The 55,224-nt window shown below is 74.5% G+C and carries 51 protein-coding genes (2 of these 51 only partly in view); 29 read left to right on the top strand and 22 right to left on the bottom strand.

Features of this window, described 5'->3' with window-relative positions; translation table 11 throughout:
* The 3 genes from ACZ6PY_RS21220 to ACZ6PY_RS21210 all read right to left on the bottom strand — a co-directional run.
* On the bottom strand, window positions 1–2,090 hold the 5' portion of the coding sequence (locus ACZ6PY_RS21220; RefSeq protein WP_466074628.1) for a M14 family zinc carboxypeptidase. Its footprint begins 13 nt before the window's first position; 2,090 of the gene's 2,103 nt are visible here — the first part of the coding sequence; it begins with the start codon at window positions 2,088–2,090; its stop codon lies beyond the left edge, outside the window.
* A 107-nt stretch (window positions 2,091–2,197) separates the two neighbouring features.
* The gene (locus ACZ6PY_RS21215) at window positions 2,198–2,854 is read right to left on the bottom strand and encodes a response regulator transcription factor (RefSeq protein ID WP_466074627.1); all 657 of its coding nucleotides are present in this window, start codon (window positions 2,852–2,854) and stop codon (window positions 2,198–2,200) included.
* A 94-nt stretch (window positions 2,855–2,948) separates the two neighbouring features.
* Window positions 2,949–3,377 carry an NUDIX hydrolase gene (locus tag ACZ6PY_RS21210; RefSeq protein WP_466074626.1) on the bottom strand — a complete coding sequence of 143 codons (429 nt, stop codon included), beginning with the start codon at window positions 3,375–3,377 and terminating at the stop codon, window positions 2,949–2,951.
* Between the two features lie 93 nt (window positions 3,378–3,470).
* Here ACZ6PY_RS21210 and ACZ6PY_RS21205 point away from each other — a divergent pair, with 93 nt between their 5' ends.
* A complete protein-coding gene (locus tag ACZ6PY_RS21205) occupies window positions 3,471–4,364 on the top strand; it encodes an alpha/beta hydrolase (protein WP_466074625.1) in 894 nt (297 codons plus the stop codon).
* Window positions 4,365–4,479: 115 nt separating this feature from the next.
* Here ACZ6PY_RS21205 and ACZ6PY_RS21200 read toward each other — a convergent pair whose 3' ends face one another.
* Entirely contained in the window at window positions 4,480–5,877 is a 1,398-nt protein-coding gene (locus ACZ6PY_RS21200) for a glycosyltransferase family 4 protein (protein ID WP_466074624.1), read from the bottom strand.
* A gap of 319 nt (window positions 5,878–6,196) precedes the next feature.
* On the opposite strand from ACZ6PY_RS21200, the gene glgX reads away from it, so the two are divergent.
* From glgX to treZ, 3 genes are read left to right on the top strand one after another with little or no spacing between them, the layout of a single operon-like run.
* Window positions 6,197–8,317: a glycogen debranching protein GlgX gene (gene glgX / locus ACZ6PY_RS21195; protein ID WP_466074623.1), complete on the top strand. Its 2,121-nt coding sequence runs from the start codon at window positions 6,197–6,199 to the stop codon at window positions 8,315–8,317.
* Window positions 8,318–8,319: 2 nt separating this feature from the next.
* A complete protein-coding gene (treY, locus tag ACZ6PY_RS21190) occupies window positions 8,320–10,653 on the top strand; it encodes a malto-oligosyltrehalose synthase (RefSeq protein ID WP_466074622.1) in 2,334 nt (777 codons plus the stop codon).
* Window positions 10,650–12,383 (top strand): malto-oligosyltrehalose trehalohydrolase, encoded by a 1,734-nt coding sequence (gene treZ, locus ACZ6PY_RS21185; protein ID WP_466074621.1) that lies wholly within the window; start codon window positions 10,650–10,652, stop codon window positions 12,381–12,383. Before treY ends, treZ begins: the two co-directional genes overlap by 4 nt.
* A 165-nt stretch (window positions 12,384–12,548) precedes the next feature.
* Here the strand turns inward: treZ and ACZ6PY_RS21180 are convergent, their stop codons facing one another.
* The 3 genes from ACZ6PY_RS21180 to ACZ6PY_RS21170 form a co-directional block, all read right to left on the bottom strand.
* The gene (locus tag ACZ6PY_RS21180; RefSeq protein WP_466074620.1) at window positions 12,549–12,902 is read right to left on the bottom strand and encodes a hypothetical protein; all 354 of its coding nucleotides are present in this window, start codon (window positions 12,900–12,902) and stop codon (window positions 12,549–12,551) included.
* Between the two features lie 244 nt (window positions 12,903–13,146).
* Window positions 13,147–15,996: an AfsR/SARP family transcriptional regulator gene (locus ACZ6PY_RS21175; RefSeq protein WP_466074619.1), complete on the bottom strand. Its 2,850-nt coding sequence runs from the start codon at window positions 15,994–15,996 to the stop codon at window positions 13,147–13,149.
* A 120-nt stretch (window positions 15,997–16,116) separates the two neighbouring features.
* Entirely contained in the window at window positions 16,117–16,755 is a 639-nt protein-coding gene (locus ACZ6PY_RS21170; RefSeq protein WP_466074618.1) for a calcium-binding protein, read from the bottom strand.
* A 147-nt stretch (window positions 16,756–16,902) separates the two neighbouring features.
* Here ACZ6PY_RS21170 and ACZ6PY_RS21165 point away from each other — a divergent pair, with 147 nt between their 5' ends.
* Window positions 16,903–17,472 (top strand): GNAT family N-acetyltransferase, encoded by a 570-nt coding sequence (locus ACZ6PY_RS21165; RefSeq protein WP_466074617.1) that lies wholly within the window; start codon window positions 16,903–16,905, stop codon window positions 17,470–17,472.
* Window positions 17,473–17,482: 10 nt separating this feature from the next.
* Here ACZ6PY_RS21165 and ACZ6PY_RS21160 read toward each other — a convergent pair whose 3' ends face one another.
* Complete coding sequence (locus tag ACZ6PY_RS21160) at window positions 17,483–18,961, bottom strand: glutamate-cysteine ligase family protein (RefSeq protein WP_466074616.1); 1,479 nt, start codon at window positions 18,959–18,961, stop codon at window positions 17,483–17,485.
* 163 nt (window positions 18,962–19,124) lie between these two features.
* On the opposite strand from ACZ6PY_RS21160, the gene ACZ6PY_RS21155 reads away from it, so the two are divergent.
* Window positions 19,125–19,463, top strand: coding sequence for a DUF3817 domain-containing protein (locus tag ACZ6PY_RS21155; protein WP_466074615.1), 339 nt, complete (start codon window positions 19,125–19,127; stop codon window positions 19,461–19,463).
* 11 nt (window positions 19,464–19,474) lie between these two features.
* On the opposite strand, the gene ACZ6PY_RS21150 is transcribed toward ACZ6PY_RS21155, so the two are convergent.
* Both ACZ6PY_RS21150 and ACZ6PY_RS21145 read right to left on the bottom strand, forming a co-directional pair.
* The gene (locus tag ACZ6PY_RS21150; protein WP_466074614.1) at window positions 19,475–20,335 is read right to left on the bottom strand and encodes an alpha/beta fold hydrolase; all 861 of its coding nucleotides are present in this window, start codon (window positions 20,333–20,335) and stop codon (window positions 19,475–19,477) included.
* A gap of 37 nt (window positions 20,336–20,372) precedes the next feature.
* Window positions 20,373–20,921, bottom strand: coding sequence for a hypothetical protein (locus tag ACZ6PY_RS21145; protein WP_466074695.1), 549 nt, complete (start codon window positions 20,919–20,921; stop codon window positions 20,373–20,375).
* A gap of 141 nt (window positions 20,922–21,062) precedes the next feature.
* Between ACZ6PY_RS21145 and ACZ6PY_RS21140 the strand changes: the two genes are divergently transcribed.
* From ACZ6PY_RS21140 to ACZ6PY_RS21125, 4 genes are all read left to right on the top strand, one after another.
* Window positions 21,063–22,190, top strand: coding sequence for a baeRF2 domain-containing protein (locus ACZ6PY_RS21140; RefSeq protein ID WP_466074613.1), 1,128 nt, complete (start codon window positions 21,063–21,065; stop codon window positions 22,188–22,190).
* Window positions 22,183–23,943: a thiamine pyrophosphate-binding protein gene (locus ACZ6PY_RS21135; protein WP_466074612.1), complete on the top strand. Its 1,761-nt coding sequence runs from the start codon at window positions 22,183–22,185 to the stop codon at window positions 23,941–23,943. Before ACZ6PY_RS21140 ends, ACZ6PY_RS21135 begins: the two co-directional genes overlap by 8 nt.
* Window positions 23,944–24,217: 274 nt before the next feature.
* The gene (locus ACZ6PY_RS21130) at window positions 24,218–25,615 is read left to right on the top strand and encodes a hypothetical protein (RefSeq protein ID WP_466074694.1); all 1,398 of its coding nucleotides are present in this window, start codon (window positions 24,218–24,220) and stop codon (window positions 25,613–25,615) included.
* Between the two features lie 242 nt (window positions 25,616–25,857).
* Window positions 25,858–26,991, top strand: a complete 1,134-nt coding sequence (locus tag ACZ6PY_RS21125; RefSeq protein ID WP_466074611.1) for a SigB/SigF/SigG family RNA polymerase sigma factor — start codon at window positions 25,858–25,860, stop codon at window positions 26,989–26,991.
* Between the two features lie 160 nt (window positions 26,992–27,151).
* On the opposite strand, the gene ctaD is transcribed toward ACZ6PY_RS21125, so the two are convergent.
* The 5 genes from ctaD to ACZ6PY_RS21100 form a co-directional block, all read right to left on the bottom strand.
* Window positions 27,152–29,152, bottom strand: coding sequence for an aa3-type cytochrome oxidase subunit I (gene ctaD / locus ACZ6PY_RS21120; protein ID WP_466074610.1), 2,001 nt, complete (start codon window positions 29,150–29,152; stop codon window positions 27,152–27,154).
* A gap of 88 nt (window positions 29,153–29,240) precedes the next feature.
* Window positions 29,241–29,972, bottom strand: coding sequence for an ATP-binding protein (locus ACZ6PY_RS21115; RefSeq protein ID WP_466074608.1), 732 nt, complete (start codon window positions 29,970–29,972; stop codon window positions 29,241–29,243).
* A 90-nt stretch (window positions 29,973–30,062) separates the two neighbouring features.
* Window positions 30,063–30,527: a DUF4383 domain-containing protein gene (locus ACZ6PY_RS21110; protein ID WP_466074606.1), complete on the bottom strand. Its 465-nt coding sequence runs from the start codon at window positions 30,525–30,527 to the stop codon at window positions 30,063–30,065.
* Between the two features lie 85 nt (window positions 30,528–30,612).
* On the bottom strand, window positions 30,613–31,767 hold the full coding sequence (locus tag ACZ6PY_RS21105; protein WP_466074603.1) for a glycosyltransferase: 1,155 nt from the start codon (window positions 31,765–31,767) through the stop codon (window positions 30,613–30,615).
* A gap of 36 nt (window positions 31,768–31,803) precedes the next feature.
* Window positions 31,804–32,784 (bottom strand): glucosyl-3-phosphoglycerate synthase, encoded by a 981-nt coding sequence (locus tag ACZ6PY_RS21100; protein ID WP_466074693.1) that lies wholly within the window; start codon window positions 32,782–32,784, stop codon window positions 31,804–31,806.
* Window positions 32,785–33,034: 250 nt separating this feature from the next.
* Here ACZ6PY_RS21100 and ACZ6PY_RS21095 point away from each other — a divergent pair, with 250 nt between their 5' ends.
* From ACZ6PY_RS21095 to ACZ6PY_RS21065, 7 genes are all read left to right on the top strand, one after another.
* Complete coding sequence (locus ACZ6PY_RS21095; RefSeq protein WP_466074602.1) at window positions 33,035–34,075, top strand: Gfo/Idh/MocA family protein; 1,041 nt, start codon at window positions 33,035–33,037, stop codon at window positions 34,073–34,075.
* Window positions 34,068–35,156 (top strand): zinc-dependent alcohol dehydrogenase, encoded by a 1,089-nt coding sequence (locus ACZ6PY_RS21090; protein WP_466074600.1) that lies wholly within the window; start codon window positions 34,068–34,070, stop codon window positions 35,154–35,156. The genes ACZ6PY_RS21095 and ACZ6PY_RS21090 overlap by 8 nt, the downstream gene beginning before the upstream one ends.
* Before the next feature lie 29 nt (window positions 35,157–35,185).
* Window positions 35,186–36,934: an ABC transporter ATP-binding protein gene (locus ACZ6PY_RS21085; protein ID WP_466074599.1), complete on the top strand. Its 1,749-nt coding sequence runs from the start codon at window positions 35,186–35,188 to the stop codon at window positions 36,932–36,934.
* A 109-nt stretch (window positions 36,935–37,043) separates the two neighbouring features.
* Entirely contained in the window at window positions 37,044–39,338 is a 2,295-nt protein-coding gene (gene secA2 / locus ACZ6PY_RS21080) for an accessory Sec system translocase SecA2 (RefSeq protein ID WP_466074597.1), read from the top strand.
* A 212-nt stretch (window positions 39,339–39,550) separates the two neighbouring features.
* Window positions 39,551–40,267 (top strand): GAF and ANTAR domain-containing protein, encoded by a 717-nt coding sequence (locus ACZ6PY_RS21075; RefSeq protein ID WP_466074595.1) that lies wholly within the window; start codon window positions 39,551–39,553, stop codon window positions 40,265–40,267.
* A 76-nt stretch (window positions 40,268–40,343) separates the two neighbouring features.
* Entirely contained in the window at window positions 40,344–40,847 is a 504-nt protein-coding gene (locus ACZ6PY_RS21070) for a DUF2231 domain-containing protein (RefSeq protein ID WP_466074593.1), read from the top strand.
* 42 nt (window positions 40,848–40,889) lie between these two features.
* Window positions 40,890–41,648, top strand: coding sequence for a class I SAM-dependent methyltransferase (locus ACZ6PY_RS21065; protein WP_466074591.1), 759 nt, complete (start codon window positions 40,890–40,892; stop codon window positions 41,646–41,648).
* A gap of 113 nt (window positions 41,649–41,761) precedes the next feature.
* On the opposite strand, the gene ACZ6PY_RS21060 is transcribed toward ACZ6PY_RS21065, so the two are convergent.
* Both ACZ6PY_RS21060 and ACZ6PY_RS21055 read right to left on the bottom strand, forming a co-directional pair.
* On the bottom strand, window positions 41,762–42,685 hold the full coding sequence (locus tag ACZ6PY_RS21060) for a DUF3500 domain-containing protein (protein WP_466074692.1): 924 nt from the start codon (window positions 42,683–42,685) through the stop codon (window positions 41,762–41,764).
* Window positions 42,686–42,771: 86 nt separating this feature from the next.
* Window positions 42,772–43,164 carry an ankyrin repeat domain-containing protein gene (locus tag ACZ6PY_RS21055; RefSeq protein WP_466074589.1) on the bottom strand — a complete coding sequence of 131 codons (393 nt, stop codon included), beginning with the start codon at window positions 43,162–43,164 and terminating at the stop codon, window positions 42,772–42,774.
* Window positions 43,165–43,231: 67 nt separating this feature from the next.
* Here ACZ6PY_RS21055 and ACZ6PY_RS21050 point away from each other — a divergent pair, with 67 nt between their 5' ends.
* The 8 genes from ACZ6PY_RS21050 to ACZ6PY_RS21015 all read left to right on the top strand — a co-directional run bounded on the left by ACZ6PY_RS21050 (window position 43,232) and on the right by ACZ6PY_RS21015 (window position 48,663).
* Entirely contained in the window at window positions 43,232–43,609 is a 378-nt protein-coding gene (locus tag ACZ6PY_RS21050; protein WP_466074587.1) for a cupin domain-containing protein, read from the top strand.
* A gap of 116 nt (window positions 43,610–43,725) precedes the next feature.
* Entirely contained in the window at window positions 43,726–44,178 is a 453-nt protein-coding gene (locus ACZ6PY_RS21045; protein ID WP_466074585.1) for a cysteine dioxygenase, read from the top strand.
* 50 nt (window positions 44,179–44,228) lie between these two features.
* The gene (locus ACZ6PY_RS21040; RefSeq protein ID WP_466074583.1) at window positions 44,229–44,720 is read left to right on the top strand and encodes a rhodanese-like domain-containing protein; all 492 of its coding nucleotides are present in this window, start codon (window positions 44,229–44,231) and stop codon (window positions 44,718–44,720) included.
* Window positions 44,721–44,774: 54 nt separating this feature from the next.
* Window positions 44,775–45,365 carry a winged helix-turn-helix domain-containing protein gene (locus tag ACZ6PY_RS21035; protein ID WP_466074581.1) on the top strand — a complete coding sequence of 197 codons (591 nt, stop codon included), beginning with the start codon at window positions 44,775–44,777 and terminating at the stop codon, window positions 45,363–45,365.
* A 302-nt stretch (window positions 45,366–45,667) separates the two neighbouring features.
* A complete protein-coding gene (locus tag ACZ6PY_RS21030) occupies window positions 45,668–46,273 on the top strand; it encodes a winged helix-turn-helix domain-containing protein (protein ID WP_466074579.1) in 606 nt (201 codons plus the stop codon).
* A 198-nt stretch (window positions 46,274–46,471) separates the two neighbouring features.
* A complete protein-coding gene (locus ACZ6PY_RS21025) occupies window positions 46,472–47,101 on the top strand; it encodes a nucleoside/nucleotide kinase family protein (RefSeq protein ID WP_466074577.1) in 630 nt (209 codons plus the stop codon).
* 245 nt (window positions 47,102–47,346) lie between these two features.
* Window positions 47,347–47,745 (top strand): TraR/DksA family transcriptional regulator, encoded by a 399-nt coding sequence (locus ACZ6PY_RS21020; protein ID WP_313721525.1) that lies wholly within the window; start codon window positions 47,347–47,349, stop codon window positions 47,743–47,745.
* A 48-nt stretch (window positions 47,746–47,793) separates the two neighbouring features.
* Window positions 47,794–48,663 carry a DUF72 domain-containing protein gene (locus ACZ6PY_RS21015; RefSeq protein ID WP_466074575.1) on the top strand — a complete coding sequence of 290 codons (870 nt, stop codon included), beginning with the start codon at window positions 47,794–47,796 and terminating at the stop codon, window positions 48,661–48,663.
* Window positions 48,664–48,674: 11 nt separating this feature from the next.
* Here ACZ6PY_RS21015 and ACZ6PY_RS21010 read toward each other — a convergent pair whose 3' ends face one another.
* Window positions 48,675–49,223, bottom strand: a complete 549-nt coding sequence (locus ACZ6PY_RS21010) for a TetR/AcrR family transcriptional regulator (protein ID WP_466074572.1) — start codon at window positions 49,221–49,223, stop codon at window positions 48,675–48,677.
* A gap of 121 nt (window positions 49,224–49,344) precedes the next feature.
* Between ACZ6PY_RS21010 and ACZ6PY_RS21005 the strand changes: the two genes are divergently transcribed.
* Window positions 49,345–49,956: a hypothetical protein gene (locus tag ACZ6PY_RS21005; protein ID WP_466074571.1), complete on the top strand. Its 612-nt coding sequence runs from the start codon at window positions 49,345–49,347 to the stop codon at window positions 49,954–49,956.
* Between the two features lie 355 nt (window positions 49,957–50,311).
* Window positions 50,312–50,740, top strand: a complete 429-nt coding sequence (locus tag ACZ6PY_RS21000) for a DUF2267 domain-containing protein (protein ID WP_151461720.1) — start codon at window positions 50,312–50,314, stop codon at window positions 50,738–50,740.
* On the opposite strand, the gene ACZ6PY_RS20995 is transcribed toward ACZ6PY_RS21000, so the two are convergent.
* Window positions 50,725–51,534, bottom strand: a complete 810-nt coding sequence (locus tag ACZ6PY_RS20995; RefSeq protein ID WP_466074569.1) for a DUF72 domain-containing protein — start codon at window positions 51,532–51,534, stop codon at window positions 50,725–50,727. The two genes, ACZ6PY_RS21000 and ACZ6PY_RS20995, sit on opposite strands and share 16 nt — an antisense overlap.
* A gap of 10 nt (window positions 51,535–51,544) precedes the next feature.
* A complete protein-coding gene (locus tag ACZ6PY_RS20990) occupies window positions 51,545–52,288 on the bottom strand; it encodes a PIG-L deacetylase family protein (RefSeq protein WP_466074567.1) in 744 nt (247 codons plus the stop codon).
* A gap of 199 nt (window positions 52,289–52,487) precedes the next feature.
* On the opposite strand from ACZ6PY_RS20990, the gene ACZ6PY_RS20985 reads away from it, so the two are divergent.
* Both ACZ6PY_RS20985 and ACZ6PY_RS20980 read left to right on the top strand, forming a co-directional pair.
* Window positions 52,488–52,775 carry a hypothetical protein gene (locus ACZ6PY_RS20985; RefSeq protein ID WP_151461717.1) on the top strand — a complete coding sequence of 96 codons (288 nt, stop codon included), beginning with the start codon at window positions 52,488–52,490 and terminating at the stop codon, window positions 52,773–52,775.
* 9 nt (window positions 52,776–52,784) lie between these two features.
* Complete coding sequence (locus tag ACZ6PY_RS20980; RefSeq protein ID WP_466074691.1) at window positions 52,785–54,056, top strand: cupin domain-containing protein; 1,272 nt, start codon at window positions 52,785–52,787, stop codon at window positions 54,054–54,056.
* 141 nt (window positions 54,057–54,197) lie between these two features.
* Here ACZ6PY_RS20980 and ACZ6PY_RS20975 read toward each other — a convergent pair whose 3' ends face one another.
* Both ACZ6PY_RS20975 and ACZ6PY_RS20970 read right to left on the bottom strand, forming a co-directional pair.
* Window positions 54,198–54,869: a hypothetical protein gene (locus ACZ6PY_RS20975; RefSeq protein WP_466074565.1), complete on the bottom strand. Its 672-nt coding sequence runs from the start codon at window positions 54,867–54,869 to the stop codon at window positions 54,198–54,200.
* Window positions 54,866–55,224 carry the final stretch of an FtsK/SpoIIIE domain-containing protein gene (locus ACZ6PY_RS20970; protein ID WP_466074563.1) on the bottom strand. It continues 2,314 nt past the right edge of the window, so 359 of the gene's 2,673 nt are visible here — the last part of the coding sequence; its start codon lies off the right edge, out of view; it ends in the stop codon at window positions 54,866–54,868. The genes ACZ6PY_RS20975 and ACZ6PY_RS20970 overlap by 4 nt, the downstream gene beginning before the upstream one ends.

Genomic DNA, 55,224 nt, shown 5'->3' with positions numbered 1-55,224 from the left:
CACTGGCCGCTCTTCGGGCCCTGCGCCGAATTGGTCAGCCCGAGATTCACCGGCGCCTCGGTGTTGCCCCCGCAGCGCAGCGGGCCGGTCACGGTGTTGGCCGCCACCAGCGGCGCCTCACCCCGGTTGTTCGACACCTCGACCGGGCCGGTGACCGTCGCGTCGACGACCACCACCGGCCCGGTGCCCTGCGCGATCCGGACCGGGCCGGTCACCGTGCTGTCGGTCAGGAACACGCCGGCCGCGCCGGTGGCGTCCACCGGGCCGGTGATCGACGAGCCGGTGGCGACGAGCGTGGCGCCGGGCCGGACCCGGACCGGGCCGGTCACCGTGGCGTCCCGCAGGCAGGTGAAGCCGGAGACCACCAGCGGGCCGGTGTGCCGGCCGGTCACCGTCGGGTACACCCGCTCGGCGTCGACCAGTTCCTCCACGGCCTGCCCGTCGAGCAGCAGCGGGATCAGGCCCCGCTCGGGCTGGGCCAGCGGCACCACGTACCCGTCGGCGGCCTTGACCACCTTCCAGCCGTGCGCGGCGAGCCGCTGCGCCACGGTGGTCCGCTGGCCGGCCGGGCCGTCGGTGCGCTCCCCGTGGTACTGCTCCTCGGTGAGCCGGTAGGCGCACGGCGCCTCGGTGAGGATCTGGTCCTCGCGCGGGGCGTCCAGCGGCGGCGGGGCCTCGCCCGGGTGCGGCGCCGGGTGTGCGGGGATCGGCCGGGAGCCGCGGAAGACGATCCGGCCGGTGTTCGACACCTGGAAGGTGATCCCGTCGGCCCGCGCCGAGGTGATCTCCTTGAGGTTGGCCCGGTGGTAGTCGAGGAACTGCTGGAACGTCCAGAGCGCCGAGTACGCCTTGCGCCGCCGGTTGTTCGCCGTGTTGCCCTCGTCCGGCCGGGTGGTGCCGCCGGCGCTGCGCAGCTCCAGCAGGGAGTTCACCACGTTCTTGAGTCCCAGCGTGTTGCGCAGGATGGTCTCCTCGCTGAGCCCCACGTTCCCGCCGCCGTTGCACCCGTACGGGCAGGGCCACCAACCGTCCTTCGCGCCCTGCGTGTACATGTGGCCCTCGATCATGTGCTGCGACTCGTCGAAGATCGGCTGGGCGACGTTCTGGTGCCGGGGCGGCAGCATCGGCAGGTCGCCGGCGCTGGAGTTGCCGAACTCGTGCCCGTCGTAGCCGGCCACCGGGCGGTAGTCACGCAGCATCCGCACCAGCGCGAAGGTCTCCGGCTGGCGGATCAGCGAGTAGTCCCGGTTGAGGTCCTGGCCGGTGGAGTTGCCCCGGGTGTTGGCCGCCCGGCCGTCCCCGTTGATCGTGGGCACGATCAGCACGGTGGTGTGCGACAGCAGGTCCAGCGTGCGGGGGTCGTCGCTGAAGGCGAGCTGGCGCGCCATGATCAGGCACGCCTCCCGGTCGTTCGGCTCGTTGCCGTGCACGTTGCAGTTGACCATCAGCGGTGAGGTCGCCGCCACCGCCGCCGGGGTGGCCGGCGGGGTGGGGTAGCCGATGACGAACATGTTGATCGGGCGGCCCAGCGCGGTCCGGCCGATCTCGGTCACCCGGACCCGGTCGCTCAGCTCGTCGACCGCCGCGGTGTACGCGTACTCGTTGACGTCGCTGGTGTACTGCGCCGCGAGCGTGGTCTCCCACTGCGTCCGGAGGTTCTGACCCGGCACGGCGGGGTCGCCCCACGGGGGCCTGGTGGTGCCGGAGACCGGCGCCGAGTACGGCTCGGCGGTGGCGCCGAGGCGGGCGCGGACCCGCCACTGGAACCGGGCGCCCGGGTTGAAGCCCGCGTCGGCGAAGGTGGGGGAGGAGTTGTCGATCTGGCGGTTCGGCCGCCAGACGCCGGTGATCACGGCGGGTCCGGTCGCCGTGTCGTCCGCGGCGACCGGGGTGCGCTCGATCTGGTAGTCGGTGGCGCCGTCGACCGGCGTCCAGGCCAGGGTGGCGTAGCCGTCGCCCTGCACGACCGTCAGGCCCTGGACCTGGTGCGGTTCGGCCGGATCGGCCTGTGCGGGCACGGGCCCGGCGAACGCCGCGAGGCTCGCGGCGAGCAGGGCGGCGAGAAGGGCCGTCGTCCGTCTGTCTCTCATGGAGGCTCCAGAACAGGTGGGATGACTCGGTCCGGACAGCACACGCTCCTCCACCCGTCCATGGTCGACAGCGGGCGATTTCTTGAGGTGGATCTGAGGATCGAGGCTCAGGCCGCCCGCAGCCGGTAGCCCACCCCGCGCACGGTCTCGACCAGGCCGGCGTCGTCGAGCTTGCCCCGCAGGGCCGCGACGTGGACGTCGAGGGTGTGGCCGCCGCCCCAGGTGGTCTGCCAGACGTCCATGAGCAGCCGCTCCCGGGGCACCACCGTCCCGGCCTGCCGGGCCAGCGCCATGAGCAGCGCGAACTCCTTGCGGGTCAGGACCACCTCACGGCCGGCGAGCCAGACCCGCCGCGCGTTGAGGTCCAGGCGCAGGTCGCCGACCTCCAGCGCCGCCTCCGCCCGGGACGCGCGGGACGCGCGGCGCATCACCGCCTCGATCCGGGCCTGAAGCTCCGCCATGGAGAACGGCTTCACGACGTAGTCGTCGGCGCCGGCCCGCAACCCCGCCACCCGGTCCCGCTCGTCGCCGCGGGCGGTCACCGCGATGATCGCGATGTCCTCGTTGTGCCGGCGGATCTCCCGGCACAGCGACAGGCCGTCCCGGTCCGGCAGGTTGAGGTCGAGCAGCAGGAGGTCGACCGGCCCGGCCTCGACCGCCTCCGAGGCGGTCGTGGCCGTGATGACGGAGTTGCCCCGGCGGCGCAGCGCGGCGGCGAGCGCGGACGCGACTCGCAGGTCGTCCTCCACCAGAAGCACCCGCACCGCGTCTCCTCGAACCTCATGCGACAGGTTCACGCGAGTCTGTCCGATCCGTGCCCGCCGCGACCAGCCCGGACGAAAGATCACGACCAGACGATCATGCGGGTCGAGCCGTCGGGCCGACCCCCAGGTGCAGCGGGAGGACCAGCGCGGAGGAGACCGCCAGGTCCCGGTCGAGCACCTCCTCGCGCGGGACGAAGACCATGGCCCGGCCCTCGCCGAGCACGACGTCCTCCTGACGGGCGTCGGTCGCGCCGCGGAAGACGTGGACCGTCACCGTGTGCGGGAAGCCCTCCTCGTCCGGGCGCGGGCCGCTCCAGAAGGGATGCAGCTCGCCCGCGGTCAGGCCGGTCTCCTCCAGCAGTTCCCGGCGGGCGGCCCGCTCCGGCGTCTCACCCGGCTCGATGCGCCCGCCGGGCAGACCCCACTGGTTCGGCGAGACGGGCGCGTGCTCGTCGCGATGCTGCAGGAGGACGGCGCCCGAGGGGTCGACGAGCAGGACGAGCGCCACGTCATAGCTGGCCATCGCGGAATCATTCCACGGCGGCACCCCCGGCGCAGGACCGTCGGCGTGCAGCTTCCGGCCAGCCGGGGCCGGCCGGCCCACTAGCATGATCCCGTGCCGGAGGACTTCATCGCTGACGACCAGCTGGCCGCGTTTCTGCGCACCGCGAGGGCCCAACCCGCCGTCGGCGAACCCGACGTGGCGACGGCGCGTGAGGCGTCCCGCGCCAGAGCCGCGGCACGGACGCCGGGACCGGACGTGCCGACGGTCGACACGACGATGGCGGGTGTCCCGGTACGGGTGTACGCGCCGGGCGCGGACCCGGTGGTCGTCTACCTCCACGGCGGCGGGTTCGTCCTCGGCGACCTCGACACGCACGACGCGCGGGCGCGGCGGCTCGCCGTGGCCACGGCGGCGTCGGTGGTCGCGGTCGACTACCGACGCGCGCCGGAGCATCCCTGGCCGGCGGCGGTCGACGATGCGGTGGGGGTGGTCCGGCGGGTGGCCGCCGACGGGGCACCGGTGGCGGTGGCAGGGGACTCGGCCGGCGGTCTCATCGCGATCCTGGCGGCGCTGCGGCTGCGCGACGAGGTCCCTCTGCTGGCGCAGCTGCTGCTCTGCCCGAACGCCGATCCCACGCTCCGGTGTCCGAGCGTCGAGGACAAGGGGCACGGCTGGCTGCTCGATGCGGGCACCCTTCGCCGGTGGGTCGCCATGTGGCTGCCCGATCCCGACACCCGCGACTCGCCGTCGACCAACCCGCTCGTCGCGGACCTGCGGGACCTGCCGCCGGCCGTCGTCGTGACCGCCGAGCACGATCCACTGCGCGACGAGGGCGAGGCCTACGCCGCGCGCCTGCGGGCCGCCGGCGTGCCGGTGACGCACCGACGGGAGCCCGGACTGGTCCACGACTTCCCGACCCTGCGGGACGTGTCACCGGCCGCCGCCGCGGCGGAGGACCGCTTCCTCCGCGACGCCGCGCAGGTGCTGGGCCGACGATCCCGCTGATCCTCCGCACCCGACGCGCGGACGGGCGTACCGCTGGTCATCGGACGGCCCCGACGCCTGCCCACACACCGGCACGCCGGCCCCACGTGGGGCCGGCGTGCCGTCGCGATCGGGGTCAGCGCAGGCCGGCGGCGGCCAGCAGGTTGCCCTCGGGCAGGGCGGGCAGGGTCCGGCCGGCGGTCATCCGCTGCTCGGTCCGCGCGGCGGTGAACGCGGGGTCGCCCGCGACGGCCGCGGCGTACGCGGAGGCCGTGCGGGACGCGATGGCCGACCAGCCGTACTGCTCGTGGACCATGGCGCGGGCGCGCCGGGCGAGCAGTCGCGCCCGGTCCCGGTCGGAGAGCAGCGCGTGCACCGCCTCGGCCAGTCCGTCCGGGTCCTGCGGGGCGAAGGTCAGCCCGGTGACCCCCGGCTCGACGATCTCGGCCAGCCCGCCGGTGCGGGCCACCGCGAGCGGCGCGCCGGCGGCGGCGCCCTCCAGGGCCACCATGCCGAACGGCTCGTAGATGCTCGGCACCGCGAAGCAGTCCGAGGCGGCCATCACGGCCGGCAGGTCGGTGCCGCCGAGGAAGCCCGGCATGCTCACGGTGCCGGCGAGCCCGAGCCGGTGCACCTCGTCCTCCAGGGTCGCCCGGTACGGCCCGTCGCCGACGATCACGGCGCGCAGCCCGGGGTGCCGGTCGCGCAGCCGGGGCAGGCCGGCGAGCAGGTGCTGCACGCCCTTCTCGTAGACCAGCCGGCCGGCGAAGGTGACCAGCGGGCCGTCGCCGGCGAACCGGGCGCGGGCGGCGGCGACCGCCGAGCCGGGCACCCGCCAGCGGTGCGGCTCGACCCCGTTGGGCACCACGTCGACCCGGCCGGGCTCCACCCCGAACAGCGCGCCCACCTCGTCGCGCATGTAGCCGGAGCAGACGATCACCCGGCCCGACTCGCTGGCCAGCCAGTGCTCGACGCCGTGGATGGTGCGGTTCATCTCCTCGGGCAGCCAGCCCTGGTGCCGGCCGGCCTCGGTGGCGTGGATGGTGGTGACCAGCGGCACGTCCAGGTGCTCGCGCAGGGTCATGGCGGTGTGCGCGACGAGCCAGTCGTGGGCGTGGATGACGTCGTACGCGCCGGACTCGGCGGCGCGCAGGGCGGCCCGGGTGAGGGTGTGGTTGAACGCCATGGTCCAGGCGAGCAGCGATCCGGTGGCGAGCGGGAAGGTGACCGGGTCCTCGGCGGCGCGGACGATCCGCACGCCGTCGGCGTACTCCTCCAGGGGCGCGCCGTCGGCGTGGCGGGTGACGACGGTGACCTCGTGGCCGGCGGCGGCCAGGGCGACGGAGAGCGCGTGCACGTGGCGGCCGAGGCCGCCGACGAGCACCGGCGGGTACTCCCACGACAGCATGAGGATGCGCTGCTTGCGGGCCGGCACGCCGGGCTGCGGGGGGAGGGTCGGGCGGGAGGTGAGGGTGGGCCGGTGGGTCCGGTCCGTCGCGGTGGCGGGCTGCGCGCCGACCCGCAGGGTGGTCACATCGATCTCCGTCCATGCATGCTGGTACGCGCCGACGTCGATGGCGGCGTGGGGAGCGTGGTGGGTCGGCCGAACGGCCGGGGCGGACCCGCGCGGGCACGCGCGTCCGCGATCCAGGAAAAGCCATCCGGCGCGAACCCGCATCTCGAAAAGGGCGATCGTGACGGACAACACCCGAAGGTCCAGGCGGCCTCAGGTGGGTGGAAATCGGTTACGGTCCGAACGGGTGGATTGGCGGAGCGTGTGGCGGGGCATAAGCGGCGTGCGCACCGGCGGTCCGCCCGTCCGGTGCGCTCATGATCATGGCCGAAGGAGCGACATGCAGGTCTGGCCGGGCGAGAGCTATCCCCTCGGCGCCACCTACGACGGGATGGGAACCAATTTCGCGATCTTCTCCGAGGTGGCGGAGAAGATCGAGCTCTGCCTGTTCGACGAGTGGGACACCGGCGCCGAGCGCCGGGTCGAGCTGCGCGAGGTCGACGCGTACGTCTGGCACGCCTACCTGCCGGGCGTCGAGCCCGGACAGCGCTACGGCTACCGGGTGCACGGGCCGTGGGACCCGGCCAACGGGCTGCGGTGCAACCCCCACAAGCTGCTGCTCGACCCGTACGCCAAGGCGGTCGACGGCGAGGTCACCTGGGACCCGGCCGTCTACGACTACGAGGTGGGCGGCGACCCGGACCGGCGCAACGAGACCGACTCGGCGCCGTTCATGCCGAAGTCCGTCGTGGTGAACCCCTACTTCGACTGGGGCAACGACCGGCCCCCGCGCACGCCCTACCACCACTCGGTGATCTACGAGGCGCACGTGCGCGGCCTGACCATGCGCCACCCCGACATCCCCGAGGAGCTGCGCGGCACGTACGCGGCGATCGCCTCACCCGTGATGATCGACTACTTCCAGCGGCTCGGGGTGACCGCGGTCGAGCTGATGCCGGTGCACGAGTTCGTGCACGACCACCGCCTGGCCGACCTGGGGCTGCGCAACTACTGGGGCTACAACACCATCGGCTTCTTCGCCCCGCACCACGGCTACTCGGCGCTGGGCCGGCTCGGCCAGCAGGTGCAGGAGTTCCGCGGCATGGTCAAGGCGCTGCACGCGGCCGGCATCGAGGTCATCCTCGACGTGGTCTACAACCACACCGCCGAGGGCAACCACCTCGGGCCGTCGCTGAGCTTCAAGGGCATCGACACCCCGAGCTACTACCGGCTCTCCGAGGACGACCGGCGCTACTTCGTCGACTACACCGGCACCGGCAACAGCCTCAACGTGCGCAGCCCGCACTCCCTCCAGCTGATCATGGATTCGCTGCGCTACTGGGTCACCGAGATGCACGTCGACGGCTTCCGCTTCGACCTGGCGGCCACCCTGGCGCGGGAGTTCTACGAGGTGGACCGCCTCTCCACCTTCTTCGAGGTGGTGCAGCAGGACCCGGTGGTCGGCCGGGTCAAGCTGATCGCCGAGCCGTGGGACGTCGGCCCGGGCGGCTACCAGGTGGGCAACTTCCCGCCGCAGTGGACCGAGTGGAACGGCAAGTACCGGGACACCGTGCGGGACTTCTGGCGCGGCGAGCCGGCCACCCTGGCGGAGTTCGCCTCCCGGATCTCCGGCTCCGCCGACCTCTACCAGGACGACGGGCGCCGCCCCTTCCACAGCATCAACTTCGTCACCTGCCACGACGGGTTCACCCTGAACGACCTCGTCTCCTACAACGACAAGCACAACGAGGCCAACGGCGAGGAGAACCGGGACGGGGAGAGCCACAACCGCTCCTGGAACTGCGGCGTCGAGGGCGACACCGACGACCCCGGCGTGCTGGCCCTGCGCGCCCGGCAGCGGCGCAACTTCCTGGCCACCCTCATCCTGTCCCAGGGCGTGCCGATGCTCGGCCACGGCGACGAGCTGGGCCGCACCCAGCACGGCAACAACAACGCCTACTGCCAGGACAGCGAGCTGGCCTGGGTGGACTGGACGAGGGCCGACGAGGAGCTGCTGGCCTTCGTCCGGCGGCTCACCGAGTTCCGCACCCGGCACCAGGTGTTCCGCCGCCGGCGGTTCTTCACCGGCCTTCCTGTCGGCGGCCGGGCGGCCGGCTCCGCCCTGCCCGACCTGGCCTGGTACACGCCCGACGGCCGGGAGATGACCGGCGAGGACTGGGGCAACGACTTCGGCCGCTCGGTGGCCCTCTTCGTCAACGGCGACGGCATCCCGGAACGCGGCCACTACGGCCAGCGCCACCGGGACGACTCCTTCCTGCTGCTGTTCAACGCGCACGACGCGCCCCTGGACTTCACCCTGCCGCCGGCCGAGTTCGGCCAGCGGTGGGAACTGGTCATCAGCACCGCGGACCCGGATCCGGAGAAGACACTGACGGTCGAGGCGGGCGGGAGTGTCTGCGTCCCCGACCGCTCGCTGCTGGTCCTGGAGAGGACGGCCTGACCATGCCCGACACCCCCCACCCCGAGACGACGGCGCCGACGACGCGGGTGGGGTCGACCTACCGCGTCCAGGTCCGCCCCGGCTTCGACCTCGACGCCACCGCCGGCCTCGCCGGCTACCTGGCCGACCTCGGCGTCACCCACCTCTACAGCGCGCCCCTGCTCACCGCCACCCCCGGCTCCCAGCACGGCTACGACGTGGTCGACCACCGGGCGGTCAACCCGGAACTCGGCGGCGAGGGCGGCCGCCGGCGCCTCGTCCGGGCGCTGCGCGCGGCCGGGCTCGGCCTGGTCGTGGACATCGTGCCCAACCACGCCGGGGTGGCCCGGCCGGCCGCCAACCCGGCCTGGTGGGACGTGCTGCGCCGGGGCCGCTCCTCGGCGTACGCGGACTGGTTCGACATCGACTGGGACCGGGGCCGGCTGCTGCTGCCGGTGCTCGCCGACACCCCGGACGCCCTGGACGACCTCAAGGTCGTCGACGGCGAGCTGCGCTACCACGAGCACCGCTTCCCGATCGCCGACGGCACCGGGGACGGGACGCCGCGCGAGGTGCACGACCGGCAGCACTACGAGCTGGTCGACTGGCGGCGCGGCGACAGCGAGCTGACGTACCGCCGGTTCTTCGCCGTGTCCGACCTGGCCGGGCTGCGGGTGGAGGACCCGGAGGTCTTCCGCGCCACCCACGCCGAGATCCTGCGCTGGGCCGCCGCCGGCGACCTCGACGGCATCCGGGTCGACCACCCGGACGGCCTGCGCCACCCCGCCGGCTACCTGGCCCGGCTGCGCGCCGCCGCGCCCGGCGCCTGGCTGGTCGTGGAGAAGATCCTGGAGTACGGCGAGGAGCTGCCGGACTGGCCCGTCGACGGCACCACCGGCTACGACGCCCTGGCCGCGGCGTGCGGGCTCTTCGTCGACCCGGACGCGGAGGCGGACTTCACGGCGCTGGACGGGCGGCTCACCGGCCGGCACACCTCGTGGCAGGACCTCACCCACGACACCAAGCTGGCGGCCGCCACCCGGCTGCTCGCCGCCGAGCTGAGCCGGCTCGCCGCGCTCGTCCCGGAGCTGCCCCGCGAGCAGGTCCGGTCGGCCCTCGCCGAGCTGGCCGCCGCCTTCCCGGTCTACCGCGGCTACCCGCCGGAGGGCGCCCGGCACCTCGCCGCCGCCCGCGCCGAGGCCGGCCGCCGCCGCCCCGACCTGGCCGCCGTGCTGGACGCGGTGACCGCCCGGCTCCGCGACCCCGACCACGAGCTGGCCGCCCGCTTCCCGCAGTTCTCCGGCGCGGTGATGGCCAAGGGGGTGGAGGACACCGCCTACTACCGGTGGAGCCGGTTCGTCGCGCTCAACGAGGTGGGCGGCAGCCCCGCCCACTTCGGCGTGCCGCCCGCCGAGTTCCACCGCGCCGCCGCCGCCCGGCAGGTGCGCTGGCCGGCCGGCATGACCACCCTGTCCACCCACGACACCAAGCGCGGCGAGGACGTCCGGGCCCGGCTCGCGGTCCTGTCCGAGCTGCCCGGCCGCTGGGCCGAGCGGGTCGGCGACTGGATGTCCCGCGCCCCGCTGGCCGATCCCGCCTTCGCCCACCTGCTCTGGCAGACCGCCGTCGGGGCCTGGCCCATCGAGCGCGAGCGGCTGCACGGGTACGCGGAGAAGGCCGCCCGGGAGGCGTCCGTGTCGACCAGCTGGGCCGACCCCGACCCGGCGTTCGAGCACGAGCTGCACGCCCTCGTCGACCGCATGTACGACGACCCGGAGCTGCACGCCCAGCTCACCGCGTTCGCCGACGAGATCACCCCGGCCGGCTGGTCGAACTCGCTCGGGCAGAAGCTGGTCCAGCTCGCCATGCCCGGGGTGCCGGACACCTACCAGGGCACCGAGCTGTGGGAGAACTCCCTGGTCGACCCCGACAACCGCCGCCCGGTCGACTTCGCCGTACGCCGGGAGCTGCTGGCCCGGCTCGACGCCGGCTGGCGGCCCGCGGTGGCCGCCGACGGCGCGGCCAAGCTGCTCGTGGTCTCGCGGACCCTGCGGCTGCGCCGGGACCGCCCGGAGCTGTTCACCGGCTACCGGCCGGTGCCGGCGCACGGGCCGGCCGGCGCGCACGCGGTGGCCTTCGACCGGGGCGGCGCCGTCGCCGTGGCCACCCGCCTGCCGCTGCGGCTGGCCCGCGCCGGCGGCTGGCGCGACACGACGCTGTCGATTTCCGGCAACAGTGTTACCGACGTGTTCACCGGTCGGGTCTACAGTGGGTCTGACCTGCCGATGCACGATCTGCTGAGCAGCTATCCCGTCGCCCTCCTCGTTCCCACCGTTTCCGTGGAGGCAGCCGCATGACCGAGTTCACGGTGTGGGCGCCCGAAGCCGCCCGGGTCCGGCTGCGCCTGCCCGGCGTCGCCGACCACGACATGCGCCCCGGGCCGGGCGGCTGGTGGCGGGTCGAGGTGCCCGGCGCCGGGCCGGGCACCGACTACGCGTTCCTGCTCGACGACGACGAGCAGGCCCTGCCCGACCCCCGGTCGGCCTGGCAGCCGCAGGGCGTGCACGGGCCGAGCCGCCGCTACGACCACGCCGCGTTCGACTGGACCGACCAGGGCTGGACCGGGCGGCAGCTGCCCGGCAGCGTCCTCTACGAGCTGCACATCGGCACCTTCACCCCGGAGGGCACCTTCGACGCGGCGATCGGCCGCCTCGACCACCTGGTCGACCTCGGCGTCGACCTGGTCGAGCTGCTCCCGGTCAACGCCTTCAACGGCGAGCACAACTGGGGCTACGACGGGGTGTGCTGGTACGCGCCGCACGAGCCGTACGGGGGGCCGGACGGGCTCAAGCGCTTCGTCGACGCGGCGCACGCGAAGGGGTTGGGGGTGATCCTCGACGTCGTCTACAACCATTTCGGGCCCTCCGGGGCCTACGCGCCGCGCTTCGCGCCGTACCTCACCGAGCAGAGCAACACCTGGGGCCGCACGGTCAACCTGGACGGCCCGCACTCCGACGGGGTACGCCGCTACATCGTCGACAGCGTGCTCATGTGGCTGCGCGACTACCACGTGGACGGGCTGCGGCTGGACGCCGTGCACGCCATGCCCGACTCCCGGGCCACCCACCTCCTGGAAGAGGTGGCCGCCGAGGTGGAGGCGCTCTCCACCCACCTGGGCCGGCCGCTGTCGCTGATCGCCGAGAGCGACCTCAACGACCCGAAGCTGATCACCCCTCGGGAGGCCGGCGGGTACGGGCTGCACGCCCAGTGGAACGACGACGCCCACCACGCGCTGCACACCCTGCTCACCGGCGAACGGCAGGGCTACTACGCTGACTTCGGCTCCCTCGAATGCCTGACCGACGTGCTGACCGGCGCGTTCTTCCACGCCGGCACCTGGTCCAGCTTCCGCAACCGCAGCCACGGCCGGCCCGTCGACCGGCAGCGCACGCCGGGGCACCGGTTCGTGGCGTACCTGCAGAACCACGACCAGATCGGCAACCGGGCCACCGGCGACCGGATCTCCCAGACGCTCTCCGCCGGGCTGCTGCGCGTCGGGGCCACCCTGCTGATGACCGCGCCCTTCACCCCGATGCTGTTCATGGGGGAGGAGTGGGCGGCCAGCACCCCGTGGCAGTTCTTCACCAGCCACCCCGAGCCCGAGCTGGCCACCGCGGTCGCGACCGGCCGCCGGCGGGAGTTCGCCGCGCACGGCTGGCCGCCGGGGGACGTGCCCGACCCGCAGGACCCCCAGACCTTCGTCCGCTCCCGGCTCGACTGGGCCGAGCTGGACAAGCCCGAACACCGGGAGATGTACGACTTCTACCGCCGGCTCATCGCCCTGCGCAAGCAGCGTCCCGACCTGTCCGACCCCCGGCTCGGCCAGGTCGACGTCCGCCACGGCGACCAGTTCCTGCTGATGCGGCGCGGAAACACCCTGGTCGTGGCCAACCTGGCCGGCCGGGGGCAGGGCATCTCACTGCCGGGGGTGGTGCGGCGGGTGCTGTTGGCCTCCGGGGACGGGGTCACCGTGATGCGCGACCGGATCGAGTTACCAGCGGAAACGGCGGCGGTCGTCGCGCTCTGAGAAGAGTCGTGGCCGACTCGGCGCGTCGAACAGAATCAGCGTGCCGTTTCAGCGGCGGGAGCGGTCAGGGCGACAAGGCTGGCGGTCAGGCACGACGCCGTACCTTGCCGCCCTGGCTGCTGATATTCGAATCCTGGGCCGGCAACCACCGGCTTCCGGAAACTGTTAATTGTAGTGGGCGAACTCCGTGTAGTCGTTCCAGATCCAGCCCTGGACCCCGGTGCAGCAGTCGGAGTGCCACCACAGGTTTCCGGCATCGTTGACACAACGCTTGTCGACACGGAAGAGCGTCTTGTACTTCCAGGTGGCGATCACCGATGACGACCCCGAATAGCTGGTGTGCACCTTGGCACTGGCGACAATGACTCGCCTCATGTGCGGCGTCCAGTTCGAGCACGAGGCCATGGTGCCGACGTCCACCGGTGCGGCGTCCACCCCGTTCGCCGCGGCGCTCGGGACGTTTTCCTCCGCCGCAGCCGCGGGTGCCGCGACAGAGAGGATGCCGGTAAAGGTGAGCATGAGTGCTCCACCTGCCGCCGCGAGTCGCCTCGCCGTTGCTTTCCTCATGAATTCCTCCAAGCCTGTTGATGTGCCAGAAACGTATAGGCGGCGCCGAGCCTGAGAAGTCCGCCCTTGGTAACAGCTCGGTAAACGTGGTCCTCATCAGGGATTTCTTCGGTAGAACCAGGTGAATGGATCGGCTCGAAGAGAGAACGCGGAGGTTCCGTGCCGATCGCCGTCGGTCCGGCGGGTTCGGAAAGCCCTATCGGTCCGGGCGCGCCGTCAACTTCTGCCGTACCGCCTCGGAGTCGGCGTGGCCGAGCTCCTCGAACCGCGCGAGTGAACGTCGCCAGGCGTCCCGGGCCGCGGCCGGCCGGCCCGCGGCCGCCCACGTGTCGCCCAGATGATCCAGCACGATGCCTTCGGCGTGCCGGTCACCCATCTCGGCGAAGAGGGCGAGCGCCTGCTGGAAGCAGTCGACGGCCTGCCCGTGCTCGCCCAGGTGGTGGTGGGCGAAGCCGATGCTGTCCCACGTGTTCGCCTGCCCGTACGCGCTGCCGACCTGCTCGGACAGGGCGAGCGCCCGGCGGCAGAAGGTGATCGCGTCGCGGTGCTCGCCGAGCTGCGAGTGGTACCAGCCGATCGCGTTGAGCGCGACCGCCTGCTTGAGCGGGCTCCCGACCCGCTCGTACAGGGCGAGGCTCTGCCGCGCGTGCGGCAGGGCCTCCCGGGGCCGCCGCTGCCGGTCGTGGAGCATGCCGAGGTCGAAGTGGGTGTGCGCCCGCCCCTCGTCGTCGGCCAGCGCGGCGAACAGGTCCAGCGCCGCGAGCAGGTTGCGCTGCGCCTCCTCGTACCGGCCGAGATTGGAGCAGGCTCCGGCCAGGAGGCGGTGCGCCTGGGCCTGTGCCGGGCGGTCACCCAGCCGGCGGGTCGACTCGACCGCCCTGCCGGCCACCGTGGCCCAGTCGTGCCAGTGGCCCTGCCGGTCGAAGTAGGTGGCCAGGGTCCACGACAGCTGCCCGGTCGCGGCGTCCAGACCGTTGCCGCCGGCGTATTCGATGATCGCGAGGAGCACCTGGTGTTCGCGGGTGAACCAGGCGAGCGCCGCCGCGAGGTCCCCGAGCCGCTCGGCGGTCACCCCGGGCGCGGTGGGGGTCAGGGTCAGCGGATCGCGCTGCGGGGACAGCAGCAGCGCGGCCGCGTGCGCGGTGTGCAGGTGGTGGTCGACCAGCCGGCACAGCGCGGACCGGGAACCGGTCGGATCCCCGGCCGCCCGCTCGACCGCGAACGCCCGGACCAGGTCGTGCATGCGGTACCGGCCCGCGACGTGCTCCCGGAGGAGATGCGCGTCGGTGAGCTCGCGCAGCAGCGGGCGCAGCTCGTCCGGCGTACGGGCGGTCAGGCTGGCCGCGGCGGCCCGGCCGATGTCCGCGCCCGGGGCCAGACCGAGCAGCGTGAAGACCTCCGCCGCGGGCGGCGTCAGCGCCCGCACGGAGCTGGACAGCACCACTCGCAGGTTCGTCGTCACCTCGTCGCCGTCGAGCACGTCCAGCGGGCTGGCCGCGGTGACCAGTTCCGCCGCGATCGACGACAGGGCGAGGTCGGGGCGGAGCGCGGCGCGGGCCGCCACGATCCCGAGGGCCAGCGGCAGGCCACCGCAGAACCGCAGGATGTCGGCGACGGCGTCGGGCTGTGCCGCGACCCGCGCGGCGCCCACCTGCCGGACCAGCAGCTCGTGTGCCTCGCCGTCGGGCAGCACGTCCAGCGGCAGCGGTCGTGCACCGTGGGTGGTGACGAGGCTGGCCAGCTGCCGACGGCTGGTCACCAGGACCGCACTCGTGGGCGTCCCGGGCAGCAGCGGGATCACCGTGGCGGCGTCAGGGGCGTCGTCGAGGACGACGAGCATCCGGCGGCCGGCGACCAGCGTGCGGTACAGCGACGCCTGCGCGTCCGGCTCGGCCGGGACGCGTGCCGGCTCGACACCGAGCGCTTCGAGGAAGCCGCGCACGGCTGCCGGCCAGCCCACCGGGAGGGCGGTCGGGTCGAAGCCGCGCAGGTTGACGTAGAGCTGCCCGTCGGGAAAGCGACAGGCGTTGGCGTGCGCCCAGCGCAGGGCCAGCCAGGTCTTGCCCACCCCGCCGCCGCCACCGATGGACGAGATCACCACCGGTGATCCGCCGTCCGGGTGCGCCGCGTCGCCGAGTTGGTCGTCGAGGCGTGCGAGCTGGGCTGCCCGGCCGGCGAAGACCCCGGGGGACGCCGGCAACTGCCGGGGCACCGTGGCCGTGTCCGGTGCCGCGCCGGGCCGTCCGGGCGGCGGGCCCGTGGCCGCCCCCGGTTCGGCGCCGCCCGCCGGCGGGATGTCCGGCGCCGCGAGCACCGGGTCGGCCGTGAGGATCCGCTGGTAGAGCAGTGCCAGGGGCGGGCTGGGATCGGTGCCGACCTCGGCGGCCAGCCGGCGGCGCATCTGATGGAACTGCTCGAGTGCGTCGGCCTGCCGCCCGCACCGGTACAACGCGAGCATCGCCTGCGCCGCGAGGCGCTCGTCCCACGGGTACCGGCTGCTCAGCGCCAGGACGTCGGGGAGCAGGCGCGCGTGCTGGCCGTGGCGCAGGGCCAGGTCGTTGCGGTCCAGCGCGGCCGCGACCCGCTGTCGGTCGAGGGTCTGCCGAAAGGCCACCAACCACGGTGTGGCCAGCCCGTCGAACGCCTCGCCTCGCCAGAGCCCCAGCGCCCGCTCCAGGCAGCGGATCGCGGTCGCGTCGTCGTCGGTGCGCCGGGCCTGCTCGGTCAGCTCGTGGAAGCGGTGCAGGTCGACGCAGTCGGGGTCGACGGCGAGCAGGTAGCCGGGATGGCGCCGGACGATGCGGACCTCGTCCGTACCGGCCAGCGCCCGGCGGAGCCGGGACAGATAGCCGCGCAGGGTGACGGCGGCCGCGTCCGGGATGTCGCCGCCCCAGACCCGGTTGACGAGCTGTTCGGTCGCGACCACCCGGTTGGGCTCGACCAGCAGGGCGGCGAGGACGCACTGCTGACGGGCGTGACCGATCCCGACCGTCCGGCCGTCGATCCGGACGTCCAGGTCGCCGAGTACCCGGAACTCCACCGCCACGGCCTACGACGCTAGCCGCCGTCGACAGTGGTCGGCGCGGGCCTGACTCGGATCCGACAGCCGGGGGCGCGGCGGTCCGCGGGCCGGTTTCCCGACCCGCGCACCGCCGTGGCGATCGCATCAGGGGCAGTTGGTGGGGATGTCCACGGTGGGCCGGCAGTCGTCGAACACGGCGTCCGGGCCCCCGTCACCGTCGTCGAAGAGACCGGGACCGCCGACCAGGGTGTCCCCGCCCTGGTCGCCGAAGAGGTGGTCGTCGTTGCTCCCGCCGTCCACGCGGTCGTTGCCGTCCAGGGCGCTCGGCCCGATGAAACGGTCCCCGTGGATGGTGTCGGCGCCGCCGTCGCCGTGGAGGTTGTCGTTGCCCAGGTCGCCCCAGATGCTGTCGCCGACCGCCCCGCCGTAGACGATGTCGTTGCCGCCGTTGGCCTGGATGTCGTCGTTCCCGTCGAGTCCGCAGATGATGTCGCCGGCGACGCTTCCGACGATGACGTCGCGAGCGGTCGTGCCGATGATGAACTCCGGGCCGTTGTTGTTGGTGCTGGTGTAGAGCCCGCCGGCGGGAACGAACTGTGTGGCGTAGCCGGCCGGCACCGGCGCCCCGGAGTAGGGGCCGCAGTCGGCGGGGACCACCACGACGGCCGCGGACGCCGGCGCGGCGGCGCCGCCGGCCAGCCCCGCGGTGGCCAGGACGAGTGCCCCGACCACCGAGATGGCCCGGCGACCGGTCCGCGGTGTGGAGAGGAAACGGTGTGTCATGACGCTTCTCCTTGCTGCTGGGTCTGTGCGAGAAGCGTCGCCACCGGGCGTGGAACGGACGTGCAGCAAACGTGGGGCCTCGACGGGTCCGGTCGGCGTGCGCCCACGGGGCAGCGACGCGGGACGCCGGCCGCTAGCGTTCCGGGCATGGACGAGGCCGGACCGGGACTCGCCGGTGTCGCGCACGAGGCGGGCGGCGGCACGATCCGGCTGCGCCCGGTCACCGAACCGGACCTGGCGATGTTCCGCCGGTTCCTCACCGAGCCGGGCCTGATCGGGCTGGACTGGGCCGGCTTCCGGGACGCGGGCGCGCCCGCCCGCCGGTACGCCGAGGACGGCTACCTGGGCGAGCGGGACGGCCGGCTCATCGTCCAGGTCGAGCCCGAGGAGGCCGCCGCCGGCCTGGTGAGCTACCAGTCGGGTAGCTACGGCGGGCGCGCGCCGTACTGGGAGATCGGTATCGCGCTCCTGCCCGAGTGGCGCGGGCGGGGGATCGGGTGGCGGGCGCAGGCACTGCTCTGCGACTACCTGTTCGCGCACACGCCGGCGCAGCGGATCCAGGCCGGCACCCACCCCGAGAACGTCGCCGAGCAGCGGTCGCTGGCGAAGGCCGGCTTCCAGCTCGAAGGGGTCGTCCGGGCCTGCGAGTTCCGGGCCGGTGCCTGGCGCGACGGCTGGCTGTACAGCCGGCTGCGCGACGACCCGTCCCCGCTCTGATCCGGGACGGTCAGGGGATCGGCCACTCGTGGACCGGGCGGTTGCTGTGCATGAGGTCGACGTAGTGGCGGACCACCTCGCGCAGCGCCTCCGGCCGGTCCAGGTGGTCGGCCGACTCCAGCCGGTGCAGCGTCTCCACCTGCCAGGTGGCGCCGTTGCGGCCGGTCAGGCAGCGCTGCTCGACGATGCCGAGCAGCCGGTCCCGCTCACCGGGGTCGAGGCCCCACCGGTCCAGCCCGTGGTGGGCCAGCGGCAGCAGCCGGCGCAGCACCAGCTCGGTCACCGGCAGGTAGCCCAGCCCCGGCCAGAACACCTGGGCGTCGATGCCGTGCCGGGCGCAGTTGGTGAAGTTCTCCTCGGCCGCGCTGAACGACATCTGCGACCAGAGCGGCCGGTCGGACTCGGCGAGGGCGCGGACCAGACCGAAGTAGAAGGCGCCGTTGGCGACCGTGTCCAGCACGGTCGGCCCGGCGGGCAGCACCCGGTTCTCGACCCGCAGGTGCGGGCGGCCCTTCAGCACGTCGTAGACCGGCCGGTTCCACCGGTAGATCGTGCCGTTGTGCAGCCGAAGCTCGGCGAGCTTCGGCACGCCGCCGGCGGCCAGCGTCTCCGCCGGGTCCTCCGGGTCGCAGACCGGCAGCAGCGCCGGGAAGTAGCGCACGTTCTCCTCGAAGAGGTCGAAGACGCTGGTGATCCAGCGTTCCCCGAACCACACCCTGGGGCGTACCCCCTGGGCCTTGATCTCCTCGGCGCGCGTGTCGGTGGCCTGCTGGAACAGCGGCACCCGGGTCTCCCGCCACAGTTCCCGGCCGAACAGCAGCGGCGAGTTCGCACCGAGCGCGACCTGGACGCCGGCGATCGCCTGGGCGGCGTTCCAGTAGTCGGCGAACTGGGCCGGGCTGACCTGGAGGTGGAACTGGGTGCTGGTGCAGGCGGCCTCGGGGGTGATGGTGTCCGCGGTGGTGGCCAGCCGCTCCACCCCGCTGATCGAGATCCGCAGGTCCTCACCCCGGGCGGCGAAGATCTGCTCGTTGAGCAGCGCGTACCGCGGGTTGGCCGAGAGGGTCTCGGCGGTCAGGTGCTCCGGCCGCAGGGTCGGCAGGATGCCGATCATCACCATGTGCGCGCCGACCGCGCGGGCCTTCTCCTCGGCGGCGTTGAGGCTGGCCCGGACATGCTCCTCGAACTGTGCCGTGCCGGTGCCGGTCAACCGGCGCGGCGCGACGTTGATCTCCACGTTGAACTGGCCCAGCTCGGTCTGGAAGCTGGGATCGGCGATCGCCTCCAGCACGTCGGCGTTGCGCATGGCCGGCTGGGACTCCCCGTCGACCAGGTTGAGCTCGATCTCCAGCCCGGTCATCGGCCGCTCCACGTCGAAGCGGGACTCGCGCAGCATCTCGGCGAACACGTCCAGGCAACGCCGCACCTTGTCGCGGTAGCGGGCCCGGTCCTCCCGGCTGAAGGTGCGCACGCCGACGTCCTCGCCCATGGTCACCACCCTGTCACCGTTGGTCCCCCTAACCTCGCACGCCACCGCGGCGCGCGGAAAGGCCCGGGGGATCCCTTACTACCCAGCTGTCCGGCCGGTGATCCCTGTCGCGTCGCACAGTGTCGGGGCCGGTCCGACCGGCCCGGGTGGCTAGCATGGCCGGATGCGCGAGATCACCACCCGGCTGTTCGTGGCGGCGGCCATCGCCGAGGCCTGCTCGTGGGCCGCCCTGCTGGCCGGGATGGCCGTCAAGTACGGGCCGCCGCGCGACGAGACCGGCGTGCACGTGTTCGGCCCGATCCACGGGGCGCTCTTCGTGGCGTACGGGCTGCTCGTGCTGGTCGTGGCCCGGCAGCGGCGCTGGTCGCTGTGGCACACCGCCGTCGCGCTGGCCTGCGCGGTGCCGCCGTTCGCCACCGTGCTCTTCGAGCGCTGGGCCCGCCGCCGCGGCCTCCTCGGCACCCCGGCCGCCGCCGAGCGCCCGCTCACCCCGGTCGGCTGACCGCCCGCGGGTCATCCCGCCAGGAAGTCGCCGAGCAGGGCGGCCAGTTCCGCCGGGGCCTCCTCGGCCATGTGGTGGCCGGACGGGATCGACGCCGCGCGCACGTCGTCGGCCCAGTTCCGCCAGATCGCCGCCGGGTCGCCGTACAGGTCGACCATGTCGTCCCGCTCGGACCAGGCGAAGAGGACCGGGCAGCCGATCCGCCGGCCGGCGGCCCGGTCGGCGTCGTCCGCCGCCCGGTCCGGGCCGAGTCCCGCCCGGTAGTCCTCGCACATCGCGTGCACGGTGGCCGGGTCGTGGATGGCGCGGCGGTAGTCGGCGTACGCCTCCGCGCCCATCACCTCCGGTGAGCCGCCGTACCAGGCGTCGGGGTCGGCGTTGATCACACGCTCGGCCGGCTTCGTGAGCTGGCCCAGGAAGAACCAGTGCCACCAGCGGGCCGCGAACCGGGCGTCGCAGCGGGCGAGGGCCTCGCCGATCGGCACGCCGTCCAGCACGCCGAGCCGGGTCACCCGGTCCGGGTGGTCCAGGGCGGTCCGCATGGCCACGTAGCAGCCGCGGTCGTGGCCGACGACCGCCGCCCGGGGGTGGCCCAGCGCGTCGAGCAGCGCCACCACGTCGCCGGCCATCGCCCGCTTCGAGTAGGCCGTGTGCGCCGGATCGCTCGGCGGTTTCGACGAGCCGCCGTACCCGCGCAGGTCCGGGCAGATCACGGTGTGCCGGGCGGCGAGCAGCGGCGCGACCCGGTGCCAGGTGGCGTGGGTACGCGGATGCCCGTGCAGCAGCACCACGGGCGGCCCGGAGCCGCCGTGCCGGACCCGCAGGCGCACCGGGCCGACGTCGATCTGCTCCAGCGTGAATCCGGGGAACATGGCCGAGCCGGTGCCCCGGCGGGCGGCGGCGGAAACCTCAGCCGAGCGCCGAGCACGCGGCGACGCCCGCCAGCAGCAGCACGCCGAGCGCCGCCTGGAGCAGCAGCGCCGGACCCAGGTGCGACCAGACCGTCGCGGTGCGCGGGGTCAGCAGCTGGCCGGTGGTCAGGTTGACGATCCGCTCGATCCGCGGCGGGAGGTCGGCGTCGTGCTGCGGGCGCAGGGTCAACTGCACGAGGTCGCCGGAGTGCAGGGCGCTCTGCGGCAGGTGGCCGTGCAGCTCGACCTCGACCAGCCGGCCGGCGGCGTCGCGCACCCGGACCGGGGTGACCAGGAACTCCGGCCCCTTCTTGAGCTCCTTGAAGCTGCGCCGCGCGCCTCCGCCGCCGCTGCTGAGCAGCGCCCGCACCAGGCGGAGCAGGAGCCCCACCACCCCCGCCGCGGTCAGCACCCCGAGCAGCACCGGCTGCCCCACCCGCACCTCGCGGGCGTAGCCCTCCAGGAGACGGACCAACCGGCCGGTGACGATCCGTTCCGTCGGGTGGACGGGGCGGCGGATGTGCAGCTCCGTGTTCATGTTCACCACCGAGAGTCCTGTCGTGTTCACTCATGGTATCGACTCCCCGAGTTGAACGACGTGAATGAACGGCGGTCACGGGCCCGGCCCGGAAGGTGACATCCCGGGTCGCGCGGGTATGCGTGCGGCCGAGCTGGAAAGGGGTCGAGCATGCAGCTGTCCTTCCTGCGCCCGCTCTACGACCGTCCCGGGCCCTGGTGCTCGGTGTACCTGGACGCCTCGCGGGACACCCACGACGCACGCCCGCAGGTCGACCTGCGCTGGCGCGCGCTCAAGGGGGACCTGATCGGGCAGGGCGCCGACCCGGTGACGATCGAGGCCGTCGAGGAGGTGGTCCGCCGGCACCAACCGATGCCCGGCGACTACGGCATCGCGGTCTTCGCCGCCCACGGGCGGGTGGTGCTCACCGAATACCTCTCCGCGCCGCCACTGCGCGACCTGGCCACCTGGTCCGCGCTGCCGCACACCATGCCATTGGTCGCCCAGCGCGGCGAGCAGATCGCGTGGGTGCGGGTGCTGGCGGACCGTACCGGCGCCGACGCGGTCGCGGTCAGCGCCGGCGGGGTGCCGCGCCGGGCCACGGTGAAGGGGCGGGAGAGCAGGCAGCTGCGCCGGGTGCAGCCGGGCGGCTGGTCGCAGTCCCGCTACCAGCGGGCCGCCATGGAGGCGTGGCACCACAACGCCGGTGACGTCGCCGCGGCCACCGCCGAGCTGGCCGACCGGGTCGGTGCGGACGTCGTGGTGGTGGCCGGGGACATCCGGGCCACCGGGATGATCGCGGCCCAGCTGCCGGAGCGCTGGCAGGACGTTCTCGTGCGCACGGACGCCGGCGCCCGCGACCCCATCGGCGCCGACGACACCCTCATGGACGACATCACCGTGCAGACCGTCGCCGAGGTCGCCGACCAGCGGATCGCCACCGCGCTCGACCGCTTCGGCGTGCAGGAGGACGTCGGCGGCGGCCTCGACGCGGTGGTCTCCGCCCTGCAACGCGACCAGGTCGACACCATGCTGATCGTCGACGACGCGTCCGCCGACGGCGAGCTGTGGATCGGTCCGGAACCCACCGAGATCGCCACCGACCCGGCACAGCTGCGGGACATGTCGGTGGCCGACCCGCAGAAGGTACGCGCCGACGCGGCGCTGCTGCGCGCCCTCATCGGCACCGACGCCGAACTCACCGTGCTCGCACCCGAGGAGGCGCCGGAACTCACCGACGGGGTCGGCGCGGTGCTGCGCTACGTCGACGCCAGCACGCCCGGGCGGGGCAATGGCTGACCGCACGGTGGCGGACCTCGTCGTCGAACGGCTGCGCGCCTGGCGGGTGCCCCGGGCGTTCGGCTACCCGGGGGCGGCCATCGCCCCCCTGGTCGCCGCGCTCGACGCCGCGGGCGGGGATCCGGAGTTCATCCCCGCCCGGCACGAGGAGACCGCCGCGTTCATGGCCACCGGCCACGCCAAGTTCACCGGCGAGATCGGGGTGTGCCTGGCCACCCAGGGCCCGGCCGCGGTGCACCTGCTCAACGGCCTGTACGACGCCAAGCTGGACAGCAAGCCGGTGGTGGCGATCGTCGGCGAGGACGTGACCGGGCCGCTGGGCGGGGCGCACGAGGAGATCGGGCTGAGCCGGCTCTTCGGCGACGTCTGCAACCAGTTCGTCCGCTACGGCCGCAGCCCCGACCAGGTGCCGGTGCTGCTGGACCAGGCGTTCCGCACGGCGGCGGCGACCCGCAGCCCGACCTGCGTGGTGCTGCCGCACGCGTTGCAGCTCGCCGCGGTTCCCGACCTGCTGCCGCAGACCGCCGGCGTGATGTCGGCGACCCCGGGGGAGCCGCTGGCCCGCGTGCTGCCGCACGACGCCGATCTGGACGCCGCCGCCGCGCTGCTCGGCACCGGCCAGCGGCTGGCGATCCTGGTCGGCCAGGGGGCGCACGGCGCGGCCGACGAGGTGGTCGCCCTGGCCGACCGGCTCGGTGCGGGCGTGGCCACCTCGCTGCTGGGCAAGCCGGTGCTGGACGAGCGGCTGCCCTTCCACACCGGGGTGCTCGGCGAGGTGGGCACCACCGCCGCCGCGCAGCTCATGGGCGGTTGCGACACACTGCTCATGGTCGGCACCAACGACCCGTGGACCGACTGGTTCCCGATGCCGGGCCAGGTCCGCACCGTCCAGATCGACATCGACGGCCGGCGCATCGGCACCCGCTACCCGGTGGACGTGCCGCTGGTCGGCGACGCCGCCGAGACCCTGCGCGCGCTGCTGGCCCGCGTGCCGGACCGGCCCAACCCACAGTGGCGGGGCGTGGTGGAGAGCTCGGTCGACAGGTGGCGTGACGCCGCGGCCGAGCGGGCCGCCGCCCCGGCCGAGCCGGTGAACCCGCAGCTCGTGCTGCACGAGCTCTCCGCCCGGCTACCGCGCGACGGCTCCGTCGCGGTGGACGTCGGTTCGGTCATCTACTGGTACGCCCGGCACCTGCAACTGCCACCGGGCGTGCGGGCGCAGCTCTGCGGCACGCTCGGCTCGATGGGCTGCGCGCTGCCGTACGCCGTCGCCGCCAAGCTGGCCCGGCCCGACGAGCCGGTGATCGCGCTGCTCGGGGACGGCGCCATGCAGCTCAACGGGCTCGCCGAGCTGATCACCGTGGCGCACCACTGGCGGGAGTGGCGGGATCCCCGGCTCGTGGTGCTGGTGTTGAACAACCGCGACCAGTCCGGAATGGGCGGCGGGCGCCCGCCCGGCGCGTTCGCCGACCGCCGCCCCGACGTGCCGTACGCCGGCTGGGCCCGGCTGCTCGGCCTGCACGGGGTGCGGGTGGACCGCCCCGACCTGGTCGGGCCCGCCTGGGACGAGGTGCTCGCCGCGGACCGGCCCAGCGTGCTGGAGGCCGTGGTCGACCCGGCGGTGGCGCTGGACCCGCCCGAGCCGGCCCTGGCCGACCTGCGCGGCCTGTTCGCCGACGGGGACGCCGCCCGGCGGGTGCGGGAGCGGGTGCTGGAGACCGGGACGGCCGTGGAGGCGGAGGACCTGGTCTAGCGGGAACCGGGTCACCTTCCGGCCGGCGCCGCCCCACCGGGGCGGCGCCGGCCGCTGCCGTGCCGCCGCCCGGCCCCGCTGCTTTCGCCCCCGTTCCGCCCCGGACGGCGGGGCACGGCGGAAGGGCTCCGGTGCGTGCCGCGCGCGGTGCCGCCGCCCGCCCGCTGATTGGTCCGACCCGTGGGGGGATGCCCCGTTTAGACCCCAGAGGGACGGGAAGCCGGGCCGCGTGGTGAGCGAACGAGGCAAGGTGGGGCCGGGTCGGAAGGTGCCGGTGGGGCCGGCGGCGTCCGGCGCCGGTCTGGCCGGCGAGCGGGTGGTGGCGGCGGGCAGCGCCGCCCGGCTCCTGGTCGCCGTGACGGCCCGGGCGCTGCGCGGCGACGACTGCGGGGACCTCGGCCACGTAGGGGCGCTGTCGCGCTTCAGCGGGGCCCCGGAGCCGGTGCGCCGGGCCGCCGCGGCGCGGGCCGCCGGCCGGACCGCGCTCACCCCCGCCCAGGTCGCCGACCTGGACGCCGAGCGGGTGGCCGCGTGGTTCGTCGGCCAGTACCCGACCCGCCGCTGGCCCGGCGCGGTGCTCGGATCGCCGCACGGCGCCGCCGCGCACCTCGCGGTGGCGCTCGGGGTGCCGTGGCTGCCGGCCGGGTTCGAGGTGGCCGCGCACTGGGCCCGGGGCGCGGTGGACCGCCCGGACGCCGCCCTCGACCACGGGGCCGCGCTGGCCGGCCGGCTGCTCGCCGGCAACGCCCTGGTGCACGTCCGGCAGGTGCACTGCCCCGCCAGCCGGGGCGCGTCGGCGGCCGCCACGGTGAGCCTCGCGGTGCGCTGGCGGGCGCTGCCCGCGGCGTACGCCCGGTTCCTGGCCGAGGGGCTGGAGCCCGGGGCGCCGGTGCTGCTGCTGCACGACGCGCGCACCTGGCCGGTGCGGGACGAGGGGAGCGGCCACAGCTTCCAGGTCGGCTGCCCGGCCAGCGGCCTCGACCCGGTCGACTTCCACCCGGACGCGCACGCGCTGCGCCAGGTGCTCCGCTCGGCGGGCGGCGACGGGGCGCGCTGGACCCCGCCGGACGTCACCTCCCCGGCCGCGTTCGCCGAGAACGGCGTGGAGTCCGGTTTCGAGCACGACGCCCGGGAGTGGGGCGGCCGGCGGGGGCACCCGCTGCACCGGGTCGTCGTCCCGCAGCCGGACGCGTTGAGCGCGGCCACCGCCGACCTGTACCGGCGCTGGCTGCGCCGGGCCGGCAAGACCGGCGACCGCCTCGTGGTCGAGTGCGGCCGGCTGCTCGACCCGTGGCAGGTGCTCCGGGCGGGCCTGGTGCCCTACTGGTGCGAGAACGCGACCCGCCGCCGGGTGCAGGGGGCCGAGTGGTGGCTCGCCGGCAGCGAGCCGTTCAGCTCGGTGGACGTGCTGCCGGAGCCGCCCGGGGTCCGGTCGCCCGCCCTCGCGGGCCTGCCCCAGTGGCTCGCGGTGGCCGGGTTCGGCCGCCGCCGGCGCGCCCTGGACCGGGGCTCCGCGCGGGGCTACCCGGTCGGCGCGGTGCCCACCCGCCGTGCCACGGAGGTGTTGCGCAACCAGCCGTACGACCTGCCCGTGCCGCCGCCGCTGCGGATGGCCGAGGCCCTCACCGCGCTGCGCGACGCGGGCGCCCACCAGGGGTTGCTGGTCTCCTGAGCGCGGCCGCCGGGGGGCCGCCGAGCAACCTGGCGAAACATCCTCGCGATCCTGCGGACCGTGATTGAGTACCTACGGAGCGGGAACACCGCTCGCCGCGGAACGGCCCACGACGCCGTGCGGCGGGCGGCCGCCGCTTCCGGCGTGCCGTCACGTAACCCAACTTCCGGCCCGGTGCGTGGCCCGACCACGCGCACGACCGGTTCCGATCCGGGCGGGGGACCTTCCTGAGGGAGGCGCGGATGTTCGGACAGACCACCACACCCACACCACCACCGACCGAGCGGGGCCTGGAGGACCTCGATGCCGCGGCGCTGGCGTACGCGGCACGGATCGCCGCCCTGCCACCGGAGCGGCGGCAGGAGGCACGCGACGACCTGGTGCGCTTCGCGCTGCCCTTCGCCGGGCGGCTGGCGCGCCGCTACCGGGGTCGTGGGGAACCGCTGGAGGACCTGGAGCAGGTGGCCCGCCTCGGCCTGGTGAACGCCGTCGACCGGTACGACCCGGAGCGCGGCTCGTTCACGGCGTACGCGGCGATCACCATCGTCGGTGAGATCAAACGGCACTTCCGGGACCGCACCTGGGGTGTGCACGTGCCGCGCCGGCTGCGCGACCTGATCCTCGAGGTCGGGCAGGCGACGGCGGCGCTGACCAGCGAGCTGTCCCGGGCGCCCACGGTCGCCGAGCTGGCCGAGCGGCTGGAGACGCCGGAGGAGGAGATCCTCGCCGCGCTGGAGTCGGCCGCCGGCTACAGCCCGGCCTCGCTCAACGCGCCGGTCGGCGGGGAGAGTTCCGCCGAGTTCGGCGACCTGGTCGGCGAGTCGGACAACGCGCTGGAGTCGGTCGACGACCGGGTCACGGTCAGCGGGCTGCTGCACCGGTTGCCGTGGCGCGAGCGGCGGATCCTCGCCATGCGGTTCTACGGCAACCAGACCCAGGCGGAGATCGCGGCCCGGTTCGGCATCTCGCAGATGCACGTGTCGCGGCTGCTCTCCCGGGCGCTGACCTGGCTGCGCCAGGCGATGCTCGCCGACGCCCCGCCACCGTGGCAGAACGGCGCGGCCGAGTCCGAGCCGACCCGCGCGAGGATCTCGGTGAAGCAGAACGGCGACCGGGTGGTCGTCGAGGTCGGGGGAGAGGTCGACCGGGACGGCGCGGACCGGCTCCGGAAGGCCATGCTGGAGGCGGTCACCGGGCAACCCCGCGAGGTGGTGGTCGACCTGGTGGGCGCGGGCGGCTTCGACGCGGGCGGGATCGCCGCGCTGATGGCCGGCCGGGACGCCGCCGCCCGCACCGGGGTGCCGCTACGGCTGACCCGGGTGCAGCCCGCGGTCCGCCGCTCGCTCGCCGCGGCCGGCCTGCCCGCCGCCGACTGACCGATCCGGACCGCGCCGGCTCCCGTCCCGGGGGCCGGCGCGGCGCCGTGTCCGAGGGACGTCGCCCGCCACGCGTACCCGCGGTCCGAGGGAGGTCGCCCACGCGTACCCGACCCGGAAGGGCCGGCGCCCGACGAGCGCCGGCCCCTTCCGGGTCCGGTCAGTTCTCCGTGGTGTCCCCGTTCCCCCGCGGGTGTTCCCAGCGGGGGTTCGACGGTGTGCTGCGCTGCGGACCCAACTGGGTCTCCTCCGGTTCGTCGGAACCGTCGAAGCTGGGCCGCCGCACGTTCTCCGGCTCCGGCACCTCCACCGGGCGGGCGCCGGACTGCGGCGCGGGCTGGTACTCGACGGCCTCGCGGGCGCCGTGCGCGCCCTCGGCGGCCGGCGACTCCGGAAGGTGGCGCACGTGGTGCAGCTCCTCGCCGAAGTGCTGCGGCGGCTTGGTGGTGCGCTGCGGCAGGTCGCGGCCGAGGTCGGCGACGAGCGGGCCGTACTTCAGGTCGAAGGCCGGCCGCTCGGAGCGGATCCGCGGCATCCGGTCGAAGTTGCGCAGCGGGGGCGGGCAGGTGGTGGCCCACTCGAGGGAGTTGCCGAAGCCCCAGGGGTCGTCCACGGTCACCATGGCGCCGTAGCGCCAGGACTTCCAGATGTTCCAGATCACGAAGAGGGTGGACGCGCCGAGCAGGAAGGAGCCGAGGGTGCTGATCACGTTGAGCGTGGTGAAGCCGTCGCTGGGCAGGTAGTCGGCGTACCGGCGGGGCATGCCCTCGGCGCCGAGCCAGTGCTGGACGAGGAAGGTGGCGTGGAAGCCGATGAACATGGTCCAGAAGTGGATCTTGCCCAGGCGCTCGTCGAGCAGCCGCCCGGTCATCTTCGGGAACCAGAAGTAGAGGCCGCCGAACGCGGCGAAGACGATGGTGCCGAAGAGCACGTAGTGGAAGTGGGCCACCACGAAGTAGGTGTCGGTGACCTGGAAGTCGGCCGGCGGGCTGGCCAGCAGCACCCCGGTGAGCCCGCCGAGCAGGAATGTGACCAGGAACCCGATGGCGAACAGCATCGGCGTCTCGAAGGTGATCTGGCCCTTCCACATGGTGCCGATCCAGTTGAAGAACTTCACGCCCGTCGGCACCGCGATGAGATAGCTGAGGATGCTGAAGAACGGCAGCAGCACCTGGCCGGTGGCGAACATGTGGTGCGCCCAGACGGTCATCGACAGCACGGTGATCGCGATGGTGGCGAGCACCAGACCGGTGTAGCCGAAGATCGGCTTCCGGGAGAAGACCGGGATGATCTCGGTGATGATGCCGAAGAACGGCAGCGCGACGATGTAGACCTCGGGATGGCCGAAGAACCAGAACAGGTGCTGCCAGAGCATCGGCCCGCCGGTGGTCGGGTCGAACACGTGCGCGTGCAGGATCCGGTCCGCGGCGAGCGCGAACAGCGCGGCGGCCAGCAGCGGGAAGACGAGGATCACCAGGACGCTGGTGAGCAGCAGGTTCCAGGTGAAGATCGGCATCCGGAACAGCGTCATGCCGGGCGCGCGCAGGGTGAGGATCGTGGTGATCAGGTTGACCGCGCCGAGGATGGTGCCCAGACCGGACAGCGCCAGGCCGACCACCCACATGTTCCCGCCGACGCCCGGGCTGTGCTGCGCGGTGCTCAGCGGGGTGTAGGCGGTCCAGCCGAAGTCCGCGGCGCCCTGCGGCGTGATGAACCCGCCCAGGACGATCAGGCCCCCGAAGAAGTAGAGCCAGTAGGCGAAGGCGTTGAGCCGGGGGAACGCCACGTCCGGCGCGCCGATCTGCAACGGCACGATGTAGTTGCCGAACCCGAACACCATGGGCGTCGCGAACAGCAGCAGCATGATCGTGCCGTGCATGGTGAACAGCTGGTTGTACTGCTCGGGGGAGAGGAACTGCATCCCGGGCTGGCCCAGCTCCGCCCGGATGAGCATCGCCATGATCCCGCCGATGATGAACCACGCGAAGGCCGTGATCAGGTAGAGCAGGCCGATGAGCTTCGCGTCGGTGGTCCGCGCCAGCCGCCACAGCGAGTTGCCCTTGATCGGCTCCCGTACCGGGCCGGGGTAGCCGCCGAACCGGGCCGGCGCGAGGATCGCAGGTCCCCGGTCTCGTGGCTCCCTGACTACCTGCTTCGGCATGGCTTCTCACCCCGTGTGACGACAGACAGGACGGGCACGCGTACCCGACCCCTCTGCCCATCAAAGCAGGCGAGAGCGGAGAATTCGGTCAGTTCGCCGGTAGCATGGCCCAGACCACCTTGCCCGCACCCGCCGGGGTGCTGCCCCAGCGCTGGGTCAGCTCGCGGACCAGCATGAGCCCCCGGCCACCCTCGGACCGCAGGTCCTGGACCGTCCCCGCCCGCGGGTCGGCCGGGCTGCCGTCCATGACCGCCACCCGCAGGTACGGCCGGCGCAGGGTCAGCGTCACCTGCATGGGGGTGCCGGCGTGCCGGACGACGTTGCCGACCAGCTCGCTGAGGACCAGCGAGGCCGGGCCGGCCAGTTCGGGGATGTTCCACCTGCCGCACGCGTCGGTGACCAGCTCGCGGGCCCGCCGGCAGGCGCCGGCCACCGGCTCCAGCCGGGCGCGCAGCCGCGGGGCCGCCACCGTCCCGGCCAGCGCCGCCGCCTCCGCGCAGTCGCGGCGGACCGGCACCACCCGGCAGGCGGTCGTCTCGGCGAGCCAGGCGGCCGTCTCCCGCGGCGGGGCGGACAGCACCATCGGCACGGCCGGCCAGTCCGCGGCCCGGCGGGCCGCGGCGGCGAAGACGGACAGCGCGAGCGGGTCCGTGACGTCGAGCTTCTCCAGGTCGACCACGAGAGCATCCGGCTGCGCGGCGAGGCACCGGTCCAGGACCGAGTGCACCGAGCGCATCGTGCCCAGGTCGAGCGCGCCCGCCAGCCGCACGACGGTGACCGGCGTCTCGTCACGGACCTCGCACCTGATCCGGGTCGACATCGAGGTCCTCGTTTCCATCTCGTCGGAGGACCTGGAAGGTACCCCCGCCCGGGCCGGGCGAAACCGGACAGCCGGCCCGGGCGGGCCTGGTCAGCGGCGGTTCGCGCCCCGGGTGGTGAGCAGCCCGAGGGCGATCATGCCGACCCCGAGCAGGAAGTGCAGCCAGTTGTCCGCGCCGTTGAGCGGGATGAAGTTCGCCCCGCTGTCGTGGTCGACCACCAGACCGTAGAGCCAGAGCACGAGGTAGATCGCGCCGCCGCCGATCAGGAACGCCCGCGCCCCGGAGACCGTCCGGGCCAGCAGCAGGCCGGCGACCCCGAACAGCAGGTGCACGATGTTGTGCAGCACCGAGATCTGGAACAGCCCGAGCAGCTTCGCGTCGGAGTCGTGCCCGGCGAACTTGAGGTCGCCGATGTGGGTCGTGATGCCGGGGATGAAACCCAGCACGCCGATCACCAGGAAGAGCACGCCGACGGTCGCCGCGGCCCGGCGTACCGGGGCCCGGCCGTCGGCCGGGTTCCGCCGCCCACGGGAGTGGGCCATCGAGTTCGTCATGCCGGCCTCCTCGCCAGACAAGGGACCGGGCGGCTTTCCCGGGCCCACGGGGGGCAAACGCCCCCGGGGGACCGGACCCGTCCGCTCAGGCGAGCTGCAACGACCGGGCGGCGAGCCGGCGCACCTCCTGGTACAGCTCCACGTACCGCTGGGCCATCAGCTCCGGGGTGAACCGGGTGGCCGCCTCGCGCCGGCACTCGTCCCCGTCGAGCAGGCCGGCGGCCAGCACCAGGTCGCCCAGCTCCTCCTCGTCGGCGGTGAGCAGGCCGGTGCGGCCGTGCTCGATCAGCTCCGGCAGGCAGCCGCGAGCGGTGGCCACCACCGGCGTGCCGAGCGCGAGCGACTCGACCACCGCGGTGCCGCCGGGCTCCTCCCAGCGCAGCGGGAACAGCGAGGCGCGCGCCCCCGCCACCAGGTCGTCGCGCTCCGGCCCGGCGACCGTGCCCACCCACCGCACCAGGTCGCCGTCGACGTGCGGGGCCACGTGGTCGTAGAAGAACCGGACGTCCGGGTTCTGCCGGGCCTCGTCGCCCGCCGCGGCCAGGTCCTCGGGCCGGTGGTACGGCCCCACGGGCCCCGCCAGCACCAGCGGGAAGCCGACCTTCCGGGCCAGCCGGGCGCCCAGGTCCTGCCCCTTGCCCGGGTTGATCCGGCCCAGGATGACCACGTGCTCACCCTTCGCCACCCGCGGCCGGCGGTCCGCGCCCACCGCCAGCGGCGTGGACAGGTGCACGTGGCCGACCGAGTGCTCCTGGAGGGCCCGCGGCGCGCGGGCGAGCTGGCTGGCCGAGACGCCGCTGACGCGCACCCGGCCGCCGCCGTCGAGGTTGCCGTACAGCTCCGGGTGCTTGGCCAGGTCCCAGTGCAGGGTGTGCAGCGCCGGCGGGGCGTCCGGGCCCATCGCCGCCATGGTGGCCAGCCCGACCGCCTCCACGTGGTCGTGCACCAGGTCGATGTCGTCGCGGGCGTGCAGCGCGCGGACCACCCCGTGCAGGTGCGCCTGGGCCACCCCGCAGACCTGGTTGTACGGACGTTGCAGGGCGTGGAACTGCCCGTCCGGGAAGACCGAGATCCGCTCGTCGACCGGCAGCGTGCTGCTCGCCACCGAGGCGAGCACCACCCGCACGCCGAGCCGGCGCAGCTCCGGCACCAGCGTGGCGACGACGTTCTCGATCCCGCCGTAGCCGGGTGGCGGCACGGACAGCCAGGGACCCGCGTTCATCAGGACAGTGAGAGTCATCGTGCGGCGTCCCTTCCTCGGGCGGCGCTCACGGGATCACGCCGCGACCCGCCGCCGCGGCACTCGGTGTCGCAGCTGCGCCAGCGGCGGCCGCTCCTCGATCGAGACGTCGCTGACCACGATCTCGCGGTCCAGGTGGGGCAGTGCCTCCGAGCCGCCCCGCCGGAACTGGGTCAGCAGGGCGGTCGGCTCCAGGCCGGGCACCGCCCAGCCGCGCCGCTGCAACCGGGACCAGGCGGTCAGCAGGATCTGCGCCGACATCCGGCCCAGCGCGGCGGTGTCCTGGTGGCGGTGCTTGCGCTCGCCCAGGTCCACCTGGGCCAGCGCGTCCAGCCCGACCAGCTCCAGCAGGTCGATGAGCATGGCCGTCTCGACGCCGTAGCCGGAGACGAACGGCACCTGCGCGAGCACCTCGCGGCGGCCCGCGTACTCGCCGGCGAGCGGCTGCACGAAACCGGCCAGCTCCGGCCAGAACAGGTTCAGCAGCGGCCGGGCCATCAGCTCGGTCACCCGGCCCCCGCCGTCGGCCTCCACCCCGGTGGTCCGGACCAGGGGCCGGTGGTAGAAGCCCTTGACGAAGTCGACCGACGGGTCGGTGAGCAGCGGCCCGACCAGCCCGGTGACGAAGTGCGGCCGGAACTCCCGCAGGTCGGCGTCGACGAACGCGACCACGTCGCCCTCCGCCGCCGCCAGCCCGGCCCAGAGCGCGTCCCCCTTGCCGGTGAGCCGGGGCAGCCCGCGGGTCATGGCGTCCTGGCTGACCACCTCGGCGCCGGCCGCCCGGGCCACCTGCGCGGTCCGGTCGGTGGACCGCGAGTCCACCACGATCAGCTCGTCCACCAGCGGCACCCGGTCCATCAGGTGCTGGCGGATCGTCGAGACGATCGCCCCGACGGTCGCCTCCTCGTTGCGCGCGGGCAGCACCACGCTGACCCGGCTCGCGCCCTTGGCGCGCAGCAGGCGCCGCGCCGGCCAGTCGTCGGCGGACGTGGTGCGGTATGTGGCCCAGGCCTCCACCACGGGTGAGACGGTCGACGCTGTATCCGGCACAGGCACGCTCCCAGGTCGTGGCGGATCCACGGGCTTCTGGTTTGCCCAATCCGCCGCCCGTGCTAACCGGATCATGCCGAACACCTGATCACCAGGGTGGTTCCGGGCGGTTCCCGGCCGGTGAACGTCTGATTGCGCCTCCGGTACACGTTTGGCCGAGCGGCCCCGCGGGGAGAGGTCTCGACGGTCCGTTTTCCGCGGTGGAAGGGTCGGGAGCATGCGGGTGTGCCGGGTGGGACTCGTCGGAGCCGGCGGGGTGGCGCAGCGCCACGCCCGGGTGCTGACCGGCTTCGAGGACGTGGAACTGCTCGGGGTGACCGATGTCGCCCCGGACGCGGCGGCGGCGCTCGCCGGCGCACACGGGGCGCGGACCTTCCGCGACGTGGACGAGCTGCTCGCCGCCGGCCCGGACGCGGTCTACGTCTGCGTGCCGCCGTTCGCGCACGGCCCGGTCGAGGAGGCGGTGATCGCGGCGGGCGTGCCGATGTTCGTGGAGAAGCCGGTGGCGGTGGACCTGGAGACCGCGGAGCGGGTCGCCGCGCTGGTCGAGCGGCGCGGCCTGCTCACCGCGGTCGGCCACCACTGGCGCTACCTGCACGTGGTGGAGGAGGCCCGGCAACTGCTCGCCGGCCGGCCGGTGCGGATGGTCAACGGGGCCTGGTTGGACAAGGTGCCGCCGGTGGCCTGGTGGGCCCGCCGGGACCGCTCCGGCGGCCCGGTCGTCGAACAGGCGGCGCACGTGCTGGACCTGGTCCGGCTGCTGGTCGGCGAGGCGACCGAGGTGACCGCGTACGGCGACGGCAGCCCACCGCCGGTCGAGGGCGCGGACATCGACTCCGTCACGGCGGCCACCCTGCGCTTCGCCTCCGGCGCGGTGGGCACCCTCGCGGCGGCCTGCGTGCTCGGCTGGAAGCACCGGGCCGGCCTGGAGGTCCTCGCCGACGGGCTGGCCCTGTCCCTGGCCGAGGACGGCCTGACCGTCTGCGACGCCGACGGCGAGCGGCGCCTTCCCGCCGACCCGGACGGCGCCCGGGTGGCCGTCGACCGGGCCTTCGTCGACGCGGTCCGGGGGATCGGCGACGACGTCCGGGTCCCGTACGCCGAGGCGCTGCGCACCCAGCGACTCGCCCTGGCGGTGGCCGAGTCGGCGCGTACCGGGCGGGCGGTGGCGCTGCCCACCGGGCCGGCCGCGCGGCTCACCGCCGCGGTCGCCGACGCGGCGCCGGCCGGGCCGACGGGGGTGACGGTCGATGCGTGACCGGGTGGTGGTGGTCAGCGGACCGGGCCGGGTCGAGCTGGTCGATCAGGAGGCGGCCGAGCTGCGCGAGGGCACCTTCCGGGTGGAGACCCTCTACAGCGGGGTCTCCGCCGGCACCGAGTTGAGCTATGTCAAGGGCACCAACCCCTACCTGCACGTCACCTGGAACGCCGGCCTCGGGCTGTTCCAGCCCGGCGCGGCCAGCACGCCGTACCCGGTCACCCGGCTCGGCTACATGCAGGTCGGGCGGGTGGTGGAGAGCCGCACCCCGGCCGTCGCCGTGGGCACGGTCGGCGCCATGACGTACGGCCACCGCAGCGGACATGTCGCCGACCCGGTCGCCGAACGGTTCGTGCCGCTGCCCGACGACCTCGACCCGCTGCTCGGCGTCTACGTCGCGCACATGGGCCCGATCTGCGCCAACGGCCTGCTGCACGCCGCCGCCGACCTGTGCGGCACCGACGTCCGCTCGCTCGGGGACGGGGTGCGCGGGCGGCGGGTGGCGGTGGTCGGCAGCGGGGTGGTCGGGCTGCTCACCGCGCTGTTCGCCCGGCGGCACGGTGCCGCCTCCGTGGTGGTTCTCGACCCCACCCCGGCCCGGCGGGAGGTGGCCGAGGCGCTGGGCCTGGAGACCCTCGACCCGGCGGCGGACGACCCGGCCGTGGTGCTCAAGACCCGCTGGAACCACGCCGCCGGCGACCGGGGCGCGGACCTGGTCTTCCAGTGCCGGGGCCAGGACTGGGCGCTCCAGCTCGCGCTGCGCCTGCTGCGCCCCCAGGGCACCGTGATCGACCTGGCGTTCTACCAGGCCGGCGCGGACGCGGTCCGGCTCGGCGAGGAGTTCCACCACAACGGGCTGGCGCTGCGCTGCGCCCAGATCGGCCGGGTGCCGCGCGGGCTGGCGCCGACCTGGGACCGGGAGCGGCTCTCCGCGGAGACCATCGAGCTGCTCCGCCAGTACGGCGACCTGGTCCGCAAGCACCTCGTCTCCGCGGTGGTGCCGCTGGAGGAGGCGCCGGCGCTGCTCACCGACCTGGCCGAGCGGCGCCGCTCCGAGCTGCAGGTGGTGCTCACCGGCTGAGCCTGGGCCGGCCCGGTTACCGTGCTGCCATGACCACCGACGCCGGCCGACCGCCGGGGCTCGCCGCCCTGCTGCCCTACCTGCGCGCCCACCGCGGCACCCTCGTGGCGGTCGGCGTGCTGTCGCTCACCGGCGCCGGGGCGGCGCTGGCCCAGCCCCTGCTCACCCGGGGCGTGCTCGACCGGATCACCGCCGGCCGCCCGGCCACCGGGCTGGTCGCCGTCCTGGTGGCCCTCGTGGTGGTCGGCGCGCTGCTCGGCGGGCTCCGCGACTTCCTGCTCCAGCGCACCGCCGAGGGGCTCGTGCTGGGCACCCGGCGGCGGCTCGCCGGGCACGTGCTGCGGCTGCCGATCGCCGAGTACGACCGGCGCCGCACGGGCGACCTGCTCTCCCGGGTCGGCGCGGACACCACGCTGCTGCGGGCCGTGGTCACCTCCGGCCTCTTCGAGACCGTCACCGGGGCCGTCATGGTGCTCGGCGCCGGCACCGCCATGCTGCTGCTCGACCCGCTGCTGTTCGGGGTGACCCTGGCCGCCGTCGCGGTCGGCGTCGGCTTCGCCCTCACGGTCGCCCGGCGGGTCCGCGGGCTGGCCCGTCAGGCCCAGGAGCGGGTCGGTGAGATGACCTCCGCCGTCGAGCGGGCCATCTCCGCGGCCCGGACCATCCGGGCCAGCCGCGCCGAGCGGCGGGAGACGGCGACCGTGGTGTCGAGCGCGACCGAGGCGTACGCGGCCGGGCTGCGGGTGGCCCGGGCGCAGGCGGTGGTGGGCCCGGCCAGCACGGTCACCGTCCAGGGCGCCTTCCTGCTGGTGCTGGCCGTGGGCGGGGCGCGGGTGGCGTCCGGCGCGATCGGCGTGGGCGACCTGGTGGCCTTCGTGATGTTCCTGTTCTTCCTGGTGCTGCCGTTGGGGCAGGCGGTGCACGCGTACACCCAGCTGCAGACCGGGCTCGGCGCGCTGGCCCGGATCGAGGAGATCCTCGCGGTGCCGGGGGAGGGGGCGGACGACCTGGCGGCTCCGGTCACCGCCCGGCCCGGCGCGACCGGCCCGGCGGCGCTGGAGTTCGACCGGGTCGACTTCGGCTACCCGGGTGGTCCGGCGGTGCTGCACGAGGTGAGCTTCACCGTGCCGGCCGGCACCCGCACCGCCCTGGTCGGCCCGTCGGGTGCCGGCAAGTCCACCCTGCTCGCCCTGGTCGAGCGCTTCTACGAGGTGACCGGGGGCACGCTGCGCCTGGACGGGGTCGACGTGCGCGACCTGCCCCGGGACGCGCTGCGGGCCCGGCTGGGCTACGTGGAGCAGGAGGCCCCGGTGCTCGCCGGCACGCTCCGGGACAACCTGCTGATCACCGCGCCGGACGCCACCGACGACCGGCTGCACGCCGTGCTCGACGAGGTCAACCTCGGGCACCTGGCCGAGCGGACCGCCGACGGGCTGGACGTGCAGGTCGGCGAGGGCGGCGTGCTGCTCTCCGGCGGCGAGCGGCAGCGGCTGGCGATCGCCCGGGCGCTGCTGGCCGGGCCGCCGGTGCTGCTGCTCGACGAGCCGACCAGCAACCTCGACGCCCGCAACGAGGCGGCGCTGCGCCGGGCCATCGACGCCGTCGCGGTGCGCCGTACCCTGCTGATCGTGGCGCACCGCCTCTCCACCGTGGTGGACGCCGACCAGATCGTGGTGCTGGACGCCGGCCGGGTGGTCGCCGTCGGCACCCACGACGAGCTGACCTCGACCAGCCCGCTCTACCGCGAGCTGGCCACCCACCAGCTCCTCGTCGGCTGACCGCACGAAGCGCCCTGACCTGCGGAAACAGCCCGCAATTCGGACACCCCCCGGCGACCGCGCCGCACGGGTGTCACAATCGGCTCCCGTTCGCGTACCGTTGCCGCTCATGGGTGTGTCGCAACGTCTGAAGACCAGGTTCCGGCGGTTCCTCCAGCGCCCGGGAACGACGGTCGACCTGGCCCCGCTGGAGAAGCTGCTGCCGGCGATCGAGGCCCGCGAGGCCGAGCTGGAGAAGCTCACCGACGCGGAGCTGACCGAGGCGGCCGGGCAGGCCTCCGGCTACGAGGAGCTGTGCGCGATCGGCCGCGAGGCGGCCCGCCGCGGCCTCGACCAGCGGCCGTACGACGTCCAGCTGCTCGGCGCCATGGCGCTGCTGTCCGGCAAGGTCGCCGAGATGGCCACCGGTGAGGGCAAGACGCTGACCGCGGCCATCGCGGCCTACGGGCACGTCCGGATGGGCAACGGCCCGGTGCACGTGCTCACCGTCAACGACTACCTGGCCCGCCGCGACGCCGAGTGGATGGGCCCGGTCTACGCCCTGCTGGGCCTCACCGTCGGCTGGGTCAACGAGGCGTCCACCCCCGAGGAGCGGCGCGCCGCCTACGCCTGCGACGTCACCTACATCGCGGTCAGCGAGGCCGGCTTCGACTTCCTCCGCGACCAGCTCGTCACCGACCTGTCCGAGCGGGTCCAGCCGGCGCTGCGGACCGCCATCGTCGACGAGGCCGACTCGATCCTCATCGACGAGGCCCGGGTGCCGATGGTCCTGGCCGGTGCGGTCCCCGGCGAGCAGGACCCGGTGCACGCCGCCGCCGCGCTGGTGCGCGGGCTGCGCAAGGACCGGCACTACACGATCGCCGAGGACGGGCGCAGCGTCGCCTTCACCTCGGTCGGCCTGGCCACGGTCGAGGCCAAGCTGGGCGGCATCGACCTCTACGACGAGGAGCACGTCGGGCAGCTCTCCGCGGTCAACGTGGCGCTGCACGCGCACGCCCTGCTGCACCGCGACGTGGACTACATCGTGCGGGACAAGTCGGTCGAGCTGATCGACGAGATGCGTGGCCGGGTGGCCCAGCGCCGCCGCTGGCCGGACGGGCTCCAGGCGGCGGTCGAGGCCAAGGAGGGCCTGGACGCCACGGCCGAGGGCGAGGTGCTCGGCACCATCACGGTGCAGGCCTACATCGCGCTCTACCCGACCGTCTGCGGCATGACCGCGACCGCGGTCCTCGTCGGCGACCAGCTCCGCGAGTTCTTCGGCCTCGAGGTGGCGGTGATCCCGCCGAACACCCCCTGCGTCCGCGAGGACGAGACGGACCGGATCTACGCCACCCGGGCCGAAAAGGAGGAGGCGCTGATCGACGAGATCCGGCGCTGCCACGAGGCCGGCCGTCCGGTGCTGGTCGGCACCCTGGACGTGAAGGAGTCCGAGGGGCTCGCCGCCGGCCTGCACGCCGCCGGCGTGTCCTGCGTCGTGCTCAACGCCAAGAACGACGACGAGGAGGCGGGGATCATCGCCGAGGCCGGCGCGTACGGCGCGGTGACCGTCTCCACGCAGATGGCCGGCCGGGGTGTGGACATCCGGCTCGGCGGCAGCGACCAGGCCGACCGGGAGCGGGTCGCCGAGCTGGGCGGCCTCTACGTGATCGGCAGCGGCCGGCACGACAGCCGCCGCGTCGACGACCAGCTCCGGGGCCGGGCCGGCCGGCAGGGCGACCCGGGTGGCTCGGTCTTCTTCGTCAGCCTGGAGGACGACCTGGTCGTGCGGCACGCCGGCGACACCGTCCCGGCGTCGCCCCGGATGAACGCCGACGGCCTGGTCACCGACCCGCAGGTCGACTACGCCGTGGAGCACGCCCAGCGGGTCGCCGAGGGCGTCAACCACGAGATCCACCGCAACACCTGGCGGTACAGCCAGGTGATCGAGCAGCAGCGCAAGGCGCTGGCCGAGCGCCGGGAGCGGCTGCTCACCAGCGACATCGCCGCGCTCATGCTGCTGGAGCGGGTGCCCGAGAAGGCCGGCGAGATGGACGAGGACCTGCTCGCCGACGTGGCCCGCAAGATCGCCCTCTACCACCTGGACCGGCTCTGGGCCGAGCACCTGGCCGAGCTCTCCGAGGTCCGCGAGGGCGTGCACCTGCGGGCCCTGGGCCGGCTCGACCCGCTGGACGAGTTCCACCGCAGCGCGGTGCCGGCGTTCAACGCGCTGATCCCCGAGATCGAGACGCGGACCATCGCCACCTTCGAGGAGACCGAGTTCTCCGACGGGTGGGAGCCGGACGCCGCCAAGCTGGTGCGGCCGACCGCGACGTGGACGTACCTGGTGCACGACAACCCGTTCGGCTCGGAGCTCGACCGGCTGATCGCCTCGGTGGGGCGCCGGCTCATCTCCGGCTCCCGCTGACCCTCCGCGAGGGGTCCCTTCCGGTGCGTACCGCGCCGGAAGGGACCCCTTTGCGCGGTTTCGATCCTGGTTTGGGAGGGTAGTAGGCCGGGGCTTCGACTCAGGGAGAGAGCGATCATGGGACAGGCAACGGCGCCGGACGGGCACACCGCATGGACGGGCGCGGAGGTGGCGGAGGCCGTGGCCCGGTGAACGTCGACACGCGGGACCCCATGACCGACACGCTCGGGGTGCTGGAGACCGCCGCGCTGCTGCGGGAGCTGACCGCCGGGCTCATCGCGGTCACCGACTTCGACGAGGCGCTCGACCGGCTGGTGCGGATCGCCCGGGACGCCGTACCCGGGGTGGACTGCTGTGGGTTCACCGCGCTGCGCGCCGGTGAGCCCGCCGGGGTGGCCGCCTCCGACCCGGAGCGGGCCGAGCTGGACGACCTGCGGCACGGCCCGGACACGCCGGCCCTGACCGCCATCCGGCGGCGCGAGATGATCACCGCGGCCGACCTGGCCGGCGAGTCGCGCTGGCCGGCGTGGGCGGAGCGGGCCCGCGGGCTGGGCGTGCACGGGGTCATCGCCGCGCCGGTGGACGTCGACGAGCAGGTGATCGGCGCGATCAACCTCTACGCCGAGTCGGCCGGCGCGCTCACCCCCCGGCACCAGCTCACCGCGATGCTCCTCGCCGAGCACGCCGGGCTGCTGCTGGCGGCCACCCGGGACCGGGAGCGGCTGGCCGCCCGCGCCGACCAGCTCGACACCGCGGCCCTGGCCGACGGGGCCGTCGGGCAGGCCGTCGGCGTGATCATGACGCAGCGCGGCTGCCCCGCCCCGGAGGCGCTGGACGTCCTCCGCAGCGCCGCCTCCTCGTTGGACATACCGCTGCGCGAGGTGGCCGAGCGGCTCCTGCTCACCGTCTCCCGCCCCCGGGACAACTGAGCGACATTCGTTTCGCCCCGGTTGGCCCCGGGTAGCACCCTGGACTGGTGAGCTGCTCGGACCTGGGGAGGAACCGATGGAGAGCCGGCTGCGGGTGCAGGGCAACCCGATCCAACCGATGCTGGTGACGTTCCCCTTCGGGCTCTTCGTCAGCGCCGCGGTCTTCGACCTCGCCGACGTGGGCGGCGGCCCGGCCTTCCTCGGCGAGGTGGGCTACTGGACGGCCGTCGCCGCCCTGGTGGCCGCCGCGCTCACGGCGGTCGCCGGGATGGTCGACCTGTGGGACGCCCGGGCCGACCGGACCAGGCGGACCGCGATCACCTTCAACCTGGTCAACGCCGCGATGGCGGCGCTGTTCCTGCTCACCTGCCTGATCCGGGCCCAGGCGCCGCAGCGCGGCGCGAACGGCGTCGAGGTGGCCGTCGAGCTGCTCGCGCTGGCCGTGGGCTCGGTGGGGGTGGCGCTGGGCTCCCGGCTGATGCGCCAGTTGGACAGGCGCCGGGCCGCGGAGCCGACCGGCTTCGAGGCGCTGCGGGACATCCCCGGCGCCACCGTGGAGATCATCCGCCCGAAGGCCTGAAAACGCCTTGCCGTCGGCCGCCCCGGCCGCCAGGCTCGTCCGGTGGACACCGAACGGGACGCCGACGATCTGATCGCCGAGGCGGCGGCCGCGCCGGTCGAGGGCTGGGACTTCTCCTGGCTGGCCGGGCGGGCCACCGAGGAACGCCCGCCCTGGGGGTACGCCCGCCTGGTCGGCGCCCGGATGGCCACCGCGCGTGCCGCCCTGGACATCGACACCGGCGGGGGAGAGGTCCTGGCCGGGGTCCCCGCGCCGCCGCCGCTGCTGGTCGCCACCGAGGCGTGGCCGCCGAACGTGCCGGTCGCCCGGCGCACCCTGCGCCGGGTCGGGGCGGCCGTGGTCCAGGTCGCCGACCGGCCGCCGCTGCCGTTCCGCGACGCGGCGTTCGACCTCGTCGTGAGCCGGCACCCGGTGGACACGTGGTGGGACGAGGTCGCCCGGGTGCTGCGCCCCGGCGGCAGCTACCTGTCCCAGCAGATCGGCGCCGGCACGGTCCGCGAGCTGAGCGAGGCGATCCTCGGGCCGCTGCCGCCGCCGGCCAGCCGCCACCCCGAGCAGGCGGTCGCCGCCGCCGAGGCCGCCGGACTGACCGTGGTGGACCTGCGCACGGCGACCCTGCGGACCGTCTTCCACGACATCGGCGCGGTGGTCTGGTTCCTGCGCAAGGTGGTCTGGACGGTGCCCGGCTTCACCGTCGACCGGTACCGCGCCGAGCTGCGCCGCCTGCACGAGCGCATCCGTGCCGAGGGCCCGTTCGTGGCGCACGCCCGGCGCTTCCTCATCGAGGCCCGCCGTCCCTGACCGCCCGCCGTCCCTGACCGCCCGCCGTCCCTGACCCGGCCGCCGGCCTGACCCGGCCGCCGGCCTGACCCGGCCGCCGCCCTGACCCGCCCGCCGGCCTGACCCGGCCGCGGTCAGTGCGCGGCGGAGTGGTGGGCGGCCAGCACGTCCGCGCCGAAGTCGCTGGCCGGGCGGCGCAGCACGGTGTGCGCGTGGTTGCCGTCCTCGGTGGTGTTGTCGTACTCGATCAGCAGGTCGTCGCCCTGGATTCGGTAGTAGTGCCGCTGACCCGGCCCGACCGGGCCGGCCCAGGCGAAGTGCAGCTCGCCGCCGGCCAGCCGGCGCACCTCGCGGGTGGCCAGCTCCGGCGGGAGCCGGTCGAGGTAGAGCGCGACGAGCCGGTCGAGCAGCGCCCGGCCCGACGGGGCGAGCCGGCCGCGGGGCACGCCGAGCGGGTCGAGCCGCCCCGGCGCGGTGGCCCGGGTGGCGCTGATGATGTCGGCCGGCGCCTCGTCGGTGACGACCGCGGCGGCCCGACCGGCCGGCCCGAGCGCGTCGAGCAGCTCCCGGGCCAGGTCCTCCTCCGGCCCGAGCGGCCGGGAGACCGGCCGGCCGGCGTGCCGGACGGTGGCCGGGTTGGCGCCCAGGAAGATCGGGGCGGGGGAGACCTGGTCGTCGACCACGGTCATGCTGACCGACAGGTGGTGCCCCTCGAACCGCCAGGCCCACCGGTCGTCGCGCCCGGGATCGCCGAAGACGGCCACCCAGTAGTCGCCGCTGTGCCGGCCACGCGCCCAGCCCTCCGCCCGGTCGAGCACCTCCTCCAGCGCCACGACGGCCATGGCCTGGGCGTAGGCGGCGGGGCTGAGCGCGGTGGCGAGCAGCCGGTGGGCGGCCTTGCGGGCCGTGACGTCCAGGTCGGCGAGGCTGGCGCCGGGCCGGGGCCGGGGCCGGTACTCCAGCCACCGGCGGGCCGGCTCGTCGTCGAAGTCGTGCCGGGCCCGCTGCCGGGCCGGCTCGTCGAGCGCCGCCAGCAGCGCGCCGGCCGCGGCGCGCATCTGCTCGGGTACGGGATCCTCCACCGCACCTGTATACCGCCCCGCCGCCGGTCGTGTCGGGCGCGCCGGCTCCTCGGCCGGGCCGGTCAGCTCCGGCCGAGGAGGGTGAGCATCTCGGGAAGGTCGAAGAAGCGGGCCGTCTCGACCGCCGACGGGTCGCCGTGCTCCGGGTCGGCGCCGGCGTCGAGCAGTGCCCGGACGGCCTCGGCGTTGCGGCGGAACACCGCCGCGGCGAGCGCGGTCTGCCCCCGGTCGTTGGTCCGGGCGGGGTCGGCGCCGCGGGCGAGCAGCGCGCCCACGGTCTCCGGGTGGGCGTGGTACGCGGCCAGGATCAGCAGCGTGTCGCCCTTGCCGTTGGTCAGGTTGACCGGGAGCCCGGCGTCCACGTTCGCCGCCAGCTCGTCGGTCGCCCCGGCGCGGGCCAGGTCGAACATCCGGTGGGCGAAGGCGAGCGTCTCGGCGTCGAGTTCCTGGGGCATCCGTCCAGGTTAGTGGGAGCCCGCCGGGCGCGCCTGGTAGCTTGCCGAGCCGGCACGGGAGGCGCGGATGGACGATCGGGTGTACGTCGGCAACGCGGCGGTGGACGGGGCGGCCGACGCGGGCTGGCTGCTGGGCCACTTCAAGCCGCCCGGCGATGTCCGGCACAGCAACGAGGTCGAGGTGAAGTGGGGCGCGCACCCGGCGGGGGAGACCCGCTCGCGGTGGGCCACCGGCGAGCGCCGCACGGCCCTGCTGGTGCTGATCAGCGGGGCCTTCCGGATCGAGCTGCCGGATCGCACCGTGGTGCTGCGCGCGCCCGGCGACTACGTGGTCTGGGGCCGGGGCGTGGACCACTCCTGGTACGCCGAGCGTGAGTCGGTGGTGCTCACCGTGCGCTGGCCGTCGGTTCCCGGCTACCGGGTCGACCCGCCCGTCCTGCGCTGACCTCCCGATGCGCGAACCGGACCGTCCCAGCATGCGGTATTACCTACTAAACCCATAGGGTTTAAAGACTATGCTGAGGAGGCACGCCGCCCCCGTACCGTGAGGACGCTCCGCCGATGACCAGCTCCGACCCGTCCGACCTGCTCGCCGTCGCCGCCCGCTGGGCCGACCCGACCGGCTGGCCGGTGGCGCTGTGCTTCGACCGCGCCGAGCGGTGGTACGCGCGGCTGACCGCCGACGCCGAGCACGAGGTGTGGGCGCTGAGCTGGCTGCCCGGACAGGGCACCGACCTGCACGACCACGGCGGGTCCGCGGGCGCCTTCCTGGTCGTCGCCGGCGCCCTCACCGAGGAGACCGTCGTCGGCGGCCGGCTGCGCCCGCACCAGCTCGCCGCCGGCGCCGGCCGCCGCTTCGGCCCCCGGCACGTCCACGTGGTCGGCAACCGGGGCGACCAGCCGGCGGTCAGCGTGCACGTCTACCGGCCCGCGCTGCGCCGGATGACCCGCTACCGCCTCGACGCCGGGCGGCTCCAGGTCGCCGAGGTGGCCGAGGCCGGGGTCGCCTGGTGAACCGCCCCGCACTCCGACCCCCGACCGTCGCCACCGGAAAGGACGCCACGATGGCGCACACCCCCACCCGCACCGGGAGCTGTCCGGTCCCACCGCCCGGCTCCCGGGGCATCGACGAGATCCTCGCCGCCGCCCGCGCGCGGCTGCGCCGGCTCGACCCCGAGCAGGCGCACCTGGCGGTCCGCGGCGGGGCCCTGCTCGTGGACATCCGGCCCGCCGGCCAGCGTGCCGCGCACGGCACCGTGCCGGGCGCCCTCGCCGTCGAGCGCAACGTCCTGGAGTGGCGCTTCGACCCGCGCTGCGCGGCCCGCCTGCCCCAGGCCGTCGGCTACGACGTGCCGGTGATCGTGCTGTGCCAGGAGGGCTACACCTCCTCGCTGGCCGCCGCCGCCCTCCACGACCTCGGCCTGCACCGGGCCACCGACGTGGCGGGCGGCTTCGCCGCCTGGCGCATCGCCGGCCTGCCCACCCTCGGCCCCACCCCGCCGCTCCGACCCTCGCCCGCCGCGCCCCCGGTGACCGCCGGCCGGGCGCCCCGCTGACCGTCCCGCCGCACCCCCGGTGGGGCGGGGCGACCGCCCGCACAGGAGGCTCCCATGTCCGTCGTCGCCATCTCCTCCCGCCCGGCCCGACCGGGCCGCCCCGACCGGGTCGCGCCGCACCGGCCGCGTACCACCCCGACCCTGACCATCACCCTCGACCTGGGCGCCGGCGCGCTGACGCCCGGCCTGGCGCGGCTGGTCGACCTGCTGGACGAACTCGCCGCCTCCGGCGAGGGCCTGCTCCGGCCCGAGGAGCACCAGGCCGCCCGCGCGGTGCTCGACCTGCGCCGCGCCACCGCGCCGCCGGAGCCGCCCGCACCGCCCGCCGGGCCCGAGGAACCCGGCACGGTGACCATCCTCACCGGCACCCGCCGGGTCCGCCACGACGGCGTCGAGGTCACTCTCACCCGGATCGAGTACGACCTGCTGCTGTTCCTCGCCGAACATCCCCGGCGGGTGTTCACCCGGCGGCAACTTCTCGCCAACGTCTGGGGCTACGAACACGCGGTGGCCCGCACCGTCGACGTCCACGTGCGCCGGCTGCGCGCCAAGCTCGGCGTCGACACACCGCTGGTGACGACCGTGTACGGCATCGGCTACCGGCTGGCCGACGAGGCCCGGATCGTGGTGGACCGCGAGCGCTGAGGCGTCGCCGGCCGGTGCGCGGCGTACCCGGGATCCGGGTGCGCCGCGTTCACGTTTCCGCGCCGGCCGGCCCGGCACCGGCCATTGTGAACCGGGCGGGTACCCCCCGTACCGGGTCAACTCGTCGCTCTGCTGTAATCAACGGACCTCGTACGCAGAGCGAGCATCCGGCTCCGATGTGTTCGTCAATTGTCACATTCATGCAACGCAGCCGCCCCTTGACCCTCGCACAGGCGCCGGGAAGCATCGATGAAGCGGCGTCCCGGGCCGTGGGGAGATACCCGGACCAGCCAAGGAGGACCATGTCGGTCAGCCCCGCCTCGTCGCGCGCCGGATGGCATACGTCCCAACCCGCGGTCCCGGGTCGTCCCCCCGGCGGCCAGCGCCGGCCCGCCAACACCTCGGCGCCCATGCTCACGGTGACCCTGAACATCCCGCTGGCCTGCGAGGAGTCGCTCACCCCGGCCGCCCGCCGGCTGCTGGACGCGGCCCGTGAGCTGCTCGAACGCGGCGACGCCGTGATCAGCACCGCGGCCCCGGCGGAACGCCGTCCCGACGCGGTGCCGGCCAACCGCTCACCGGGGCGCCCGCTCGCGCCGACCATCCCGAGCCTGCACATCCTGGCCGCCTCCCGGTCCGTGCTCCGCGACGGCGAGCCGCTGCCGCTGACCCGCCTGGAGTTCGACCTGCTGCTGCACCTCGTCGCCCACCCCCGCCGGGTGTTCACCCGCCTGCAACTTCTCAACGCGGTCTGGGGCTACGAGCACGCCGGCGTCCGCACCGTCGACGTGCACGTGCGCCGCCTGCGCGGCAAGGTCGGGGTGGACGTCCCGCTGGTCACCACCGTCTACGGCGTCGGCTACCGGCTCGCCGACGACGCCCGGGTCACCATCGACCGCACCGGCTGACACCTCCCGGTCCGGCCGCCCCCTGCCGATCGCCATCCGGACGGAGCCCCGACCGCCCGGCCGATCGCCCCATGACCCGCTCCGCAGGGACGGAGCCCCGGCCGCCCGGCCGGTCGCACCATGACCCGTCCCGCAAGGAGGGAGCCCGGCCGCCCGGCCGGTCGCACCGTGACCCGTCCCGCCGGGCAGGATGGTCGGATGCGCGTCCGCCCCATCACGCCCGAGCTGCTCGTCGCCGAGCTGGCCGACCGGCTTGCCGGCGCGGCCGTGCCCGGCCGGCTGCGGGTGGCCGTGGACGGCCCGCCGGCCGCCGACCCGGACGCGCTCGCCGCCGCCCTGGTGGACCCGCTACGGGCCGCCGGCCGCCCGGTCCTGCACGTCCGGGCCGCCGACTTCCTCCGGCCCGCCTCGGTCCGCCTGGAACACGGCCGGACCAACCCGGACGCCTACTACGAGGGGTGGGTCGACGAGACCGGCCTGCGTCGGGAGGTCCTCGACCCGGCCGGACCGGACGGGTCGGGCCGGGTGCTCCCGTCGCTCTGGGACGCCGCCGCCGACCGGGCCAGCCGCGCCCCGTACGTCGACCTGCCGCCCGGCGGGGTGGTCCTGGTCAGCGGCGCGCTGCTGCTCGGCGGCGGCCTGCCGTTCGACGTCGCCGTCCACCTGGTGCTCTCCCCGGCGGCGCTGGACCGCCGGACCGACCCCGAGCTGCGCTGGACCCTCCCGGCGTTCGCCCGGTACGCCGACGAGGTCGATCCCGCCTCCTTCGCCGACGTGGTGGTCCGGGCCGACGACCCGCGGCACCCCGCCCTCGTGGAGGCCGGCTGACCCGGGCGATCGGCCCGGTTCGGGACGACCGGGGCCGGGGCGGCGGGAACGGGGACGGTCCGGGCGGCGCAGCCGGGTACGAACGGCGACGAAGAACGCGGAAATCCCCGGTTTGACCGGCGGAGCGGGCGGGTAATCGCCCGGCTCACAGAGCACGGGTGATCTCGCCCGTGCATCCATCGGACCACGTTCCGGGGCGTTCGCGCCCCGGAGACGTTATGAGGCCCCAGGAAAGGCAGGCAGCGATGCTCGTCCACGACACGACAGCCACGGGCCGCTCCCAGGCGGAGGTCGACCAGATCCGGCAGTCCCTGACGTCGCGGTACGACGAGCTGACCGCGGAGTACGAGCAGGCCGTGCTGCAGAGCCAGGTGCTCCGGCTGGTCGAGGTCGGCGACACCGCCGGCGACGACCAGGCCGACAGCGGCACCAAGACCGCCGAGCGGGACACCGCCCAGTCCCTGCTGCGTACCATCCTCGACCGGCGCGCCCAGTTCGAGCACGCGCTCACCCGCCTCGACGAGGGCACGTACGGCTTCTGCGAGGGCTGCTCGGCGCCGATCCCGGTGGAGCGGCTGGAGATCTTCCCGTCCGCAACCTCCTGCGTGTCCTGCAAGCAGACCCGGGAGCGGCGGGCGGCCTGACCGGCGCCCGGAGTTGCCGGTCGGCCCCGGTAGCGGTGGACTCACCAGATGGGTGACATCAAGGTGGGCACCGCCTCCTGGACCGACCGGACCCTGCTCGACTCCGGCTGGTACCCGGCGAACGCCGACACCCCGGAGAAGCGGCTGTCCTGGTACGCCCGGCAGTTCCCGCTGGTCGAGGTGGACGCCACCTACTACTCGCCGCCCGCCGAGCGGACCGCGCGGCTGTGGGTGGACCGCACCCCGCCCGGCTTCACCTTCAACATCAAGGCGTTCAGCCTGCTGACCGGGCACCCGACCCGGGTCTCCGCGCTCTACAAGGACCTGCGCCCGGAGACGGAGAAGAAGAACCTCTACCCGGACGACCTGCCGCCGCAGGCGTACGAGGAGGTGTGGACCCGGTTCCTGTCCGCCCTGGACCCGCTGGTCGAGGCCGGCAAGCTGGGCGCCATCCTGTTCCAGTTCCCGCCCTGGTTCACCATCAAGCGGGACAACAAGCAGTACCTGCTCGAGGTGGCCCGGCGGTGCGCGCCGCTGCGCCCGGTCTTCGAATTCCGGCACGCCTCCTGGTTCGACGGCGACAACGCCGAGGAGACGCTCGGCTTCCTGCGCGAGCACCGGCTGCCGTTCGTCTGTGTGGACATGCCGCAGGGGCACAGGTCGTCCGTACCCCCGGTGCTCGCGGCCACCGCGGACCTCGCGGTGGTGCGCTTCCACGGGCACAGCGGCAAGTGGACCAGCAAGGACATCCACGAGAAGTTCGGCTACGACTACTCCGAGCGGGAGCTGCGCGACTGGGCGCCGAAGCTGCGCGAACTCGCCGGGGAGGCCGAGCGCACCCACGTCCTCATGAACAACTGCTACCGCGACTACGCCCAGCGGAACGGGCAGCAGCTACAGGACCTCCTGGCCGACTGAGCGCGCTCCGGTCACGCTCCGCCCACGTGGTGCCGGATGACGCCGGCGATCGCCGCCTCGACGGTGTGCCTGCTCATGGAGGCGAGCGGCTCCAACTTGAGCAGGTAGCGGCAGTAGATGACGCCGATGGTCTGGCTCAGCACGAGCGCCGCCTCCTGGTCGATGTCCCGGTCCGGGAAGGCCGCCCGGAAGAACGGCATCAGCTGCCGGTCGAGGAACTGCTGCAGCTGGTGGGCGGCGTCGGCGTGGGTGGGGGCAGCGCGGAACAGGTTCGCCAGGGCGTGGCCGCCGTTCTCCCAGACGTCGACGAACGTCCTGGCGTAGGCGGCCGCGAAGTCGGCGCCGGTCGGCATCTCGAGCGGGGGTAGCTCAGCGGCGGCCACCGCGTAGAACAGGTCCGCCTTGCTGGTGAAGTACCGGATCACCATGGAGGGATCCACACCGGCGTCGGCGGCGATCGCGCGGACCGTCGTCGATTCGTAGCCGTCGTCGGCGAACCGCCGTGCCGCGGCCGCGAGGATGGCCGCCCGCGCCCGGGCGGACCGTTCGGTGAAGACCATTCCCCCAGTCTAGCCAACGGTGTTGGCAAACGACGTTGGGATGCATAGCATCAACATGCCAACGCCGTTGGCAAACGTTGTGGGCTCCACCGTGGAGCCCGCCCCAGACCCGGAGGACACCATGACCGAGACCCGGAGGAACGCCGTCGCGGCGGGCGCCGTCGCTCTCGCCCTGATCTGCCTGTTCGCCTGGCTGTCACCGGGGCTGGCCCTGTGGCTGACCTTCATCCCCGCGATGGTCCTCGCGTACCTCGCCCACCTGGCGACCACGAACCGGCGGGCGCCCGATCCGGCCGAGGTGCTCCCGATCTACCTGCTCGGCTTCGCCTGGCAGTTCGTCCACTTCGCGGAGGAGTTCACCGCCGGGTTCAACCGCCGCTGGCCGACCGAGGTCTTCGGGGCCGCCCCGATGAGCCTCGACACGTTCGTCTGGATCAACATGATCTCGTACGCGGCCTTCGCCGTCGGTGGCATCGCCATCTACCGCGGTTGGCGGGTCCCCCTGCTGATCACGTGGTTCTTCGCCGTCATGGGTGCGATGGGCAACGCCGTCGGTCACCTCGTCTACGACGTCGTCTCCGGCGACCTGGGCTTCCCCGGCTTCTACACGTCGCTCGGGTACTGGTTGATCGGCCCGATCCTCGTGTGGCGGCTGTGGACATCCGTACGACCTGCCGACGGACCGTCCCGCGAGAAGAGCGGCACGCGGCTCGCCGCCGCCGGTTCGGTCTAGCCGGCTGCTGCCTCGCCGCGGGCGTCACCACCCTCACCCCCCTGCGCGACTCCGGCCGACGGTTCATCCGGAGAGGGTGAGCCCGCCTCACCCGTCCGCCGCGCAGCATGGACGGTGTGCGCGGTCCGTCGACCGGCGCGACCGCGCGGCCGAGGAGGAGGTGGGGTCATGACGGTGCGGGTCGTAGCGGATCGACGCCGCGGCGGGGTGCTGCACGTGGTCGGGAGTCCCGACGTGCCCCGGCGCGGCGGGCGGCCCGGTCGGTTCAGCCCGACCCGGCTCTGGCGGGGGCCCAGCGGGCCGCCGCGACGCACCGACGACCGACGCTGGGAGAACGACGCACGGGGGTGGGCAGATGGCTGAGCAGTTGATTTCCGCGTTCGAGTCCTCGCTGGACAAGACGAACGTGATCCTCAAGGAGATCGAGTCGGCGTACGGCTGGCCGAAGGCACAGCGCAACCAGTCCTACGCGGCGCTGCGCACGGTGCTGCACCTGCTGCGGGACCGGATGCCGGTGCAGGAGAGCGCCGAGTTCGCCCAGCAGCTGCCGGTGCTGGTACGCGGCATCTACTTCGACGGCTGGCAGCCGGAGAACGTGCCGATCAAGCTGAACCGCGACGACTTCCTCTACGAGGTCCGGCAGGGCTTCCCGTACGACGTGGAGGGCGGCCCGCAGCGGGTGGTGCAGGTGGTGCTGGACACCCTGCGCCGGCACGTGACGCAGGGCGAGTGGGAAGACGTGAAGGCCACCATGCCGAAGGACCTGGGTCACATGATTCCCTGACCGGGTCCGTTCCCGGCCCGCTCCGCCGCACCGGCGGGGCGGGCCGGCGGCGTCCGGGTGACCGGCAGCCCGGCCCGCCGGGCCAGCCCGGCGAAGGCCACCGCGTCGACGACGGCCGCCCCGCCCGGGTCGTTGTTGAAGTAGACGTACGCCGGCTCGCCGCCCGGGAAGGCGGTGGCCAGCCGGCGCACCCAGGTGGCCAGCGCGGCGCGGCCGTAGCGGGGCCAGGGCCGGGCCCGGCCCTCGTGCAGCCGCAGGTAGCCGAAGTCGGTGGTGCGCCACAGCGGCGTGATCGGGCGGCTGAGCCGATCGGCCCAGACCAGCGCCGCCCGGTGCCGCTCCAGGACCCGCCGGGTGTCGTCGGTCCACCAGGACGGGTGCCGGGGCTCGACGGCCACCCGCACCTGCGCGGGGAACAGCCGTAGGGTCGCGTCGAGGGCCGCCGGGTCGGCCCGCATGGTGGGCGGGAGCTGCACCAGCACGGGCCCCAGCCGGTCGCCCAGCCCGGCCGCCCGGTCCAGGAAGCGGGCCACCGGCTCGGCCGGTTCCCGCAGCCGCTTGATGTGGGTGAGGTAGCGGCTCATCTTCACCGCCACGCAGAAGTCGTCGGGTGTGCGGTCCCGCCACGTCACGAACGTGTCCCGCTCGGGCAGCCGGTAGAAGGCGTTGTTGACCTCGACCGTGGCGAACCGGTCGGCGAAGTGCTCCAGCCAGAGCCGCTGCGGCAGCTTCGCCGGGTAGAAGCGCTCCCGCCAGTCCCGGTACTGCCAGCCCGACGTGCCGACCAGGATCATCGCGGCCCGCCTACGCGAGGTCGATCCGGAACACCTCGAAGGCGGCCCCGTACCGGACGCCCAGCCGGGCGCCGGCCGGACGGGCCAGCCCCTCGAGGAACTCCTCGGCGTCGAAACCGCCGTCGCCCAGCCCGCTCAGGTAGGCACCGTGCGCCCGCAGCGACGCCACGCCCCGGTCGAAGCTGGCCGTCACGTCGACCCCGTGCCGGGCCTGCGGCGAGCCGGCCGCCCACACCTCCCGGACCCGGGACCACGGCTCCACCCCGTCCGTGAGCTGCTCCGGGAAGACCCAGCGGTTGCCGGCGTCGCGGACGGCGTCCAGCGTGGCCCGGCCGCAGGCGATGTGGTCGGCCTGGTTCAACGCGTACGCCCCGTCCCAGGTCTCCCGGAAGTTGTTCGTGAGCACGATGTCCGGCCGGTGCCGGCGCACCACGGCGGCGATGGCGCGGCGCAGCGCCACGCCGTACTCGAGCAGCCCGTCGGGGAGGCCGAGGAACTCCACGGTGTCCACCCCGACCACGGCGGCCGAGGCCCGCTGCTCCTCCTCGCGCAGCACCCGGCTGCGTTCCGGGGGCATGGCGTCGATGCCCGCCTCGCCGCTGGTGAGCAGGCAGTAGACGACCTGCTTGCCCTGCCCGGTCCAGCGGGCCACCGCGGCGGCCGCGCCGAACTCCAGGTCGTCCGGGTGGGCCACCACGGCGAGCGCCCGCTGCCAGTCCTCGGCCAGCGGCGTCAACGGCTCCGGCTGCCCCACGGCCACCCCCTTCCCGTCTTTCCTTCCCGCCATCCTGGCACCGGACGCGCCCCACCGCGCGGCGACCTCGCCGGGGCCCGGCGAACCGTCCGTGCGGCGGGGTTCGGGCGTCTACGGTGTGGTTAGAGAAGATCAGGCGTGGGGTACCACCCGCTGCACACGGACCCCGGCGACGGGGCGGCACACCGAGGGAGCACCCATGGCACTCAACGACGACGACATGCAGACCACCGGTGGCGGCGGTGCCGAAGGCCCGGCCGACGGTGGCGCGACCCCGGGCCAGCAGGACGGCGGCGCCGACGGCGGCGCGGACCGCGGCGCGGAGCGCGGCCTGGACGAGGGTGCCGACACCGGCGCGGAGGGTCCGGCCGACGGTGGCGCGACCCCGGGCCAGCACGACGGCGGCGCGGACGGCAGCGCCGAGGGCCCGGCCGACGGTGGCGCGACCCCCGGTCAGCGCGACGGCGGCGCCGACGGCAGCGCCTGACGCATGGCCGTGACGCACCTCGACCCGCCGGGCGGCCACGGCCGCCCGGCGGTTCCGTCTTCCGCGGCCGACGCCCTCGCGCGCTGCGTGGCCGTCGAGCCGGCCAAGTTCGCCGCCGACCACTGGGGGCGCAGCCCACTGCTGTCCCGGGCCGCCGAGCTGCCCAACCCGGCCGGCTTCACCGACCTGCTCAGCCCCGCCGACGCCGACGAGCTGCTCAGCCGGCGCGGTCTGCGTACCCCGTTCCTGCGGGTCGCCAAGGAGGGCCAGCTGGTGCCGGCGGCGCGCTTCACCGGCGGCGGCGGCGCGGGCGCCGAGATCGGCGACCAGGTCCTCGACGAGAAGATCCTCGCCCTGTACGCCGACGGCGCCACCCTGGTCCTCCAGGGCCTGCACCGCACCTGGCCGGCGGTGATCGACTTCGCCCGCGACCTGGGCGCCGCGCTGGCCCAACCGTTGCAGGTCAACGCCTACCTGACCCCGGCCGGCAACCAGGGGTTCGCGACCCACTACGACACCCACGACGTGTTCGTGCTCCAGGTGGACGGCCGCAAGCACTGGCGGATCCACCCGCCGGTGCTGCCCGACCCGCTGGAGCGGCAACCGTGGGGCGGCCGGGCCGACGAGGTCTCCGCGGTCGCCGAGGGGCGGCCCGCGCTGGACGTGGTGCTCGAACCCGGCGACGCGCTCTACCTGCCGCGCGGCTGGCTGCACAGCGCCCAGGCGCAGGAGTGCAGCTCACTGCACCTGACCGTCGGCATCCGGGCGCTGACCCGGTACGCCCTGGTCGAGGAGCTGCTGGCGCTCGCCGCCGAGGACGCCCGGCTGCGCGCCGGGCTGCCGTTCGGCGTCGACGTGGCCGACCCGGACGCCATCGAGCCGGAGCTGACCGAGACGGTCGAGGCGCTGCGCGACTGGCTGCTGCGGGCCGACCCGGCCGCGGTGGCCGCGCGGCTGCGCGACCGGGCCTGGCCGGCCGCCCGCCCGGCGCCGATCCGGCCCCTCGCCCAGGCCGCCGCCCTGGCCACGCTCGACGCGGACAGCCGGGTCGCGCCCCGGGCCGGGCTGCGCTGGCAGCTCGCCCCGACGGGGGACGGGAAGGTGGCCCTGCGCCTCGTCGACCGCACCATCACCCTGCCCGGCACCTGCGAGCCGGCCCTGCGCGCGCTGCTCGCCGGCGAGGTGACCCGGGTGGGCGACCTGCCCGGCCTGGACGACGACGCCGACCGCCTGGTCCTGACCCGCCGCCTCCTGAAGGAAGCCGTCCTCACCCCCGCCTGACCACCCCACCCTGCCTCCCCACCACACCCCGCCCCGAGCGCGTCGATCATGAAGCTGTTGCCCGCCACGACGGCGTGTCGTGGCAACAACTTCATGATCAACGGGCCGGGCCCGGGGGGCGGGGCAGGGGACAGGGTGGGGTCAGCGGGTTGCGGTCAGGGTCAGCAGGAGGGCCGTGGTGGCCAGGCCGGCGGCCGCCACCAGCAGGATCGGGCGGGGGGTCAGCACGGCGTGGCGGCGGTCGGCGAGCAGGCGGGCCGGCGCCAGCCCGACCAGCGGGCCGAGCAGCGTCACCACCAGCGCCAGCACCGGCATACCGACCGCCAGGTCCCCGCCGGAACCGGCGCCCAGCGCCCGGGCGCCCTCGCCCAGGGCGTACGCCAGCAGCGCGCCGCCGATGCCGCAGCCCACCAGCAGCGGATTCGCGGATCCGGGCAGCTCGCCCGGCTGCCGGGTGCGATCCAGCAGCTCGCGCACGCCGCGCAGCAGCGGCACCGGGTCGCCGGTGGCGTCCCGGGCCGGCCCGGGCGGGTCACCCAACCGCCGGCCGCCGGCGCCGATCCGCTCCCGGAGCTGCCCCCACAGGTGGGCGGCCTCGGTGTCCACCCGCTCCACCATCCGCCGCGCCTCGGCCACCTCCGCCTCGGCCTGACGCACCTGCGCGGCGGCGTCGGCCACCGCGCGGTCGGCGGCGGCGACCTGCTGGGCGTACCAGTCGTGTGCCTCGTCCCGCTGGGCGGCCACCCGGGCGGTCAGGTCGGCGAGGCGGCGGAGGTGGGCGGTGTACGTCTCACTGGCAACCGGTTCGTTCATCGCGACGGACCATAAGGGATGATCACCTGTCCGGTACGGTGCACCGCCCGGTCGAAGTAGAGGCCCCGCCACGGGCGGGGGTACCAGTCCGGGCCACCCGTGCCCGGATAGAGCGAGGAGCCCAGCTCGGCGCCTTGCACGTCGAGCGCCACCCAGGCGCCGATCTGGTCGGTGCGCGCCGCCGGCCCGCCCAGGTCGACCCGCATCCGGGCCACACCGCGCCACCAGGCCAGCACGTGGGTACGCCGCTCCGGACCGTCGTGCAGGATCCGGCGCAGCTGCTCCAACCCGGTCCGCGCGCCGGCCTTCCCGGCCAGCTGCCCGGCGGCCGCGTCCACCGCGTACAGCAGCAGGA

The organism is Micromonospora sp. NPDC048907 (assembly GCF_055586885.1).
This window is presented reverse-complemented; position numbering and strand designations above follow the sequence as displayed.

Excerpts from the sequence above, each read along its gene's own strand:
- ACZ6PY_RS21210 (WP_466074626.1), bottom strand. The coding sequence starts at position 3,377 with ATGGCCAGCTATGACGTGGCGCTCGTCCTGCTCGTCGACCCCTCGGGC.
- glgX (WP_466074623.1), top strand. The coding sequence starts at position 6,197 with ATGCAGGTCTGGCCGGGCGAGAGCTATCCCCTCGGCGCCACCTACGAC.
- treY (WP_466074622.1), top strand. The coding sequence starts at position 8,320 with ATGCCCGACACCCCCCACCCCGAGACGACGGCGCCGACGACGCGGGTG.
- treZ (WP_466074621.1), top strand. The coding sequence starts at position 10,650 with ATGACCGAGTTCACGGTGTGGGCGCCCGAAGCCGCCCGGGTCCGGCTG.
- ACZ6PY_RS21180 (WP_466074620.1), bottom strand. The coding sequence starts at position 12,902 with ATGCTCACCTTTACCGGCATCCTCTCTGTCGCGGCACCCGCGGCTGCG.
- ACZ6PY_RS21170 (WP_466074618.1), bottom strand. The coding sequence starts at position 16,755 with ATGACACACCGTTTCCTCTCCACACCGCGGACCGGTCGCCGGGCCATC.
- ACZ6PY_RS21165 (WP_466074617.1), top strand. The coding sequence starts at position 16,903 with ATGGACGAGGCCGGACCGGGACTCGCCGGTGTCGCGCACGAGGCGGGC.
- ACZ6PY_RS21160 (WP_466074616.1), bottom strand. The coding sequence starts at position 18,961 with ATGGGCGAGGACGTCGGCGTGCGCACCTTCAGCCGGGAGGACCGGGCC.
- ACZ6PY_RS21155 (WP_466074615.1), top strand. The coding sequence starts at position 19,125 with ATGCGCGAGATCACCACCCGGCTGTTCGTGGCGGCGGCCATCGCCGAG.
- ACZ6PY_RS21150 (WP_466074614.1), bottom strand. The coding sequence starts at position 20,335 with ATGTTCCCCGGATTCACGCTGGAGCAGATCGACGTCGGCCCGGTGCGC.
- ACZ6PY_RS21140 (WP_466074613.1), top strand. The coding sequence starts at position 21,063 with ATGCAGCTGTCCTTCCTGCGCCCGCTCTACGACCGTCCCGGGCCCTGG.
- ACZ6PY_RS21135 (WP_466074612.1), top strand. The coding sequence starts at position 22,183 with ATGGCTGACCGCACGGTGGCGGACCTCGTCGTCGAACGGCTGCGCGCC.
- ACZ6PY_RS21125 (WP_466074611.1), top strand. The coding sequence starts at position 25,858 with ATGTTCGGACAGACCACCACACCCACACCACCACCGACCGAGCGGGGC.
- ctaD (WP_466074610.1), bottom strand. The coding sequence starts at position 29,152 with ATGCCGAAGCAGGTAGTCAGGGAGCCACGAGACCGGGGACCTGCGATC.
- ACZ6PY_RS21115 (WP_466074608.1), bottom strand. The coding sequence starts at position 29,972 with ATGTCGACCCGGATCAGGTGCGAGGTCCGTGACGAGACGCCGGTCACC.
- ACZ6PY_RS21110 (WP_466074606.1), bottom strand. The coding sequence starts at position 30,527 with ATGACGAACTCGATGGCCCACTCCCGTGGGCGGCGGAACCCGGCCGAC.
- ACZ6PY_RS21105 (WP_466074603.1), bottom strand. The coding sequence starts at position 31,767 with ATGACTCTCACTGTCCTGATGAACGCGGGTCCCTGGCTGTCCGTGCCG.
- ACZ6PY_RS21095 (WP_466074602.1), top strand. The coding sequence starts at position 33,035 with ATGCGGGTGTGCCGGGTGGGACTCGTCGGAGCCGGCGGGGTGGCGCAG.
- ACZ6PY_RS21090 (WP_466074600.1), top strand. The coding sequence starts at position 34,068 with ATGCGTGACCGGGTGGTGGTGGTCAGCGGACCGGGCCGGGTCGAGCTG.
- ACZ6PY_RS21085 (WP_466074599.1), top strand. The coding sequence starts at position 35,186 with ATGACCACCGACGCCGGCCGACCGCCGGGGCTCGCCGCCCTGCTGCCC.
- secA2 (WP_466074597.1), top strand. The coding sequence starts at position 37,044 with ATGGGTGTGTCGCAACGTCTGAAGACCAGGTTCCGGCGGTTCCTCCAG.
- ACZ6PY_RS21075 (WP_466074595.1), top strand. The coding sequence starts at position 39,551 with ATGACCGACACGCTCGGGGTGCTGGAGACCGCCGCGCTGCTGCGGGAG.
- ACZ6PY_RS21070 (WP_466074593.1), top strand. The coding sequence starts at position 40,344 with ATGGAGAGCCGGCTGCGGGTGCAGGGCAACCCGATCCAACCGATGCTG.
- ACZ6PY_RS21060 (WP_466074692.1), bottom strand. The coding sequence starts at position 42,685 with ATGCGCGCCGCGGCCGGCGCGCTGCTGGCGGCGCTCGACGAGCCGGCC.
- ACZ6PY_RS21055 (WP_466074589.1), bottom strand. The coding sequence starts at position 43,164 with ATGCCCCAGGAACTCGACGCCGAGACGCTCGCCTTCGCCCACCGGATG.
- ACZ6PY_RS21050 (WP_466074587.1), top strand. The coding sequence starts at position 43,232 with ATGGACGATCGGGTGTACGTCGGCAACGCGGCGGTGGACGGGGCGGCC.
- ACZ6PY_RS21045 (WP_466074585.1), top strand. The coding sequence starts at position 43,726 with ATGACCAGCTCCGACCCGTCCGACCTGCTCGCCGTCGCCGCCCGCTGG.
- ACZ6PY_RS21040 (WP_466074583.1), top strand. The coding sequence starts at position 44,229 with ATGGCGCACACCCCCACCCGCACCGGGAGCTGTCCGGTCCCACCGCCC.
- ACZ6PY_RS21035 (WP_466074581.1), top strand. The coding sequence starts at position 44,775 with ATGTCCGTCGTCGCCATCTCCTCCCGCCCGGCCCGACCGGGCCGCCCC.
- ACZ6PY_RS21030 (WP_466074579.1), top strand. The coding sequence starts at position 45,668 with ATGTCGGTCAGCCCCGCCTCGTCGCGCGCCGGATGGCATACGTCCCAA.
- ACZ6PY_RS21025 (WP_466074577.1), top strand. The coding sequence starts at position 46,472 with ATGCGCGTCCGCCCCATCACGCCCGAGCTGCTCGTCGCCGAGCTGGCC.
- ACZ6PY_RS21020 (WP_313721525.1), top strand. The coding sequence starts at position 47,347 with ATGCTCGTCCACGACACGACAGCCACGGGCCGCTCCCAGGCGGAGGTC.
- ACZ6PY_RS21015 (WP_466074575.1), top strand. The coding sequence starts at position 47,794 with ATGGGTGACATCAAGGTGGGCACCGCCTCCTGGACCGACCGGACCCTG.
- ACZ6PY_RS21010 (WP_466074572.1), bottom strand. The coding sequence starts at position 49,223 with ATGGTCTTCACCGAACGGTCCGCCCGGGCGCGGGCGGCCATCCTCGCG.
- ACZ6PY_RS21005 (WP_466074571.1), top strand. The coding sequence starts at position 49,345 with ATGACCGAGACCCGGAGGAACGCCGTCGCGGCGGGCGCCGTCGCTCTC.
- ACZ6PY_RS21000 (WP_151461720.1), top strand. The coding sequence starts at position 50,312 with ATGGCTGAGCAGTTGATTTCCGCGTTCGAGTCCTCGCTGGACAAGACG.
- ACZ6PY_RS20995 (WP_466074569.1), bottom strand. The coding sequence starts at position 51,534 with ATGATCCTGGTCGGCACGTCGGGCTGGCAGTACCGGGACTGGCGGGAG.
- ACZ6PY_RS20985 (WP_151461717.1), top strand. The coding sequence starts at position 52,488 with ATGGCACTCAACGACGACGACATGCAGACCACCGGTGGCGGCGGTGCC.
- ACZ6PY_RS20975 (WP_466074565.1), bottom strand. The coding sequence starts at position 54,869 with ATGAACGAACCGGTTGCCAGTGAGACGTACACCGCCCACCTCCGCCGC.